This window comes from Xanthomonas sp. MUS 060 (assembly GCF_000963215.1).
Classification (GTDB): Bacteria; Pseudomonadota; Gammaproteobacteria; order Xanthomonadales; family Xanthomonadaceae; genus Xanthomonas_A.
This window is the reverse complement of sequence record NZ_JZIM01000021.1, coordinates 1-46,757: the sequence shown is the minus strand read 5'-3', so window position 1 is coordinate 46,757 and position 46,757 is coordinate 1. Positions and strand designations below refer to the sequence as shown.

The window sequence follows — 46,757 nt, the reverse complement described above, 5'->3', positions numbered from 1 at the left end:
CGGAAACCCTGGCTGGACTCCACTTCGTCGTCTTCTCCATCCTCATGCTTGGAAATAATGCCACGTCTCTAATCCAAAGTTCATAACACGCTCTAAGCATTTCCTTACATCGTGCAAAAAGGTAGGCAAAACCGGCCAGCAGAAACACCGGCAGATAGCTGCCGGTGGCCTGCAGCAAAAATCCAATGCAGTTGGCGATCAACATGCCGCCGACCGCGCCGGCACAACTGCCGATGCCGACCAGACTGGCCAGCGCGTGGCACTGAAACATGATCGATGTGAGACTGTCAGCCAGATCGCGCCGAGCAAATCAGTGAATAAGAAGGCCCACTGCCAGCTCCAGGCGCTGACGATGAACGGCACCGGTGATGGCACCGATATGCGTGGTTGAAATGCAGGGCTCCGCAGTGCCTTGCCGATGCTGTTGTAATACAGATCGGTACTGTCCGCGTCCAGCCACACACGCAAAACGAAGATGGTCCGATGACAGCCAACGATCGGTCAGGAAACAATCGCTTCGGATGCAAAAAGAGCGTGTGGGAGGGCATGGTCGAGACAGTGTTCGGTGGTCGGAAGATCGCAATGCCAGTTATGGTTTGCTCGCGACGTAACTGCGCAACCAGGTTAATGCAGGACGTTCGCTGCCGTCTTTATTGATCAAATAGGCACCTTGCTGGTCGCGCCACAGGCCGGGACGGAAGCCCCAGAGCGTGACGCCCTTTACGCCAGGATATTCCCAGAACAGAGGAAAGATACGCTGTTAGTGGGCCAACTGCTGGGCATCGGTCGGACCGTGGATGTCAAGTTCGGTGATGTAGATGGGTAGGCCAGTGGCAGCCAATGCCTCGAGGTTGGCACTATGCACGGACAAAGGCGCCGATGCGGTCTCGAAGGCATGCTCCTGTAGGTCAATCCCATCGATTGGATTTTCTTTCTGCAACAAATGGATGATTTTCAGATATTGATTTGTGGCGCTGCTCCTGGTGGTGATGCCGTAGTCGTTGATGATCAGCTTGGTATTGGGGAAATATTGTCGTGCCAGCCGAAATGCCTCCAGCACCCAATCCCAGCCCGTTGAGCCGGCACCACCCAGCGTTTTGATGTAGTTGCCGCTATCGCTTTTCCGATTGTCGGGTTGATTGTGATTGGGCAGCGTTTCGTTGGCGACTTCCAGCAAGTCGATATCGGCGTAACGCTGCGCCACCGCGGCGAACCAATTTTTGATCGCGGCGAGCTGATCGACTGGCGCCAGTGTCCGAATCCACGTCGGTTGCTGGGCGCCCCAGATCAGCACATGGAACTGGAATTTCATGTTGTTGCGCTTGGCCATATTGTAGGCTTCGTCAAGCGCAGTCCAGTCCATTTGTCCTTGCACCGCTTCCATGTTGCCCCACTTGCCGGCGTTTTCTGGTGTGACCTTGTTCTAGTACTTGGTAAAATCCTTCGCTTGCGATGGACTATAGGCGGAGCCCAGGAAACGCTGTTTGCCCGCTGCTAGCGGCGCAGCATCGACGCTGGCAGTGCAAGAGATCAGTGGATAGTGCGAAAAAAGTGATGTAATGGTTTTCATAACGGTTCTTGTCCGATTGAGTGATGCAGGCATAAGAGCATGCCCACGGTGCTAGCCATGTACTAGCCAAGCCATGGTTGTGGCGGGCTAGCCATTCCTTCCAGCCGTGCTGGCTGCAATCTCGGCGTCAGCAGATGCACCATGCCGAGTGCAAACAGGTATGCCGAACCGGCCAGCAGAAACACCGGCAGATAGCTGCCGGTGGCCTGCAGCAAAAATCCAATGAAGTTGGCGATCAACATGCCGCCGACCGCGCCGGCAAAACCACCGATGCCGACCAGACTGGCCACCGCGTGGCGCGGGAACATGTCCGATGTGAGTGTGAACAGGTTCGCCGCCCAGCCTTGGTGCGCGGCTGTCGCCAGGCCGATCAGCGCCACCGCCAGCCACATCTGATCGGCGCGTGCGGCGAACACGATTGGCACCACGGCCAAGGCACAGACCAGCATCGCAGCCTTGCGCGCGCGGTTGACGCTCCAGCCGCGCGCGAGCAAACGCCCGGCCAGCCAGCCGCCGGCGATGCTGCCGACGTCGGCGAGCAGGAAGATCACGATCAATGGTGCACCCAGTTGTAGTAATCCCAGCCCGTATTTGTCGTGCAAGAACTTTGGCAGCCAGAACAGAAAGAACCACCAGACCGGATCGGTCAGAAACTTCGCCACCACGAACGCCCACGCCTGGCGGTGGCGCAGCAACTGCGCCCAGGACAATTGCCGGATCGGTTCCGGCGGATCGCTGCGGATATGCGTCAGTTCAGCTGCGCTCAGGTGTGGGTGGTGTTCTGGCGGGTGGTAGCTCAACCACCACACGGTCAACCAGATCGCGCCGAGCACGCCAGTGAATAGGAAGGCCCACTGCCAGCCCCAGGCGTTGGCGATGAACGGCACCGACAATGGCGCGACGATGGCGCCGATGTTGGAGCCGGAATTGAAGATGCCAGTCGCCAGCGCACGCTCACCGCGCGGAAACCATTCGGCGATGGTTTTGATTGCGGCAGGGAAATTGCCCGACTCGCCCAGGCCAAGGAAGAAGCGCGCCACCGCCAAACCGATCACCCCACTGGCCAAGGCATGGCCCATCGACGCCAGACTCCACACCCCGATTGCCAGTGCGTAACCGAGCCGGGTGCCGAAGCGGTCGATGATCGCGCCGCTGCACAACAAGCCCAGCGCATATGCGGCTTGAAACGCGGTGACGATATAGCCGTATTGGATCTCGTTCCAGCCGATATGCTCTTGCAGAAATGGCGCCAGCACACCCAGCACCTGGCGATCGACATAGTTGATGGTGGTGGCGGCCAGCAGCAGCGCACAGATGCGCCAGCGCAGGTGTCCCAGGGATGCGATAGCCGTCGTGGTCTGTGTACGTCCAAGCGGCATCATGCGAGCAATCTCCGCTCCATCCTGGTTTTGTTGCGTTGCACTCGGTACCAGAACAGCACAGTGTGTGTACCGGATGCGCGGGAAAAGCACATCGCGCAGCCAGGAGGATATCCGGGTCGGGGCATGCGTTCGGCTCCTTCAGGGGATGACGTATGCAACCCTGATAGCGGTATCAATAACATGTTCTTTGCGTGGGTTCTATCGTGCATAGCAGCACGGCGCAATGCACGATGCCAAGGCGAGCAACAGCCACACGCATAGATGCTGCGTCCTGATATGCCTCGCATGCAATGACATGAATTAGCCACGCGCAGGTCATGGTGCCATGCAGCGTGACAGCGTCGCTGATAGCGCTACCATCCGTCGCCATGGCCAGTGGATGGCGTAAGCGTTCGCTGTGGTTTTTCCATGACTCGAATTATTGGTCGGCGAGTTATTCGTTGGTCAATTGTCGTGACGCAAAGAGTGAGATGCGGGATATCTGCTTCGGGAGAGGATTACGGTGAACAAAGGTTATGCGCGCACCACGTTGGCATATGCACTGGCCCTGGCGTTATCCGGGATGAGCGTGGAAACGGTTCGAGCGCAGGCTGCACCGTCTGCAGATACGTCTGCCGCCAGCGGCGAGACGGTGAAGCAATTGGATGCCGTGAACGTTTCCGGTTACCGCCACAGCATTCAGTTCTCGACCGACGCCAAACGCGATGCGGTGACATTCAGCGATACCGTCTTCGCCGAAGACATCGGCAAGTTCCCGGACATGAACATCGCCGAGTCGCTCAATCGTATTCCCGGCGTGCAGCTAGCCCGCGACGTGAATGGCGAAGGTCTGAATATCGCCATTCGCGGTCTCGGCACCAGCTTCACCAAGACCACTTTGAATGGCGCCAATATCGCCACCGCCTCGATTGGTCTCAATGCGCAGAATCAAAATCGTGAGGTGGATCTCAACCTGTTTCCGACCGAGTTCTTCACCCAGTTGACGGTGAACAAGACGCCGACCGCGAGCATGCTCGAAGGCGGCGTATCCGGTGTGGTCGACATGCGTAGCGCGCGTCCGTTCGATCACCCGGGCACGCATGTGACCTACCAATTGCAGGGCGACTGGAACAGCACCAGCAAAAAGACCACGCCGCGTGGGGCATTGATGGGTAGTTGGACCAACCAGGACGGTACGTTCGGCGCGTTGTTCGGTGTGTCCTCGGTGCGTAGCAAGATCGGAGTGGACGGATTCGAGAGCATTGGCTGGACCAATCCCGGGCTGACCTACGCACAGTGTGGCCTGACCCCACCGGCTGGCGTCCCGTCGACCAACCAGCCGGTGGCGTGTAATGCCAACGGTGGCGGTAACTGGCGTATTCCCGACACCGTGCCGGCCACCGCTGGCGCGGGCCTGACTCCCGGCCAGAGCATCGACGCGGCGTGGTTGCTGGCGCATAACCCCGGCCTGAGCACCGCGCAGATCACCGAAGCGCTGATTCCGCGCTTGGGCCGGCGCGTGCAGATGCAGGGCGATCGTGATCGCGACGCCTATGTCATGTCGCTGGAATGGCGACCCAGTGACAGCGCGCATTTCTATCTGGACAGCCTGTTCTCCAAGGCCAGACGCACCACCGAGCGGACCAGCATGAACTTGATCGGGCGTAACGGAAACATGATTCCGTTGAACATGCAGCTCGATCCCAATAACGTGGTCACTGCGGCGACGTTCGCCAATGCGCAGTATTTTCTCGAAGCGCGTCCGTATCGCGAGCAGGTCAAGTTCTGGAGCGTGAACCCGGGCGCGGAGTTGTTGTTCGGCGAGGCACAGGACATCAAGCTCAACGTACAGGCCAATGCCACGCGTAGCTGGATGTTCCGCGAATCGCCGAGCGTGCTGGTGACTTCGCCGTTCACCACCGTGGACTATCGCAACGCCGGCGGGGACATTCCGTCGATTTCCAGTCCGCTGGATCTGGATAATCCAAACCTGGGCTGGAACTGGACCGGCGGCCGGCTCAATATCGCCAACGAAAAGCGCGACACCGAAACCCGTGGCGCGCACGCCGATCTGCAATTCGGCGAAGACCGACGCAATATCAAGGTCGGTGTGGCCTACGATCAGGCCGAGCGGCATATCCGTGGCTTCGACAACAGTGCCGCGTGGGAAACGCTCGTGTGCCGCGCCGGTGGCAATACCTGCACCGGCGGCCCTGGTTCGTTGATTCCGCAGGCGGCCCTGGCCTCGTATTTGAAGCCCGGCCCTGGCGGTTTCATTACCGTGGACTTCAACCGCTTCCTGCGCGATAGCGGCTACTACGCGTTGCGCGATGCCGCGCCGGAAACCAATGCGGCCAATACCGGTGCTGCGACCGGTGGCATCCTGGAGAAGAACTGGGGTTTCTACGTGGAAACCAATGCCGAAACCGATGTATGGAACCGCACGCTACGTTTCAATGCTGGTGTGCGCTATGTCACCACCGACCAGACCATCAGTGGCCCGGTCACGATTGGTGGCGTGCGCCGCTACCAAATGCTGAATTCGGACTACAGCGAGTTGCTCCCCTCGTTCAACCTGGCCTGGGACATCGCCAAGGATGTGGTGGTGCGTCTATCCGCTTCGCGCACGCTGACCCGGCCCGACCCGAGTGCGATGCTGCCCAACACCAACTTCAGCGACCCGTCGGCGCAGACCGCGACCCAGGGCAATTCCAAGCTGGCGCCGTATCGATCCACCAACCTGGACATTGGTGGTGAGTGGTACACCGGTGGCGAAGGATTCGTTGGTCTGACTCTATTTGGCAAACGGATCGATGGCTTCACCGTCAATGGGGTGCGCCGCATTCCCTTCCTGGACCTGGGCGTGGATTACACGACGTTGAGCGCGACCCAGCAAGCCGCGATCCAACAGCGTGGCGGCCCCAACGCGGCCACGGTGGACGTGCAGACCCAAGTTAACGCCGATGGCGTACTCGACATCCGTGGCTTGGAGGCAATCTGGGTGCAACCCCTGGACCGCTTACTGGACGGGCTCGGTTTCAGTCTCAATTACACTCACGTCGGGCAGCAGTCCAGCGGCGGTGGTGTGCCGGCGGTTGCGGTGGGTGTGGCGCCGAACCTGTGGAATGGCACCGTGTATTGGGAGAAGAACAACACATCGGTGCGTCTGTCCTATGCCTGGAATGACGACATGATTATCTCCGGAGCCAATCAGAATGGCATTCCCGACGCGCGGCTGATGGCCGATGCGCGCGGACAACTGGATTTGTCGGCCAGCTATACGTTGGCGCACTTGCCCTCGGCGCCGCAGATCACTCTCAACATCACCAATCTCACCAACGCACCCTTGCGTACCACCTTCCAATATCCCAACGCGACCTACGATTTGTACAAGCCTGGACGCACCATCATGCTGGGCATTCGCGGTACGTTCTGAGCCGCATGACGAGGTGCGTCTTCCAGCACAGTAGCGGCTCTGCTGCGCGACATTCCCTCCCCCGTTCCGATCGTTGGTTATGACTCCCACGCATTCCCTCTCGCTTGGCGAAAAGATCGGCTACAGCCTGGGCGACTTGGCGGCGAATCTGATTTTCCAGACGCTGGTGAGTTTCTTGGCGTTCTTCTATACCGACGTCTACCGGATCCCGGCTGGCGTTGCCGCCACGTTGATCTTCGTGGTCGGCCTGCTTGGTGCGTTCGTGTTCACGCCGCTGGTGGGCGTGCTGGCCGATCGCACGCGCTCGCGCTGGGGCAAGTTCCGGCCGTGGATCCTGTGGACGGCGCTGCCTTTCGGCGGGTTTTCGTTGCTGGCCTTCAGCACGCCGGCGCTGAGCGAGCAGGGCAAGATCGTCTATGCGTTCGTCACCTACGCCTTGTTGATGCTGATCTATGTCGCCAACAACCTGCCTTACTCGGCGCTCAGCGGCGTGCTCACCGGCAGCATGGAGCAACGCAACAGTCTCTCGGCTTATCGCTTCTTCGCGGTGACGCTGGCGCAGTTCGTCATCCAGGTGCTGTTGCTGCCGTTGGTGCTGATGCTTGGCGATGGCGACAAGGCAAGGGGTTTCCAGACCGCGATGGGGCTGTTTGCCGGCGTCGGTACGCTATGTTTTCTGATCGCCTTCGTCACCACCCGCGAGCGTGTACTGCCGATCGCCGCGCAACCATCGAGCGTGCGCCAGGATCTGGGCGATCTGGTGCGCAATACGCCGTGGTTGGTGATGCTGGCGGTGACCATCCTGGTATTCGTCAACCTGGCGCTGAAGGGCGGCATGTATGTGTACTATTTCAAGGATTATCTGGATGCGCAGGCACTGGCTGGGTTTCTCGATCGCAGCGGGTTCAATACGTTGATCGTGATGCTCAACCGGCTGCTGGCCAGTACCGGATTGGGCGTGCTGCATTGGCCGCAGGATGCGCCAACCTCGGCGTTCAGCATGTTCAGCGCGGGCGGCATCCTGGCGATGATTATCGGCATCACCTTCTCCAAGCGTCTGGCCGACCGCTACGGCAAGCGCAATGCGTTCGGTGCCGCGCTGCTGGCGTCTACGTTGTTTCTGCTCGCATTCTCGATGTATTCACCGCAGGCCATCGGCCTGGTATTCGGTTCTTACGTGCTGCACGGGTTCTTCTACGGCATGACCATCCCGTTGCTGTGGGCTATGATTGCCGATGTCGCCGATTACTCGGAATGGAAGAACCATCGGCGCGCCACCGCCATCGTGTTCTCGGCGATGCTGTGCGGGCTCAAGGTCGGCTTGAGCATCGGCGGGGCGCTGGTCGCCGGCCTGCTCGCCTTCTATGGCTACGACGCGACGGCACCGCAGCAGAGCGCGGCGGTGAGCAATGGGATTCGTTTGACCATCAGCGTGTACAGTGCGATTCCGTTCCTGCTCGGTGTGCTGCTGTTGCGCTGTTACGCGATTGATAAACCAATGGAATCGCGCATCGAGCGGGAGCTGGATGCGCGCCGCTTGCAAGTTGCTTCCACCCACTGACGATTTCTTCCCGCTCACATGCCTTCCATGTCCGTCGATTCCTCCGCAGATCTGCAGGCGCTGGCTTGCAAGGCCATCTCGCCGCCGCTGGTGACCCACATGTACACCGCCGATCCATCGGCGCATGTCTTCGAGGACGCCGTGTACATCTATGCCTCGCACGACATCGAGACTGGCGTGGCGTTCAACGACAACGGCGATCATTTCGGCATGCAGGATTACCATGTGTTCCGCATGCAGACGCCGGATGGTCCCGCTGTCGATTGCGGCTTGGCGCTGCATTTGCGTGATATTCCCTGGGCCGAGCGTCAATTATGGGCGCCGGATGCGGCTTATCGCGACGGTCGCTATTACCTGTATTTTCCAGCCAAGCGTGCCGATGGCCTGTTTCAGATCGGCGTGGCGGTCGGTGAGCGCCCGCAAGGCCCGTTCGTCGCGCAGCCGCGGCCGATCGAGGGCGCTTACTCGATCGATCCGGCGGTATTCGCCGACCGTGACGGCAGCCACTACCTGTACTTCGGCGGACTGTGGGGCGGGCAACTTGAATGCTATTGCGACAACGTCTACGCGGCCGACAACGGCGAGCCCGCCGACGATGCGCCGGCGTTGGGACCACGGGTGGCGCGATTGCGCACGGATATGCTGGGCCTGGCCGAGCCGCCGCGCGAGATCGCCATTGTCGATGCCGATGGCCGCCCGTTGCTTGCCGGCGACCACGCACGCCGCTATTTCGAAGCACCGTGGCTGCACGTCCATGCAGGCCGCTACTACCTGTCCTACTCGACCGGGGACACGCATCTGCTGTGTTATGCGATCGGCGATTCGCCCTATGGCCCGTTCACCTACCAGGGGACGTTGTTGAGCCCGGTGGTGGGATGGACCACACATCATTCGATCTGCGCGTTCCAGGACCGCTGGTATCTGTTCTACCACGATGCCTTGCTGTCCGGCGGGGTCACCCATCTGCGCTCGATCAAGGTCACCGAACTGCATCACGATGCGCAAGGTCGTATCGTGCAGGTGCATCCATACGGCGATTGAGTATCTCTGTGGTGTTCGCCGCTGCCTGAAGTCGCCATCGCGTTGCCGCGCCCGGTGACGGCGGCCCTGCCGTCTGTGTATGCTCAAGCGCGTGGACACCCTGACGCCCGCCGAGATTTCCCTACGCATCGACGCACTGCGTCGCGAGCACCGCGCGCTCGACGAAGCATTGCAGCGTCTGCCGGCCAATGGCGAGGACGAATTGGAAGCCAAGCGGCTGAAGAAGCGCAAGCTGCAGTTGAAAGACTGCATCCTCCGCCTGGAGCAACTGTTGATCCCCGACGAACCGGCCTGAGCGCGGCCACGGCTTCCGTGCTGCCAGTGAGATCGCGCCTGTGCGCGCCGGTTCATTAGGTAACTACTTGCCCCTCGGTTGACCCCTTCTGGGCTGACTCGCTCAATGGTATGTCGCAGTTCGTGGCCGAGGATGAATGGCGTCTTCTGCCAGCGTTGCGATGACCTGTTGGCGTTGTGGCGTCAGGGCCAAGCCGATTCTTGGGGCCTGAGTCCCTTACTCCTTATTTAACCTTGTCATTTTTCCGGTAGGTGTATGCTTATTATATCGCCAAGTTTCGAACAGCACATTCATAGTCAGAAATATAAACAACGTCACTGAATACTGTGGGAGAGTGGAGGTGTGGCCGGTAACCATGAAGGCCCCAGTAGCGCCTACCAGAACAAAGATAATCATCCTTATCAATATTCTTGAAATTATAGCGGTCATTAAATTGCCTCCGTTATGGTGCCTCCATCGAATTAAAAAACCAAACGATGGAGGCGATTTCTTCAAACATCCATAGCTAACTTATTTGCGTAAGTACACATGAAAATGTTGGCCAACGTAGTCTGCTAGACCTCCTCCCACTGCACCCGCAGCCATACCAAACCCGTTGCCAGCTGATCCCGCGATAGCGCCGCCAGCAGCCCAGGCACCAACCTCTCCCCAATTCGTATCCTGATGACTCCAGTAAACTTCAAGCCGTCGCCCACCGCTTATGCTTTCTATCTCTATCGCGCTTATTTCACGCATACCAACTCCTTTATGACGACGCCACTATCCCTTGCATCAGCGGGTTCGGGACCTTCCCGAAATAAATAATCTCTTAATTTGTAATGGCATTAGTCATCTGGAACATCTGTTCAGACCTTCCCTAGGTGCAGAATAACGCATTTAGATATACCCCACACCCGCATTTATGATTATAAATAACCGGCGGATTCATGGTTGTCAAGCATTAAAACGTGTGATGTTTCGCATTTTCAATTTCCATGTTGAGCTATCCCGACATTATTGGTCAGTCTTGAAAAATCACCTTCATCAAATCCCAATGGCGTACAACGTTGATCTGGCAAGCATCGGTGCCAGCACAATGTGCGGGGAGTCAGGCGCAACAAAATACGATCCAACGAATCAGCCAGCGCAGGTTGGTCGCCGGTCGCCGCGTCGATGGCATTCAGGGCATCGCCCTGGGCGCCCTTGGGCCAGCAGCGACCCCGCCAATGCTCATGCTTCAGATGCCCGATCACTGGTTCCACCGCCTGCCGCCGCTTGATCCAGCGCCGTTGTTGTCGCGTCAGATGCATGAACACTCCTCAGGGCCTCGATCAGCCTTCTCGAAAGTGTCCGTATATAACGGGGGACCCCGACTTACTCTTGTCGTCCCCGTGTTTCCGTAGCGTTAAATCGCCTCGGGGCTGATCCGCTCGATGGTGTGTCGTAGTTCGCGGCCGAGGATGAACTTAGCGTCTTTTGCCCATACATCCAAATGTTCATCGAACAGCAATTTGCTGTTGTCGTCCGGCCACACCAGTTTCAGTTCGCGCAGTTTCTGGATGAAGCCGCGGAACAGCGCCTTGTCGAAGAACTCCGGCGCGGCCGGTGCGTATAGCAGGCTCAGGCGCTGCGCGGCCTGCTGACACAGGCTTTCCAGTTCGCCGGCACCGAGCTTGCCGGGGCCGTTCTTTACCAGTACCGAGATGGCGATGTAGTAGCGCTCGAACGCTTGCTGCAACGAATGGCCGATTGCGCGCAGGCGGAAGACTTCGTCGGTCTGGCCAGTATTGCGCGCCAGTACGACGCTGCCGTCGTCCTCGTCGATCTGCTGCAATAATCCCTCGCGCACGAAGACCTCGATCGTGCGCCCGATGCGCTCGGCGAACTGGTCCTCGCTCCATGGCAGGAACAGTTCGCTCTGCAGGAACGGATACACCGTGCGGCCCAGCCGCAGCAGGCCGGCGCGGCTCATGCGGCGGTTGTTCTGGAAGCAGCACGCCACCCACGAGGAGGCGGTGAACAGATGCAGCACATTGTTGCGGAAGTAGCTCAGCAGCACCGCGTTATCACCGTTGACGCTGAGGACATCACCCAGCGGATGCGGGATCCGGGTGAGGACGTTGATGTCTTCGCCGTGGGCGATGATGCGCTCGGGCGAGTGCGGGGTTACCGTGACTCGATCCGAATACGGTAGTTCGGCCAGTAGTTTTTTGCACAGTTCGATCTGCGCGATCAGGTCGGCCTCGCCCATCGCATGCTTGGGCGTGGACAGCAGCGCCAGCGCCAGCAGGTTGATCGGGTTGACGTCGGCGGCAGCGTTGACGTGAACCTGGATCTGCTGCGCCAACGCATCGACGGTACTGCTCAACCAAGCGGGTTTTTCGTCTTCGCTCAGTGGCTGGCCGTCCCATTCCGGTGCGCGCTGCGCCAGCACCTGACTCAACGCGATCGGTTCGCCGAAGTTCACCACGACCTGGCCGAAGTTCTGCTTGAGCACTTTGGGGATGCCCCATAGCAGGGTCCAGATCGATTCCTTTTCCTTCTGCCGGCCGCTGAGTTCGTCCAGATAGCTGCTGCCCTCCATCAGCTTTTCGTAGCCGATATAGACAGGCTGGAACAGCACCGGCTTGCGCGGCTGGCGCAAGAACGCGCGCAACGTCATCGCGATCATGCCGCCTTTGGGTTGCAGCAGTCGGCCGGTGCGCGAGCGTCCGCCTTCGACGAAGTACTCGATCGAATAACCGCCTGCCACCAGTTGCGCCACGTATTCGCTGAGTACTGCCGAATACAGCGCGTTACCCTTGATCGAGCGGCGGATGAAGAATGCGCCGCACTTGCGCAGCAGCGTACCGACCACCGGCAGATTGAGATTGATGCCGGCGACGATATGTGGCGGCACGATCCCACGCTCATACAACACATAGGACAGCAGCAGGTAATCCATGTGGCTGCGATGGCTGGGGACGTAGATCACTTCGTGCCCGGGCGCGGCGTCCTTGAGTTTGTCCAGGTGGTGCACCAGCACGCCGGCATAGATCCGGTTCCACACGTGGGTGAGCAGGACGCCCGCCGAGCGCACCACCGGGCTGGAGTAGTCGGCGGCGATCTCCCAGGCGTAGGCGTGCGCCTTGCGCCAGGCGTCCACGATCTTGCTGTTGTCGCGCTTGGCCTGCACCGCGATGGCCTCGCGCACCGGATCGACCGCCAGGACCTGATCCACCAGCAGGCGTCGGGTCGACAGGTCCGGCCCGATCACCGTTTCGCGGATGCGGCGGAAATGGGTACGCAGCACCCGTTGCAGCTTGCGCACGGTGCGCTCGGGCGGCAGGCCTTCCTGTAGCGTCTGTCGTATCGAGACCGGTGTGGCGAAGCGCACGATGGTGCTGCGACCGTTGAGCAGCACGCCGAGCAGGCGGCGGAAGCTGCCCACCAGCGCCCAGTTTTCGGAGAACAGCACCGCGAACCAACCGCTCTGTTTGTCCGGGGCGCGGCCAACGAAGATCGACACGGGCACCAGATGGATGTCCATATCTGCGCGCACACGGTGCGCATGCAGGAGCTTGGCTAGCGAATCGGAGTGGGTCTTGGCACCGCGTTGCTCCGGGATCAACGCGTGGTTGCTGCTGCGCCGGGACAGCGCCAGGTAGGCGCGTTTGCGGCCCAGTGGATCGCCCGGCAGCGGTACCAGCGGCGAGGGCAAGCCGGATTCCCGACAGGCCTTGTCCAGGATCAGTGCGTTGGACAGGCCGTAGTCCTCCAAGACGTAGACCACGAGGCGGCCATCGTCGTATTGGCCGGGTTCGTCCGGCTCGATCTTCAGGCCCAGCCAGGGATCGGCCAGACGGCCGAGCAGGCGCGCCCACAGCGGTCGTTTGGCTTGCCGCGCGAGGTTGTGTGGCATGGACGGGGCCGCCGGGGCGGGTGTCGACGTCGGGGGCTCGCCGGCATTGGACGTGCCAGTCTGGGCAGGCGCATGCGCCGGGATGGACGCGCCTGCGGCGGCGCTGTCCTCGGGAAAGGGGAGAGGATTTTGTTCTGGCATCGGCACCATTATCGCTTAGCTGGTGTCGTGGGATGTGGGAGCGCGTTTGTGGCCGCTTGGGAGTCTGCTGTGGCGCCCAGCAGCGTCTGCACGTCGTCGAGGATGTTGCGCAGGTACCAGTGCCCTTCACGGTTCACCAGCACGGCGCTGGTGTCGATCTGTTCGCCGTCCAGCGGATACTGGATCCGCACCACGGCCAGGTCGCCTTTTTGACTGACCAGGCCGGTGCGCAGCGCGCCGGCAGTGGCGCCCAGGTCCAGTCCGTAGTCGGCGAGCACCGCTTTGAGGTCGGCCAGGAATGGCCCAAGCCGGCGCAGGCTCTCGTCCATGCCCAGGGTGCGCAAATCGGCATCGCTGCGTATCCCGGTGCGGCGCGCAGCCGCGCACAGTCGGGCGATTGCCGCATGTGCGCGTTTACGCTCGGACAGTGGTGCCTGTGCGGCCCAGGCGCTCAGCGCCTGTACCAACTTGATGTAATGATCGCGCTGCTCGGGGGTGTAATCATTTTCGTTGCGCAGATATTGCACGCCGAACAGGCCCAGCGAATGCGCGGCCTGCCTCAGGCTCACCGCCTGGCCGCCGAACTGGGTGTCGAAGGCGTGCTGCAACTGCCGCTCGGCGTCCGGTGCGGCCAGCGTGGCGAGCACTTCGGGTAAGCGTTTGGCCAGTGGCAACTCGGTCAGTGGCCATCGGCTGCGGTCCTTGCTCCAGGCCTGCTGTAGACCCCGGTACTGGGCCCGGGGTACGGCGTTAGTGGCATAGCCGACGAGGTCGTTGCGTTGCAACGCATGCGCCAGCATGCGCACCGTGGCAGATGGTTCGGCACTGGCGCCGGGTAGTTCGGTAGGCGTGGGTTTGCACCCGGAAACGGAGAGCACAAGTGCCGCCAGCAGCAGCGAGGACAAGGCGCGTGAGGGGAAGCCCCGGGTCGGGTAGGACGACATTAGCGACGGGCTCGTTCCCCAAAACGTCCTGCATCTTGCTGGGCGCGGACGATTCCGGCAAGCGGTCCGTCCGTGTCGGTTGTCGCGGTTCAGAACGACGATATTCCATATTCATGGTTGTCAAGGTAGGGCGATCGCGATGGCGGCGCATCGATGGACACGTGGTTAATTTCACGGTGTTGCAATGCATCATGTCACCGATTGCAGTTGCTGTTACCGTCCACCCACCTCGATTCAGGCGCGGGTTGGCATGGGAGGCCTGGTGCGCGATTGGTCTGACATCGTCCGGGTGTTCGGTGACGTTCGCGCTTGCTGCGGAGGCTGCTGGCGGTTCGCTGTCCTGTGTCGATGTGCCAGGCCCTGGCATGTCCAGGTACAAGCGGTTGCGGCGCCAATCGACGGCGCTGTCAGCTCCTGTGTCGGGTCGGAACACTGCGCTCAGGGTGACGTCGACAGCATGATGCCCATGGTCGAGCGCCCAGATAGACCGACCACGCAGGCACGCATGGACATGTGCCGGATCGCCGATGCCGCAGCTGGTCCCTGGTTGTGCAGACCGTGCGGTTTGCTGGGGGCACGCGGGTGAATCCTCGTTTCCCATCCGCTCCGCAGCAGCGCGCCAACATCACCATCAAGGATGTGGCGCGTCTTGCCAATGTTTCGGTGGCGACGGTCTCGCGCACCATGAATGGTCATCAGCATGTGGCCGAGCCGGTGCGCGCGCGCGTGCTGGAGGCCGCGCGCAGCCTGCACTACGTGCCGCATCATGCCGCGCGCAGTCTCAGCAGCCGCCGTACCCACACCATCGGCGTGGTGCTGCCGGACCTGCACGGTGAGTTCTTCTCCGAGTTGATCCGTGGCATCGATATGGTGGCGCGCACACGTGGCCTGCATCTGTTGGTGTCCAGCTATCGTGGCGCGCAGGAGGAACAGCGGCGCGCGGTGCAGCGCATGCCTGGGCGCGTGGACGGGCTGTTGATCATGGCGCCGTACCTGGCCGGTGCTGCCAATGACCCTGACGAGATATCCCTCGGCGGCTTACCGGCGGTGTTGATGAACTCCGCCGAGCGGCTGGGCGATGCGCCGGCGCTCAACATCGATAACTATGGTGGTGCGCGGGTGATGACGCGTCACCTGCTGGACGTTGGTCACCGCCGCATCGCCTTCATCACCGGGCCGCAGGACAACTTCGACGCGCGCGAGCGCTTGCGCGGTTACCGCGACGAATTGCAGGCGCGTTGTCCACAAGTGTCGCCGCAGGTGGTGCAGGGTGCGTTCGACGAGGCATCCGGTTATCGGGCCGGTGAAGCGCTACTGCAGGGTCAGCGTCCGGATGTGGTGTTCGCGGCCAACGACATGATGGCGTTGGGTTGCCTGTTTGCCTTCACCCACGCTGGCGTGCGTGTTCCCGAAGATATCGCGCTGGCCGGTTTCGACGATGTGCCGATGGCGCGCTATGTGAATCCGGCATTGACCACCATGCGCGTGGACATCGTCGGCTTCGGCGCGCGCGCGATGCAGTTGCTGCTCGCTGCGCTGGAGCCGCATGCGCTGCCCGCGTCCGCCGTCGCCGGTGGTGCGATCGCTCCGCAACTCATCGTGCGGGCATCCAGTGTGCTCAGGGAGGAAGGATGATGCACTGACATGGGCGTCACGCGGTATCGCTACCTTAGCAATTTCAACTATTACAAAAACCACACGACCCGATCCCGTTTACCGCCCTGGGAGGGCTTTCATCATGAGCAAAACGCGTTCTGCTTCCAATCTGCCCGCACGCAACATTCTGTGCTGCGCACTGGCGACGTGCCTGTTCGTCGCGTTGCCGGCGTTGGCGCAATCCAGCAGTGCGACACTGCGTGGTCAGGTTGCTGCGGCCCAGGTCGGTAGCGAAGTCACCGTCACCAACATCGCCACCGGCGCGGTGCGCCGCGCACCGGTCGCGGCCAACGGCAACTACACCGTGGTCGGCCTGCCGCCAGGCAAATACAAGGTCGAGGCCAATGGCATCAGTCGCACGGTGACCTTGCAGGTGGCATCCTCCTCCACCGTGGACCTGGACGCCAACACCCAGGCCAGCGGTGGCGGTAACGCCAAGACCCTGGACACCGTCAACGTCAGCGCGCCGATGCTCAAGGACGTCAAGACCTCGGAAGTGGGCAACGTGGTGTCGCTGCATCAGATCGAGCAATTGCCGCAGGCCACGCGCAACTTCCTCGAGTTCGCCGACACGGTGCCGGGCATGGTGTTCCAGGTGGATGGCAACGGCAATACCAAGCTGCGTGGCGGTGCGTCCAATGCCAGCGCGGGCAACTTGTACATCGACGGTGTCGGCCAGAAGAGTTACGTCAAGGGCGGCGGTATCGCCGGCCAGAGCGATACCCAGGGCAATCCGTTCCCGCAGTTGGCGATTGGTGAGTACAAGGTCATCACCTCCAACTACAAGGCCGAGTACGGCCAGATCAGCGGTGCGGCGGTTACCGCGGCGACCAAGTCCGGCACCAACGAATTCCACGGCGAGACGTTCTACCGTTATACCGACCAGGATCTGCGCGACAAGCGTCCTGACGAGCAACAAAACGGCAAGATTGCTTCGCAGACCAAGGAATATGGTTTCGCGCTGGGCGGCCCGATCCTCCAGGATCGCATGCACTTCTTCGTGGCCTACGAAGGCAAGGAAAACGTAGTGCCCAAGAGCGTGCAGGCCGATGCCAACGCACAGCCGTATGTCGGATTGCTGCCATCGACGATTTCCAGCCAGTACGGCGCGGCCAACATGCCGTTTTCCGAGGATCTGTACTTCGGCAAGATCGATTTCGAACCGACCGACCGCGACCGGATCGAACTCAGCGGCCAGTACCGCGATGAAACCCAGGTCGGCAACGTCGGCGGCACCAGCGCGCCGGATCACGGCACCAACAAGATCAACAAGGACAAGCGCGGCAATCTGCGTTGGCAGCACAGCGCGGACAACTGGTTCAACGAGTTGATCGTCGGCACCGAAAATTCGCAGAACAACCCCAATCCCAAGAGTATCGGTAACGGGATCGTCTACAAGTACCTCAACTACAACGATCCCAATATCGGTGAATACACGTTCCTGGAAACCGGCTCGGCCGGTGGTCTGAACGTGCAACGCAAGAGCCAGAAAGGTTGGTTCCTGCAGAACGACCTGACGCTGACCAGCTTCCAGTGGCACGGCGAACACACCATCAAGATGGGTGTCAGCTACAAGGACATCAAACTGATCTCGCAGGATGCGGCTCCACTCAATCCACAGTTCAGTTATTCGGTCGATGCCAATGGCCTGGCCGCGATTCCCTATCGCGTGGATTTCGTTGCGCCTTACAACACGCCTGGACAGAAGGCCACGGTAGAGTCGCCATCCAAACAGTACGGCGTCTATCTCCAGGACGATTGGGCGGCGACCGACAAACTGATGATCAATGCCGGCGTGCGCTGGGACTACGAAAGAAGCCCGGCCTACACCGATTTCGTCACCTCGCCGGCGTTCGTCAACGCCTTGTATTCCGATGATCCGGCCAATCCGGGCCAGCCTTGGGCCAACCGCTTGTTGCCCAGTGGCATCAATGTCGCCGATTACATCAGCAATGGGCATAACCGTAAGAACTTCAAGGATGGCTGGGCACCGCGCCTGGGCTTTTCCTACGACTTCTTCGGCGATCAAAGTTCAGTGTTGCATGGTGGCGCCGGTCGTTCTTACGACCGCAATTTGTTCGAACAGTTGGCGCTGGAAACCAGCAAGGCGGCGTTGTCGCCGGTGGCGGTGTACTTCAAGGATTCGACGCCGGGCTCCTCTTGCTACAAGGACGATCGCAAGTGCGCTGTGTGGGATCCGAAATATCTCAACGGTGTGGACCAGTTGAATACGATTCCCGGTGTCAGCGGCAGCGCCGAGCTGTTTATGTTCAACAATAAGCTCAAGACGCCGTACAGCGACCAGTACAGCCTCGGGATCAGCAACCAGGTCGGCGACTGGCTGACCGATGTGACCTTCCAGCGCGTGCTCAGCTACGACGGTTTCGCCATGTCGCTGATCAACCGTTACCCGAATGGCGCCTACTTCGACGCGACCGGGAGTGCGCCCTGGGGAGAGCCGGTACCGGGGTATCAGAACACGATTGTGGGCATGAATGGCTTGGAGCAGCGCAGCAGCCAGGTGTTGTTGTCGGCGGAGAAGCCCTACACCAAGGAATCGGGTTGGGGCCTGACGTTGTCCTATACCCATACCAGCGCGCGGCAGAACCGCAACATCGACGAGCCGTATGCGTTCGACAAGGCGACCATCCACGATTATCCGTTCGTGAAGTCCGATGCCGTGGCCGGTCACCGCTTCGTTGCGTCCGGCTCGATCGATGGCCCGTGGGGGGTGACCTTCGGTGCCAAGCTGGTGCTGGCAACGCCCGACCCGGTCAATACCATCGCCTGCTATGGCAAGGTCGATGCCGATGGCGCGCAGTGTCAGCAGATCGGCTTCGTTCCGCCGGGCAGCGGTAGATTCCTGGTGGGCGGCAAGATCTGGGGCTACCGCACGGTGGATTTCCAGGCGACCAAGGAGTTCACGGTGTACAACGACTTCAAATTGTCGGCGCGCATCAATCTGCTCAACGCCTTCAATTTCAAGAACTACTCCAGTTACATCTACGGTGGTCCGAACGGCACCGGCGACTACTTCGGAACCGATGGACGCCTGGATACGAGTTATGTTGCTTTGAACCGTACCGGCGACATCAACTACGTTCCACGAACGGTGACCTTCGAGATCGGCGCCAAGTTCTGATGTGTCGTCTCGCCCATGCGCGTGCCCGATCGGCGCGCGTGGGCGGCATCGTACGGGGCCGTGTGGCCCCGTTTGCGTTTGCGCTCGTTCCTTTTCCTTCGTTCAGGACTCAGCACACATGATGGCCGCTCCTCTGCGCAACCTGGTGATCGTTGGTGGCGGGACCGCCGGCTGGATGGCTGCTGCTGCCCTGGCGCGCATGTTGGGTACGAACAACCGCATCATCCTGATCGAATCCGAGCAGATCGGTACCGTCGGTGTCGGCGAGGCCACCGTGCCGCATATCAAGGCGTTCAACACCTTGCTCGGCATCAACGAGGCCGAGTTCGTGCGTCAGACCCAGGGCAGTTTCAAGCTCGGCATCGAGTTCGTCGATTGGCTACGTCCGGGCAGCGCTTATGTGCATGGCTTCGGCAGCGAGATCGGCCATCGGCTCGGGTTGTTGCCCTTCCAGCAGTATTGGTTCAAGCAAGCATTGGCCGGCAAGGCCAGTCCGCTGGGCGATTACACGCTCAACACCGTCGCCGCCAAGCGCGGCAAGTTCATGACCTCAGCCAGCGACGTGCCGCCGAACTCACCGCTGGCCAATATCGCGTATGCCTACCACTTCGACGCGGCGCTGTACGCGCAGTTCCTGCGCCGCTACGCCGAACAGCGTGGGGTGATTCGCTATGAAGGGATTGTCGAGCAGGTGCGGCTGCATCCGGAATCGGGCGATGTCGCTGCGGTGCGTCTGGTTTCCGGCGAGGTCATCGCCGGAGATCTGTTCATCGATTGCTCCGGTTTCGCTGGCCTGTTGATCGAGCAGGCGCTACACACCGGCTATCACGATTTCAGCCATTGGTTGCCGTGCGATCGCGCGCTGGCGGTGCCGTGCGCCAAGGTTGGGCCGCCGACGCCGTACACCCGTGCGACCGCGCGCGCAGCCGGCTGGCAGTGGCGTATCCCGTTGCAGCATCGCACCGGCAACGGTTACGTGTATTCCAGCGCACATGTCAGCGACGACGAAGCGGCGGCGACATTGCTCGCCACTCTCGATGGCCCGGCGCTGGCCGAGCCGCGTCCGTTGCGTTTCGTCACGGGCCGCCGCAAGCAGGCCTGGAATCGCAACGTGATCGCGCTGGGTTTGGCCAGCGGCTTCATGGAGCCGTTGGAATCGACCAGCATCCACTTGATCCAATCGGGCATTTCCAAATTGCTGGAATTGTTTCCGCGCGAGGGCATCAGCCCGGTGCTGGTGCAGCGCTACAACGAACGCATCGCCTTCGAGTTCGAGCGTATCCGCGATTTTCTGGTGCTGCACTACCATGCCAGCGAACGCGACGATAGCGCGTTCTGGCAGCACTGTCGGCGCATGCCGATCCCGGCGGAATTGCAGGCCACGCTGGATTTGTTCCGCGACAGCGGCCGTTTCTACCGTAACGGCGAGGAAATGTTCGCCGAGATCAGTTGGGTGCAGGTGATGGTTGGGCAAGGCATCCTGCCGCGCGCGTACCACCCGCTGGTGGATCAGGTCTCGGCAGCGGATCTGCAAGGCTTCATGGTCAGCGTCGCGCAGACCATCGGCCATTGCGCCGATGCGATGCCGTCGCACCAGGCCTTCATCGACCGTTACTGCGCCGCTGAGCGTGTGGGGGGATGAGCTTGCCGCAGGCATAAAAAAAGAGGCCGAGCGCACTTGGCGCGGGCCCCTTCAAATCCGACCGAAGCCGGAGAACGGTGGTGGCACATCTTCCGGCACTGCCGGACGCCGCGCATGTTACCGACATGCCATAGTTAATGCAATGGTTTAATTTTTGCGATACAAGTTATTGATTTTAAATATTTATTTTGATGAAATTCCCGACAGGGTCGCCGCGATTTCCTGTTGGATCGCCAGCGCTGCGGCACGCGGGTCCTGAGCCTGGCGGATCGGCCGGCCGACCACGATCGCGTCGGCGCCATCGGCGAAGGCCTGGGCCACGCCAACCGTGCGTTGCTGGTCGTCGCCCACCGGACCACCGGGGCGGATGCCGGGGCAGACGATGGAGAAGCCGCTGCCGGTTGCACGCCGGATCGAGGCCGCTTCCTGCCCGGAGGCGATCACGCCGTCGATGCCGGCGGCCTGTGCGGCCAGTGCGCGCTCCACCACCACGTCTTCCGGTGCGCGGTCGATGCCCATCGCCGCCAGATCGGCACGCCCCATCGAGGTCAGCACGGTGACCGCCAGCAGGCGCATGTCGCTGCCGTTGGCGTCGGCCGCCACCTGCATCATCGCCGGGTGCCAGCCATGAATGGTGCAGTAGTCCACCGGCCACTGCGACAGGCGCCGGATCACTCCACCCACGGTGGCCGGAATGTCGAAAAATTTCAGATCCACGAACACGCGCTTGCCATGCGTGGCGAGGGTGTCGAGCACGTCGAAGTACTCGCCCGAGGCCAGCAGTTCCATGCCGATCTTATAGAACGTCACCGCATCGCCAAGCCGTTCGATCCATGCCAGTGCGTCGGCGCGGCCTGGTACGTCCAGTGCGAAGATCAGTCGTTCGTGCGCCTCCAGCGCCAGCGGCGCGCGGCTCATTGCGCCACCTCCAGCGCGTCGAGCTTGGCCTGGTGGCGCGCGGCGCGCGGCTGGGTCAGGTCGTTGTTGAACAGCGCTGGTTCCCAGGAGCCGTAACTGGGATTGGGCAGCATCCACCAGCGTGCGCCGAACCAGGCGTGGTACTGCTGGAGCAGGCGTGCGCGGTTCTCGGTGGTGTTGGCCAGCACGTGGACGAAGTCGCCGAGTTGGTCGCCGAACTGCATCAAGACGCGGTATTGCTGGCCGACCAGCTGGCGTCTGCAGTGTTTCTCCGGGCCGTTCTGCTTGCAGTCTTTGACCACGGTGCCCAGCCCCAGCAGCACGCTGTTGTCGGCCACCGGCAGGCCGACCTTGCGCAGGTTGACCAAGGTCGCCTCGTTCAGGTGTACGTCGCGATTGGTCACGTACAGCACGGTGATGCCCTTGGCGGTGGCCGCTTTGGCGAAATCGACCGCGCCCGGGACCGCTTGGGCCTTCTTCTCCCTCACCCACTGATCCCAGCTAGCTGCGTCGTACTCCTTGCCGCTGCGCACCAGCCGCGCCAGGTAGGGCATATTGTCCAGCACGGTCTCGTCCACATCCATGACGATGGCGGGTTTCAGCGTCGCGGACGCATTAGCGCGCTCCTCCGGGACCAGCGCATTCCAGGTCGGATCCTGCAACGCCGCGTCCAGACGCTCGGTGGCGGCCCGGTAAGTTTGTTCGGCGGCGGCCCGATATTCGACCGAGCGCTGCATCCACAGCACCGCGTTGAGATGATCGTCGGCAGTGCCTGGCCCAGCGGCGGTCCCACTGGCGTCGGTGGCCGGTGTTTGCGGTTTGCACGCCGACAGGGCCAGTAAGGCGCAAGCCAGTGCGGTGCGGGCGATCGGGAGCATCAGGCGTGTAACCCAGGAGAGATAACCACACAATGTTAGCCGGTTGCGCGGCGACCGGCGTAGAGCGCGCCAGCGTGGGGCATTGCCTGCGGCATGTGCGCAATCTCCGCTCCCAAGGCATCGCGGGCAGTGGACAATCGCGTATCGGTGCTTTCTCATGTCTGCCGAGCTTGCAATACGCAACGTCAGCATTGACCGTGGCACGGTCGCACGTTGTGATCTTCACCGTCTGCGTCTCAGACTGTCGCCGACAGGGAATAGCATGCAATACCACGACGAAACGTCATTCGACACGCTAGCTGATGAGGCTTACTGCGCGCAGTTGCGCAAGGGCTTTGCCGCGTTGCGTTTCGATCCTGCGTTGGAACGGCTCTACCATCGCCACAGCAGCGCGACACTGGGTTTGGCCCAGCGCTTGGCTGCCTCGTTCGCGGTGTTGCTGGGGTTGCTGTTGTTGAGTTGGGAGGCGCTGCATTTCGGCCGCAGCGATGCTGGTGGGCCGATTGCGCATGCAGTGGCGGTACGGATGGCGAGTTTGTTGCTCTTGCTATGGGTGGCGCTGTCCATCCATTGCGCACGCCGTCATGGCCCGGGGCGTATCGCTTTGTTGTTGCTGATCGTCGGTACCGGGTTGGTGCTATCGAGTGTCGGCTATCCTCCGCAAGAACTGCGATACGCCGTCGTGGTGATGGCGCTGGTCATCCTGGCGGGTTTCTTGCCGCTGGGTTTGTCGTTGCGGCAGAGCGTGGCAGTGGCCTTGGGATTGTGCGCGGTCAGTGCGGCGGCCGGTCGTTTGGTGTTGGATGGCGCGGCGCAGGCCGGTTATCTGCGCTTGCAATGGTTGCTGTGGGCGGCGCTGCTGGTCGGCGTGGTGGGTGGCTACCTGCGCGAGCACGCGCGCCGCAAAGCGTTTTTGCAACAGCGCATCCGCGACGACGAAGCGTTACGCAATCTGCTCACCGGCCTGGGTGATCGCTGTCGCTTCGACGAACATCTGGCGTTAGCGCGGGCTGAGAGTGCGCGCTTACAGATCAACCTGGGGCTGATCCTGGTGGAACTGGACGGCTTCGCAGAGTTCGCGCGTCGCCATGGCCCGCGTGAGGCCGACCGCGCTGTATTGGACGTGGCAGAGGCGATGCAATGCTTGCTGCGCCCGCTGGACGTGCTCATGCGCATCGACGTGCATCGTTTCGCCCTGGTGTTGTACGACGCCAGCGCCGCGCATCTGCGCCAAGTGGCGCCGGCCTTGCGCGAGATGGTCGACATCATGGCGAGCGCCCACACCGGAATCGTCAGCGCACCGCTCAGCATCAGCGTCGGTGCGCTGCTTGCCACGCCCACCGTGACCACCGCCGCGTTGATGCAACACGCCGAAGACTTGCTGCAGCGCGCACGCTCTAGCGGCGGCAACCAAGTGGTGCTGGCCGAGGAAACGGCTTAGTGACATTGCTGTTGTGGGCTTGAGTTTTATAGTCGTGTTATCAGAACATGTGCTGTCTCATCGGATTGGAATAAGAGCAGCCAGCATACATAACGACAGCATCGCCGTGTGCGTGCAAATGCCGCTTCCGCACTGACAACTGTTGACAAAACGGACCAATTTCACGTCCATATCGTGCTCAGTGTTTTTCTGTGGAGAGCGGAATCGGTGCGCGTTCGCGCGGATCGTCCTGCACCGTGCGCATCCATGTCAGCGCTAGCTGCGGCCATGCCGCCAGCGGCAAGCCGGCGATGGAGCGCGTGCCGAAACCGTGGCCGCCATGCGCAAACACGTGCAGCTCAGCCGGTACCCCGGCTTGGCGCAGTGCCTGGTAGAACAGCAGGCTGTTCTCCATCGGGACCACCGTGTCGTCTTGCGCGTGTACCAGGAAGGTGGGTGGCATGCCGGCACTCACCCGGTTCTGCAACGAATAGGCTGTCATCGTAGCCGCGTCGGGATGGCGGCCGAGCAGGCGCAGGCGCGATCCGGTGTTTGCCGTGGTGCCGCTGCCCATGTCGATAACCGGATAAATCAGCAGTGCCTGGTAGAACAGCAGGCTGTTCTCCATCGGGACCACCGTGTCGTCTTGCGCGTGTACCAGGAAGGTGGGTGGCATGCCGGCACTCACCCGGTTCTGCAACGAATAGGCTGTCATCGTAGCCGCGTCGGGATGGCGGCCGAGCAGGCGCAGGCGCGATCCGGTGTTTGCCGTGGTGCCGCTGCCCATGTCGATAACCGGATAAATCAGCAGTAAAAAGTCCGGCCGTGCGCTCACCTGATCAATGGCGTCGCTTGGCCGATACACGTGCTCGGCATAGCGAGTACCGAGGCTGGCGGCGACGTGACCACCGGCGGAGAATCCCATCGCGCCGATCCGGTGCGGGTCCACGCCGTAATCGGCGGCATGTGCGCGGATCAAGCGCAATGCGCGTTGTGCATCGGCCAATGGTTGATCGCGTCCCCCGGCACTGTCGTCGGCTTCCGCGTCCGGTAGCCGATAGCGCAGAACGAATAAGGTGATGCCTGACTGCTCGGCGAAGATCGGCAACAAGTCGGTGGCTTCCTTGTCCAGCGCGATACACACGTAACCGCCGCCCGGAGCGACCAGTAGGGCGCTGCCGTTGGGTTTCTTCGGCCGGTACACCACCATGTAGGGTTGGTAGTGGCCGCTGATCAGGCGGTCGGACAGTGCCGGGTTGGCGCTGTGGTCGACGATGCGCAGCGTCTGCGGTGCGGATGATGAGCCAGGTGCCGGGCCTTGCCACAGTGGCACGCGTGCGGCCTGCTCTGCGGCGGTTTCGCTGGCCGGGCGCTCAGCCGCAGTGGCCGCGCCGAATGCCGCGAACAACCCGCCGATCAAGATCAACAATGCCGTGCACAGGGCGTAGGAAGGATCGCGGCGCGCACAGCGTCGGTTGTCGCCGAATGCCGCAGTGGTCTGTGTCGTCGTGCTTGCGATGGTGTGCTGATGGGATCGCCGTAACATTGTTGTTCCTTGCCAAGCATGGGATGTGGAGCGTGGGATCCTTGCATGGGGATGGTTGCACACTATTGTCCAGGCCGTACATGCAACGCGTGAGTGTGGGTTGTTGTTGCCCAATCGCCAGAATTTTTCCGCGTCACATTCATTGTCAAGGTGATGCGCCCAGGGTTCCGTAGACACGCACATCTCCCATCTGCGCACGCAACCCTGCCGCGCGTATCAGCCGATGCCGCGATGACGACTGCGGCGCTCATTAGCAAAAACGCTATGATTGAAGAAATCACTCTGGCCGTGATGCTGGCTGAAAGTCTTGCGTTGATCCAAGCACTGCGCAACACCCAAGTGCTCGACATCTCATCCAAAAGCGCGGATCGTCTTGCGGCAGCGATGGCACTCTACGCTTACAAAGCTATTGGAGTTTGAACATGCCAGCAAAGCGAATTGAAAGATTTTCGGTGAACGCGCTGAACTGGAAATCAGTTTCCACGTTGGCGATTCTCGCCGTTCCAGTGATGGTGTCTATTGCGTTGAGGATAGGCCATAGTCGATGGGAGCTATCACCTGTAATTGCGGTGGTTGCTGTGATCGCGTGGCTCATTGCCACGGCCAAAATCGACATCATCGAAGACAAACTCGTTGCTGGTGGTGGCTTCTACAAGGTGAAAGTGCCACTGGATCGAATTGATGTGGCTCACGCCCGCATCCTTCCGCTCGATGATCCTTTTCGCCTGAGTTGGAGGACAAACGGATTAGGTTGGCCAGGACTGAACTTGGGATGGTTCTCCTCGAAAGGGCCCAAGCGAATTTTTGCAGTTGACACCTGTAAAGCCGACCGAATTTATGTCCCGACCTTTGAGAACTTTGACATTGTTCTGACGCCGATAGATCCCAACGCGTTCCTCAATGCGCTTGCAAGGGCCGGTGCTCGAAGCGGTCAAGCTGGGTCGACTCGCAGCTAGTGGACCGGAGTTGCCGGAGTTGCTCAGCGATCCGGCAACCCCTTCTCTATCAGTAGATCCGCGCCTTCGTTGCGGGTACGTTGGTCAAGGCGGATACGGTGCTGACGTGACGCCGTGTCGATTGCAAGCGTGAACCTATGCGCTGTTTCGCCAAGTCGCCATCTCAACCGCACACTTCGCCTTTATGATGCAGGGGTTGCTGCGTACCGCACACGGCATAGTTTTATGGGTATCCACGGACGACGCGGACAGCCGCCATACGTGAGTCAGGGTCATCAGCGAAAGCCATTTGGCACGAACAGGGGTTCACTATTTTTCCAGGGGATAGCCCGTTCGTGGCAGTCCATGTGCGTGCTGTGCGCTGCAGAGAAGTTTTAGCTTGGCTTGTGTTCGATCTGTGCGACATAGACAGCGCGCATGCTGGGTTGGTGCTCAGGCCACTGTGATTGCGACCAAGCACAATGGGTATCGTCAGCAAGCTTTTCTTAATTTGGCTGATGCGACATAATGTACTAGCTCCCGCTGCATTGGCGGGTCGATATGGAAACGCATCTCCCTGCGTGGTGCAGGATAGTCATGGAACGACCTCAACCGCCTCTCAGTCCCCGTTCGTTCTCCTTCGTTTCTGGTGCGCTGCGCGTACCGGGGGGCTGTGCTGTTGGATCGGAACCTGAGCGGGCAATGGGCCGTGCGCATGTATCAAACCCGTAATCGATGCGGTCGACCGCATTGCGCAGTAAGTCTGTGTGCCGCAGATCGCCTCGACAGGCAAGGCCGTATCCGCGAACCAATGGTTTTTCGTAGCTGTAACAACAAGGGGTAATTGATGAAAGTTGTTTTAATCAAGGGGGGCAGCCTGGTGTTACTGGGGTTGGCAATGACAAGTTGCGCGACCGAAAGCCACCAGAGTGTCGCGCCACAAACCGTGGCCGCCGCCAGCATTCCTTATGCCGGGGTGCGCGCACCGATTGCCGTGGGTAAGTTCGACAACCGTTCCTCGTTCATGCGCGGCTTGTTTTCCGATGGCGCGGATCGTCTCGGTAGCCAAGCCAAGAGACCATCCTCATCACCGATCTGCAGCAGACCAATCGTTTCCGCGTGCTCGATCGCGACAACATGGGCGAGATCAAGCAGGAGGCGGACATCAAACGACAGGCACAGCAGCTCAAGGGTGCCGATTACGTCATTACTGGTGATGTCACCGAGTTCGGCCGCAAGGAAACCGGCGATACCCAGTTGTTCGGAATCATGGGCCGTGGCAAGCAGCAGCAGGCCTATGCGAAGGTCAGTTTGAATATCGTCGATAGCACCACCTCCGAAGTGGTGTATTCGGTCCAGGGCGGTGGCGAGTATTCGTTGTCCAACCGCGAGATCGTCGGCTTCGGCGGCACCTCCAGCTACGACTCCACCCTCAACGGCAAAGTACTGGATCTGGCGATCCGCGAAGCCGTCAATCGTCTCACTGCCGCCATCGATTCCGGCGCATGGAAGCCGGTCAAGTAACCTACAACGGACCATTACAAATGAATAAGACGAACTCGCGTGTATCCCACTGGCTGGGCGTCTGCGCCCTGTTGACCCTGGTCGGTTGTGCCCACCAATCGGCATCGCTCTATCAATGGGGTAGCTACCAGGACCAGGTCTATAGCCACTTCAAGGGCGGTAGCCCGGAGCAACAAATCCAGGCGCTGGACCATCCTCATCACCGATCTGCAGCAGACCAATCGTTTCCGCGTGCTCGATCGCGACAACATGGGCGAGATCAAGCAGGAGGCGGACATCAAACGACAGGCACAGCAGCTCAAGGGTGCCGATTACGTCATTACTGGTGATGTCACCGAGTTCGGCCGCAAGGAAACCGGCGATACCCAGTTGTTCGGAATCATGGGCCGTGGCAAGCAGCAGCAGGCCTATGCGAAGGTCAGTTTGAATATCGTCGATAGCACCACCTCCGAAGTGGTGTATTCGGTCCAGGGCGGTGGCGAGTATTCGTTGTCCAACCGCGAGATCGTCGGCTTCGGCGGCACCTCCAGCTACGACTCCACCCTCAACGGCAAAGTACTGGATCTGGCGATCCGCGAAGCCGTCAATCGTCTCACTGCCGCCATCGATTCCGGCGCATGGAAGCCGGTCAAGTAACCTACAACGGACCATTACAAATGAATAAGACGAACTCGCGTGTATCCCACTGGCTGGGCGTCTGCGCCCTGTTGACCCTGGTCGGTTGTGCCCACCAATCGGCATCGCTCTATCAATGGGGTAGCTACCAGGACCAGGTCTATAGCCACTTCAAGGGCGGTAGCCCGGAGCAACAAATCCAGGCGCTGGAAAAAGACCTGCAGGTCATGAAGGCAGCCAATCGCAGGCCGCCGCCGGGTTTGCAAGCGCATCTGGGCATGCTGTATGCCGAGACCGGTAACGATGCCAAGGCACAACAATACCTTCTGGCCGAGAAGGCGCAGTACCCAGAATCCACCACCTATATCGATCTACTCATGAAGAACGGCCACAAAGAAAGGACAGCGCAATGAAGAACATCGCAAAAGTAGCCTGCGTCGCCGTCCTCGGTCTGTTGTTGAGCGCGTGCGCGACTCAGCCGAAATCGCGCGACTACAGCGCATACAAGGCCAGCAAACCACGCTCGATCCTGGTCCTGCCGCCAGTCAGCCATGCGCCGGATATCGACGCCAGCCTGAGCGTGTTGTCGGTGACCACGTTGCCGTTGGCCGAAGCCGGTTATTACGTCATGCCGGTGGCGCCGGTCTACGAAACATTCAAGCAGAATGGCATCACCATCGCCGATGACGCGCAAGCCGTGGCGCCGGAGAAGCTGCGCCAGATCTTCGGTGCCGATGCGGCGCTGTATATCACCATCGACAAGTATGGCGCGGTCTATCAGGTCATCAACAGCGCGGTCACGGTCGCAGCCAATGCCAAGCTGGTGGATCTGCGTACCGGCACAGTGCTGTGGGAGGGACAGGCAACGGCCTCCAGCGATGAGAACAAGAAAGTTTCAGTCGGCGGCGGCGGCATGCTTGGCATTCTGGTGTCGGCGGCGATCAACCAGGTGATCAATCAGGCGACCGATCAAAGCCATCAGGTCGGTAACATGGCCAGCCAACGTCTGCTGTCCGCAGGACATCCGGGCGGATTGCTGTACGGTCCCTACAATGCCAAGTACGGCAGCGACTGACGCATGATGATCCATGCCGGTGCCCGCAACTCACCGCGGACATCGGCATGGTGCGTTTCTCATACGTCGCCGTCGTCGTTCCAGCCTTCCCCACTGCCGCGTTGGAATACACGATCATCCAGTTGCACCTGCCCTGCTGGCAGATGCGTTTGGTCGGCCAGCGCTGTGTAGATCGGAGTGAAATCCGGTGCGGTCGCTTGCATGAGTTGTTCGAAGCTGTCGATGACGAAGTAGGTTTTTTGATACGTATCGATGCGGTAACGCGTGCGCATGATCCGCTGCAGATCGAAGCCGATCCGGTTGGGTGCATCCGATTCCAGCGAATACAGCGACTCGCCCTTGGATGACACGATGCCAGCGCCGTAGATGCGCAGGCCGTCAGGTGTGTCGATCAGGCCGAATTCCACCGTGTACCAGTACAGCCGGGTGAGATGCTGCAGCGCCTGCGCACCGATTGCATGCGCTTTCACCCCGCCGCGGCCATAGGCCTGCATGTAGTCTGCAAATAGCGGGTTCATCAACAGCGGCACATGGCCGAACAAATCGTGGAACAGGTCCGGCTCGGCGATGTAGTCGATCTGCTCGGGCCGGCGAATCCACCACGTCACCGGGAAACGGCGGTTGGCCAGGTGGTCGAAGAAATTCAGTTCCGGCAGCAAGCCCTCGACCCCGACCAGGGTCCAGCCGGTGGCGGCGGCCAGCACCGTATTGAGCTGATCGAACTTCGGGATCGCCTGCGGGCTCATGCCTAGCGCGTCTTGCGCTTGCAGGAATGTGTCGCAGGCGCGGCCGACCAGCATTTCACGCTGACGGTGGTACAGGGTGCCCCAGGTGGCGTGGTCGTCGCTGTCGTAGCGATCCCACGGTTGAGCGACCACCGCCGTGGTGTACACCGGCACATAGCCCTTGTCAGTGTGCTGGTGTTCGACGCGACGCGGTGCGATATCCATGGCCGAACCTCCGGAGGACAAGGCCACGATGGTAGGCTGGAAGCGGCGCAATGGGTTTGCGCAGTTGTCTGAATTTTATCACCGCACGCAAGATCATTGCGAAAAATTGATGTTTCAGGGCAATAAATGACCGAATCAGCCGTCTTCGACCGCACCGACCTGCGTCTGCTCACGCTATTGCAGCGTCAGGGACGTGCCAGTAATGCCGAACTGGCCGCGCAGGTGAACCTGTCGCCGTCCGCCTGTCTGCGCCGGGTGCAGCGGCTGGAGGCCGAGGGTGTCGTCGCCGGTTACGTGGCGCGCCTGTCGCCGTCGGCGATCGGTTTGGGGTTGCAGGCTTTCGTCCGCGTGCAGCTGGAAAAGCACGGACAAAGTGGCATCGCCCACTTCGCCGACAGTGTGCAGGGTTGGGACGAAGTGGTTGCCTGTCATGCGCTGACCGGCGACATGGACTACCTGCTGCATGTCTATGTCCGTGATCTGGCGCATTTTTCCGCATTCCTGCTGGACAACCTGCTCAATGCAGCCGGCGTGGCCGACGTCAACTCCTGCTTCGTGTTGCGCACGGTCAAGGAATTCGGCGGCCTGCCCTTGCCGCGCTGTTGAACCATCTGCATGCGGATGGGCACTCGATCAGGGAGCTTCCCTGCACGGTTTGCCGTCGCCGCCTCGTATTGTCTACGATTTGCTACGACATGTGCTCGCTTGGGCGAACGCTGTCGCGGCCATCGCGCGCATTGCCCGATGCGTGCTGAAGGTCTACCTGCTTAGGTGAGCGACGGGCGCAAGCCACGCTTTCATGGTGTGCCTGCGTGCGCGGTAACTGCCACGACAATGCACTTGTGGAGTGCTTTCCGGCCTGCTCAAAGGTCAGTGCATCAGGTGATGGCTCTCTCCAACGAAGCATGCCGCGTGGGTCGATGCGTTCGGCGACATCGAGATGTTCTACAACCCCAAACGCCGCCATCGTTCCAATGGCGATCTGCGTTTGTAGAGCTCCAGTGGCGCTACGCGCAACGAGGGTCGCGAGTGTCTACGCAACCCTGTGCGCTTCATCCTTCATCCTTCATCTTGCTCGCGGCTCCATCTTTTCAAGCATTGGAGCCTCCCGAAATCACGGGCCGCTCAGCATGAGCACGAGAGTTTCTCGCGTGTCTGCGGCACTTCCGTCGCCTAAGGAGGCATACGCACGTTGTAGCGCCGCAATGAAGCGCCGATCCTTCGACAGCGGCGCAAACACCGTGTCCAGGTTAAGGAAAGCGTCCACGTCCTGCAGCGCATTACCGCTGGCGGCATGGCCCATTTCCCTTAGCGTTTCCTGCAGCGGATCGATCAGCGGCACATCGCGATGCGCTTGCCGCCGCACGAAGTGCATCCATGCGGCCAGCGGCAGACACAGGCGGTCGATGCGACGGCCAGCAGCCAGTGCATCGGCGAGGGTGCCGAGCAGGCGCACCGGCAGTTTCTGCGATCCGTCCCAGGCGATCTGTGCAAGCTTGTGCGCGATGGCCGGGTTGCGGAAGCGCGCCAGAATGGCGTCGATATAACGTTGTGGATCGAAGCCGGACAGCGCTGGTAGCGTGGGCGCGATGTCCTCGCGCATCAGGGTTTCGATGAAGGTGGCTAATGGCGCGTCGCACATGGCATCGGCCACGGTTTCCAAGCCGAGCAACGTGCCCAGGTAGGCCAGCGCCGAATGCGGGCCGTTGAGCAGGCGCAGTTTGGCGCGATCAAAACCACCGATGTCCTCGCTCAGTGTCACCCCGACCCGTTCGAAGGCCGGGCGGCCGTTGCAAAAACGGTCTTCGAGCACCCACTGGCTGTAGCGTTCGCGCTGAATCGGCCAGGCGTCGTCGTAGCCCAGTTGGCTGGCGATGCGTTCGCGTAGTGCGGCATCGCTGGCTGGGGTGATGCTATCCACCATCGAGCGCGGGAAGCTGGCTTCGGCCTCGATCCAGGCGGCCAATGCCGGGTCGATGTGCTGGGCGAAGCGCAAGACCGCGCGGCGTAGCTTGCCGCCATTGTCGGGCAGGTTGTCGCAACTGAGCACAGTATAGGGCGGCAGGCGCAGACGCCAGCGCTGACGCAGGCCAGCGACGAGATAGCCGATGGCGCTGCGCGGCGCATGCGCGGTGGCGAGGTCGTGCGCGATGTCCGGATGCGTAAGATCCAGATGCTCGCCAGCCAGGCAGTAGCCTTTTTCGGTGACGGTCAGCGTGACCAGGCGCACCGCCGGATCGGCCAGACGTGCGAGGACGGCGGCCTGCTGGTCTTGCGCGCACAACACTTCGCGGATGGCACCGATCACGCGTAGCGTGGGCTGTGTGTCGAGCAGGGCGAGCGTGTATAGGCCGTCTTGTGCGCGCAGCGCGTCGCGCACTTGCCGGTTGTGCAGGGAGACGGCGCTGATCGCCCAATCCGGTTCGCTGGCCAGCAGGTCGTCAAGGTAGACGGCCTGATGCGCGCGGTGGAAAGCGCCTGCGCCAAGATGCACGATGCCGATGCGCACGCGATCCAATGCGTAGGCCGGGCGTGTGATGGCCGGCGGCAGCGTGGGAAGTGCGGCCATGCACAGGCGTGAGAGGGTTGGAGTAGTCACGAAGAATCCAGGTGGCGTAGGGCGCGATAGCGAACGGCGCCCCGTTCGCATCGGCGCGGTCGTGCTCAGCGGTGTGAGTGTGACGATGCTCGCGCGGTAGCGGTGGGTTGCACGCTGAAGCGTTCGTGCACGCGCACGTCCGCACTGGAAGCACCGACCTGCAGCTCGTAGTCGCCCGGATCGACGACATAGCGCTTTTGCGCCTCGTCGTAAATACGCAGATCGCGTTGCGGCGCGATGGTGAAATGCACGTCGCGGCTCTCGCCCGGTGCCAGCGTGATGCGCTGGAAGCCGCGCAGTTCCTTGGTCGCGCGCGTGCGTGACGGCGTTAACGGATGCAGGTACAGCTGCACCACCTCGTCGCCGGCGCGGGTGCCGGTGTTGGTCACTTTCAGCGTGGCGCTCAACTGTCCATCCGCTGCAACTTTGCTGCGATCCAGACGCAGGTCGGAATAGGCAAACTTGGTATACGAAAGACCATATCCGAATGGATACAGTGGGGTACCGGCGAAGTAGCGATAAGTGCGGCCACGCATCGCATAGTCGTCGAAGGCCGGCAAGGTCTCGCTGGCTTTGTAGAAGGTCACTGGCAGCCGACCACCGGGGTTGGCGTCGCCGAACAGGACGTCGGCCACGGCATTGCCGCCGCGCTGGCCCGGATACCAGGCCAGCAGGATCGCCGGCACATGTTCCTGCGCCCAGTCGATGGCCAGTGCCGAGCCGGTGGTCAACACCGCCACCAGCGGTTTGCCGGTCGCCGAGAGCGCCTCCAGCAGCTCGCGCTGCGGCTTGGGCAGGCGTAGGTCGGTGCGATCACCGCCAGCGAAGCCGGGATAATTGACCTTCATCTCCTCGCCTTCCACGTCGCCGGTCAGCCCGCCGACGAACACCACCACGTCGGCGCGGCGTGCGATGTCCAGCGCTTCCTGCAGCGGCGGCTTGGCCCCGGGCATGCGCCAAGCCAAGCGTACCGCGGCGTCGTGCTCGGCTTCGTAGTACTCCAGGCGCAGGTCGTAGGCATGGCCGGCTTGCAGTTGCACGTCCACGCCGTCGCTGTGCAGGCGGTCGCTTGGAGTCCAGCGGTCGATCAAGCGCTTGCCGTCCAGAAACAGGCGCACGCCGTCGTCGGCGGCGGTTTCCAGGTGATAGGTGCCGCTGACCGGGGGCACCAGCTTGCCGGTCCAGCGGATGCTGAAATGGTCTGCTGGCAGCATCTGCTGCGGACCGACTTCGCCACGCGCGAGCAGGGTGTCGGTGGGCGAGCCGCGATCCCAGCGGAAACCGATCTGCGGGTCCACCCGCACCAGGGTCGGGGTGCCGGACAGGTCGGGGTTGCGGAAATATTCCCCGCGCAGGCCGCGCTCGGCCGAATCAGTGGAGGGACGCAGATATTGCGGTTCGATCAGCGGTGTGGCGGCGGGATCGCTGCGTCCTTCCACCAGGTCGGCACCGCGTGCGTACAGCACTTCGGCATCCGGCGCGGCAGCGCGGATGCCCTGCAGGATAGTCACTGGCGCCGCTGGCGTGCCGTAGTAGTTGCCGAGCAAGGCCATGGTGTCGTCGGCGGTGGGGCCGATCACCGCAATGCGTTTGTGCTTGGCGCGCGACAACGGCAGTAGGCCATCGTTCTTCAGCAGCACCAGCGATTCGCGTGCGGTGCGTCGGGCAAGGGTGTCGTGTTCGGCCGATTGGTTGACCGACATGGGAATCTGCGCCCAACGCAGTTGCTCCGGCGGATCGAACATGCCCAGACGCATGCGCGCGGTCATCAGCGTGCGCAGCGCCGCGTCGATATCGGGTTCGCCGATCAGGCCTTGCTGCACCGCTGCCGGCAAGGTGGCGTATTCCTGGCCGCATTCGAGTTGGGTGCCGTTCTTGACCGCCAATGCGGCGGCCTGCTCGCGGGTGGCGACGATCTTGTGGTTCTTCCAGATGTCCACGATGGCCCAGCAATCGGACACGACATAGCCTTTGAAACCCCAGCGTTCGCGCAGCACGTCGCGCAACAGGAATTTGCTGGCACTGGCCGATTCGCCGAAGAGACGGTTGTAGGCGCCCATCACCGCGTCCACCTTGCCTTCCTTGACCAACGCCTCGAAGGCGGGCAAGTAGGTTTCGTACAGATCGCGTTGCGAGGGGCGTGCGTCGAAGTAGTGACGTTCCGATTCCGGGCCGCTGTGCACGGCGAAATGTTTGGCGGTGGCGTCGAGCTTGCGGTAGGTCTCGCCTTGTGCGTTCTTCGGCGCATCGGGGCCCTCGCCCTGCATGCCCTGCACGAAGGTCACGCCCATGCGCGCGGTGAGGAACGGATCCTCGCCGTAGGTTTCCTGGCCGCGTCCCCAGCGTGGATCGCGGAAGATGTTGATGTTCGGCGACCAAAACGTCAGGCCCTGGTAGCGCCCATGTTCGCCACGGCGCAGCGCTTCTTGATGTTTGGCGCGGGCCTCGTCGCTGATCGCGGTGGAGACCTGGTGCATCAGCGGCAAGTCGAATGTCGCCGCCATGCCGATCGCCTGCGGAAACACGGTGGCGCCACCGGCACGGGCCACGCCATGCAGGCCCTCGTTCCACCAGTCGTAGGCGGGCACGCCCAAGCGCGGAATCGCTGGCGCGGCGTTTTGCATCTGCGCGACTTTTTCTTCCAGTGTCATCCGTGCGACCAGATCCTCGGCGCGCTCGGCGAAGCTGCGCTGGGTGTCCAGGTAAGGGGGTGGTGCGGCGAGGCTGGCTGTCGGCGCGAGCGCCAGCAGCGCGCTGATCGCCAGGACGGTGCGGAATGCGCGACGGGAATCGTTGCTGTACATGGTCAGTGCTCCGTGGGGCGATCAGGTTCGCGGCGGGCGTAGGGCCCGAGCATGGTGCCGACAAAACCGCCAGCCAGCGCGGTGCTGAGCATGGCGGCATCGTCGTTGCGGCGTAGCCAGCGCCAATCCTGTCCCTCGCTGGCAGTGGCGAAGGAATAGTGACCGCCGTCGCCGGCGATTTTCAACCGCACCACGCCCTTGGCTTGAAGCGTGGTGCGTGCGAGGACGTGGCTACTTTTGCCGTCGCATTTCTCGATGAACGCCTCGATGCTGCCACCGTGGCGATGCACGCCGAGCACGTACCAGGCATTGGCGTTCTGGAACGCGGCCAGACCGGCGATCACGCCGGGCGGCGTCGGCAGTTGCAGCGCGACGCTGGCTTCAAAGCGCGTGTGTTGTTGGCGATAGGCGAGAAAGGCGGGATTGCCACTGTCCTGCAGCCCTTGCGTGTCCGGTTGCAGGGTCAGCCAACCTGGGCGCGTGCGCAGATCCAGCCATGTACGTTTGGGTGTGCGCAGCAGCAGCCAGCGTCGATCGCGCTGTGGTGCGTCGAAATCGTCGCGCCAGAGGAAGTTGCCGCTCAACGGTGCGATGTCGGCGGCATGCGTGTCATCCAACGTTGCAGGGCCGGGCGCGACATACGGAATCGGCTGCCCGGCGGGCAGGATCGACGGCCAACCCGCGCGCCATGTCACCGGCAGCAGGAAGGTCTCGCGGCCGGTGTTGTAGCGGTTCTGCGCATAGGGCCGGCTGGCCAGGAACACGGCCCACCAGCGCCCATCCGAGCCTTCGACCAAGTCGGCATGGCCGGCGTTGCTGACCGGATGCGCACGCCCGGCAGGCAGGTCGCGCTGGGTCAGGATCGGGTTGTGCGGCGCCGGCAGGTACGGCCCCCACGGCGCGCGGCTGCGCAAGACCACTTGCGAATGTTGCGCGGCGGTGCCGCCTTCGGCACAGGACAGCACATACCAGCCATCGTGTTTGTACAGATGCGGGCCTTCGATCCAGATCGGCTTGCTGGCCGGATCGGCACCACCATCGACCAGCACCTGGCGTGGCCCGACCGGCTGCATGCGGGTCAGGTCGAAACGCTGCATCCAGATCGCACGATGACCTGTGTATCGAGGTGTCCCCACAGGCGGACCGTTGTTGAGCAGGTAGGCGTTGCCGTCCTCGTCGAAGAACAACGATGGATCGATGCCATCGATGTCCGGCAGCCAATACAGCGGCGACCATGGCCCGGCCGGATCGTCGCTCGTGGCGATGAAGTTGCCGCCGCTGTCCACGGCCGTACCGACCACGTAGAAGCGGCCTTCATGCTGGGCGATGCTCGCGGCGAACATGCCGCGCGAGACGTCCAGGCCATCGAAGTCCAGTTGTTCGGGACGTTCGACGACGTTGCCGATCTGCCGCCAATGCACCAGATCGCGGCTCTCGAACACGGGAATCGCCGGAAAATAAGCGAAGCTGGAATTGACCAGGTAGTAATGCGCGCCGACACGGGTGACGCTGGGATCGGGATAAAACCCGGCCAGCACCGGATTGCGGTAGTGGCCGGGCGGCAACGGCGCGTCGAACACCGCATCGTTGCCGCGGTAGGCGAACCAGTCGAACGCGACCGTCGGCGTGGCCGCCGCCGCGGACACGGCGGTGAGCATCGCGCCGATCCACAGCAGCGGCGCGCGCAGTGCGCGCAAGCGGCGTGCGCGCTTCACCAGTCCCACATCGCACCGTCTTCCAGCCGCGCGATTGGCAGCTGTTTCGGTGCGTAGGGATAGCGCGCGGCCAAGGCTTCGTCGATGTCCACGCCATGCCCTGGGGTTTCGCCACAGTGCAGGCGTCCGGCGTGGAAACGGTAGTCGTGCGGGAACACGGCATTGGCCTCGTCGGAATGGAACATGTACTCCTGGATGCCGAAATTCGGTACCCAGGTATCGAAGTGCAGCGCCGCGCCCATGCACACCGGCGATAGATCGGTGGCGCCATGGAAGCCGGTGCGCACCTGATGCAGCGCGGCGAAATCGGCTAGGCGCCGCACATGGGTGATGCCGCCGGCATGCACGAGGGTGGTGCGGATGTAGTCGATCAACTGTTGTTCGATCAGGTGTTTGCAGTCCCAGATGGAGTTGAACACTTCGCCCACCGCCAGCGGCGTCACCGAATGCTGGCGGATCAACTCGAACGCGCGCTGGTTTTCCGCAGGGGTGGCGTCCTCCAGCCAGAACAGCCGGTACGGTTCCAGATCGCGCGCCAGCCGTGCCGCTTCGATCGGGGTCAGGCGGTGATGCGCGTCGTGCAACAGTTCGATGTCCTCGCCGTGGTCCGCGCGCAACCGTTCGAACAGCGCCGGCACCACGCTCAGATAGCGCGGCGTGGACCACACCGTCTCGGCCGGTAGTTCGCTCTCGGCCGGTTCGTAGGGTTTGCCGCCGCTGGAGATGCCATACGCCTTCTTCACTCCGGGTACGCCGCACTGCGCGCGGATGGCGATGAAGCCGAGTTCGCGGAAACGCGCGACTTCCTCGCTGGTTTCGGCGATGTCGCGGCCATTGGCGTGGCCATAGACCAGCGCCCCCTCGCGCGAACGTCCACCGAGCAACTGGTATAGCGGCATGCCGGCCATCTTGCCGAGGATGTCCCACAACGCCACGTCCACCGCCGCGATCGCGGTCATGGTCACCGGTCCGCGCCGCCAATATGCGCCGCGATAGAGGAACTGCCACAGGTCCTCGATGCGGCCGGCATCGCGACCGATCAGGTTCGGCACCACGTGATCCTGCAGGTAGGACGCCACCGCCAGTTCGCGGCCATTGAGCGTGGCGTCGCCCAAGCCGTAGACACCGCTGCGGGTGATGATCTTGAGGGTGACGAAGTTGCGCCCCGGGCAGGTGACGATGACCCGCGCCTCCACGATCTCGCGGTCGCGGGCGGAACCTTGGTGGGAAGCAGCATGTGCGGAGATCTGGGTCATCGGGGGGCACTCACGGAAAGCGCCGCGGCCGCACTGGCCGCGGACGGGACAGGAAGTTCGAACGGACCTGCCGGCAGCCCGGCATGATCGAACAAGGTACACACCGGACTATCGGCCCAGCAGTAGCGCACGCGTACCGGCACGCTGCCGGACGGCAGCGGCAGACGCACGCTGTGCGCCTGCAACTCGGCGTGCGCGTAGCGACAACTGTCGGGAGCGGCGCCGCACAGTTCGAAGCCGATGGGCGCATCGCTGCTGTATGTCTGCAAGGCGCCATCGACGTCGTCGAAATCGATCCGCAGCGCTTCTCCCTCGCGCTGCACGCGGCGCGGGATGGGGCCCGATGGTGGCAATGTCTTGCCATAGATCAGATGCCGCGCCGCGCGCGCCAGCCGCCGCCCGAGTTCCTGCTTGTTGGCCGGATGGATGTCGTGACGGTCGCCGATGTCGATGGTCACCGCCAGCGCGGCATGCGGATCGTTGGCGACGAAGCGCCGCTGTGCTTCGCGCAATTGCGCCCAGCCGCTTTCGCCGGGGTGTACCGGCGGCTTACCGTAGTTGGCCAGTTGCACCACCAACAACGGCAGCGCCGCGCCGAAGCGTTGACGCCAGTCGCGTTGCCAGGCCTCCAGCAACGCCGGATAGTGCGCGGCATCGCTGGCATTGGATTCGCCTTGGTACCACAGCACGCCGCGCAGCCCGATCCGGCCCAGCGGCGCGATCATGCCGTTGTACAGCGTGGTCAGGCCCGCCGCCGAGGACCACGGTGCGCGCGGCGGCACGCCCACCCGCGGCGGTACGATGCTGTACTGCCAGTGCTGCTCCAGCGTTACCCGGCTGCCATCGCCCAGTTGCAGCCACTGCGCCGAGGGATCGCCAAGCAGGCCACCGCGCCGGTAGCTGTTGTAGACGTTGAGCACCACGGTGTTCTGGCCCGCGTGCAGCACGCCGTGCGGTAGTGGGTAATGGCGCGGATCGTCTGCGCCGTAGCTGCTGCCGATTGCCTGGCCGTTGACCCAGGTCTGGTCGAGTTCGTCCACCGGCCCCAGCACCAACGTGGCCTGCTGCGCCGCTTGTGCGGCGCTCAGCGTCACCGTCGTGCGGTACCAGACCATGCCGGTGAAATTGACCAACTGCGGCACGCCCCAGTCGTCCCAGGCGCCCAGTGTGGCCGGTGCGTCGCGCCAGTCCGTGCCGCTGTCGCCGGGTTGCCAGGGCGCGCCACTGCCGTGTGCATGCCACCACCTTTCCCACAGGTTTCCCCAATGTGGCGCGGCTTGCTGCGGATCCTTGGCATAGCGCGCCAATACGTCCAGTGCCGGCGCGTTGTCGTCTACCTTGCGTAGTGCCGCATCGCCGATCCATGCCTGTATCTGCGAACCACCCCAAGACGCATTGATCAGGCCCATCGGTACGTCCACGGTCTTGTGGAGTTCGCGGGCGAAGTAATAACAGGTGGCGGAAAACGCACCGACGGTCTCCGGCGTGGTCGGCTGCCATGCGCTCGCACCGCCGAAGTGCGCTTGCGGCAGCGCACTGGACTGCGCCGGCACCTTGAACATGCGGATCATGGGGTGATGCGCATCGGCGAGCTCATTGCGCGTATCCAGCGTGCGCTGCACCGGCAGTTCCATGTTGGATTGCCCAGAGCACAGCCACACGTCGCCGATCAATACATCGTCGGCGCGCTGGATGCGGCCATGTGCGGTGCTGGCCTGCAAGGTATACGGCCCACCCGCCGGCAACGCCGGCAACTGCGCCTGCCAGTGGCCCTGGCGGTCGGCACGCGTCTGCACGCGCTGTTGTGCCAGTTGCACGGTGACAGTTTCGCCGGCAGTGGCGTCACCCCAGACCCGGATCGGCGCATCGCGCTGCAGCACCGCATGATCCTGGAACAACGCATGCAGCAAGGGAGCTTGCTCGGTTTGCTCGGTATTTTCGGCCTGGGCGAACGCAGGCGCACATAGCGCCGCCAACAGCAGGCAGCGCACAGTCTGGAGGGCATCACGGTGCAGCGTCATTTGGGATTTCCCGGTGCGTTTGGAAACGACAGCGATTGGTAATAAGCCAACGGATGCGCAGGCGGGACGACACCTGGTGGCAGCGCGCGCCCGGACACCTTTTGCCAGTAGGCGATGCTGGCATCGCGCCACCACTGTGCCTCGCGTTGCTGGATCGCCAGAAAATCGGCGACCTGGCGATAGCGCTGCGCATCCACGTATGGCGCCAGCCCGGCCCAGGTCGCACGCATCCGCGCCACCTCGGCCACGCCGTGGTCGTAGTGGGCGATCAACGCCTCCCATAGTGGCCGGCCGGAGTGCATGCGGTAATCCCATGACACATGATGGAACCACAGCAGATACCGTTCCGGTACCGTGCGCACATCGCCGAAGCGGCGTGCCAATGGCGGCGCGTACTGCGCCACCGCATTGCTGCCGGTCGCGCTGCGATCAAAGCCGATGCCGTTGCGGTCTGCGCGGTGGTAGTACACCGGATCCCAATCCGGTCGCGCGCTGCCGGCATCCCATGGCGCCGGCCCATAGTGGTGACCACGGCCCATCAAGTGATGCAAACCGAGCGGCGTCATGTAGTCCACCACCGCTTCGCGCGAGGCCATCATCATGTCGACCACCGGCACGACCAGGGCCGGATTGTTGCCGAAGGTCATGCGCACCCAGTCTTCTGCGATGGAGCGCGCATCGTCCTGCGGATTCCAGGCCAGCCGCCCGAACGCGTACCAATTGGCCTGATCGAAGATCGAGCCGCACCAGTTGCGGTCGGCACCGATGTTGGCCACCCCGGCGATGCCGCTGCGCGTATGTCCGTCCAGCGCTCCCTCCACGATCCGCGCCACCGTCTCCTGCTTGCCGCGTTGCGTATCGGCTTGCAGGGTTTCCTGGTACAGCGTGCCCAGATACGCCAGGTGGGTGGCGAAGCCCAGATACTCCTTGGTGATCTGGAATTCCAGCATCAGCGGCGTGCGTGGCATCGCGCCGAAGACCGGATGGAAGGGCTCGCGCGGCTGAAAGTCGATCGGGCCGTTTTTCACTTGCAGCAGCACGTTGTCGCGGAACTTGCCGTCCAGCGGGACGAACTCGTCGTAGGCCTGCTTGGCGCGGTCGCTCGGCTGCGCGTGCGGATGCGCGTAGACGAAGGCGCGCCATATCACCACACCGCCATGCGCTGCCAAGGCGTCGGCCAACATGTTGGCGCCGTCGGCGTGGCTGCGGCCGTAGTCCTGCGGTCCGGGTTGCCCCTCGGAATTGGCCTTGACCAGAAACCCGCCGAAATCCGGAATCCGCGCATAGATCGCATCGGCCTTGGCGCGCCACCAGCGTCGCACCGCCGGATCCAGCGGATCGGCGGTGGTCAACCCGCCGATCTCCATCGGAGCGCTGAAACGTGCGCTCAGGTAGAGGCGGATGCCATACCGGCGCAGCACCGCCGCCAGCGCCGCGGCCTTGTCCAAATATGGCGTGGTGAGGCTGATCGCGCTGGCGTTGACATTGTTCACGACCGCGCCGTTGATCCCCACCGAGGCGTTGGCGCGCGCGTAGTCGGTATAGCGCCGGTCCACATGCTTGGGAAGCGTTGGCGCGCGCGTAGTCGGTATAGCGCCGGTCCACATGCTTGGGAAGCGCGCGCCAGTTCCAGAGCGAGGCACCGGCATAACCGCGTTCTACGAAACCATCCAGATTGTCCCAATGATCGAGCATGCGCAGTTGCACTCGTGGCGCATCGCGTAGATGCAGCACCGTCGGCATCTGACCGGTCTGCAATAGACGCAGAAAGCCGAAGGCCGCATACAGCACGCCACGCTCGCCGCCGCCAACCAACACGGTGGTCGGATGACCATCGATCACCACACTGCGGATCAGATATCCTTCTTCGCCCAGATCGTGCGTATCCAGCCGCAGCCGCGCGATTGCCGGCGTGGCCGCCGTGCCGAGCACCAGCGCACCAGCGCGGTCCACCGTGGCGGCCAACGGTGGCGCGGCACCGAGCATTCCCGCCAAACCGCGCTGCAACTCCTCGCGTGCGGTCTGTTGCAACGGCGTATCGGCGCTTGCCACCAGCTCCGTGGCAAGCGCACGCCAGGGTGCCGCCTGTGCCTGCGTCAGCGCGGGGTAGCGCAGCCACAAGGCATCGCCATCCTCGGCATGCAGCGTGGTCATCGGTAGCAGCAAGGCCAGGCACCACCATGGCCAATGCCGATACCATCGCCGCCGTGGCACCCCTGTGCCGTTCATGCGTGCGTGCTCACTCGTTGTGGAGCGTTGCGCACATCGCCGCGTCGGCCGCTTCCCGGTACCATGCGGACATCGCGCGTGTCCGGATCCACCCCGTGCCACGGTAGGCCCAGACGCGGGGTTGACCGGTGACCGCCTTGACCGAGCCACGTGCCCGCATAGCAGCCAAGAGGCCCATCGTGGAGAAGGTGAGGAAATCGGTCCGGCGCAAGAGTCACGCGGTGACTATCGACGAGGTCGCCGCACTCGCCAAGGTCTCGCCGATGACCGTGTCGCGGGTCATCAATGGGCAAGGCAATGTGCGCGATACCACTCGCATGCACGTCATGCGCGCGGTGAACAAGCTCGGCTACACGCCCAATCTGGCGGCCAGCGCACTGGCCGCGGCACAGAACACGCGGGTCGCGCTGATCTACAGCAATCCCAGTGGCGCCTACCTGAGCGATCTGCTGGTGGGCGTGCTGCGCGCTGCCTCGCGCACCTCGATCCAACTGATCATCGACTACTGGGAAGATCTCGGTGCGGACGCCGAACGCAAGGCCGTGCGCAAGCTGGCCAAGGGCGTGTCCGGGGTGATCCTGTCGCCGCCATTGTGCGAATCGGACACGGCGGTGAGTGAACTCTTGCGCGCCAAGGTGCCCATGGTGGCGATCGCATCCGGGCGTTTCAGCGAGGCGATGCCGAGTGTGCGCATCGACGAGTTCCGCGCCAGCCAGGACATCACCGCGCATCTCATCGCGCACGGCCACACGCGGATCGCCTATATCGCCGGCAATCCCAATCTGTCGGCCAGCGCGCGTCGCTTCGATGGTTTCCAGGCGGCGCTGCACGCGGCTGGTCTGCGGCTGGACACAGCGTTGGTGCAACAGGGGGATTTCACCTATCGCTCCGGATTGGAGGCGGCGGGCGCGCGCCAGTTCCAGAGCGAGGCACCGGCATAACCGCGTTCTACGAAACCATCCAGATTGTCCCAATGATCGAGCATGCGCAGTTGCACTCGTGGCGCATCGCGTAGATGCAGCACCGTCGGCATCTGACCGGTCTGCAATAGACGCAGAAAGCCGAAGGCCGCATACAGCACGCCACGCTCGCCGCCGCCAACCAACACGGTGGTCGGATGACCATCGATCACCACACTGCGGATCAGATATCCTTCTTCGCCCAGATCGTGCGTATCCAGCCGCAGCCGCGCGATTGCCGGCGTGGCCGCCGTGCCGAGCACCAGCGCACCAGCGCGGTCCACCGTGGCGGCCAACGGTGGCGCGGCACCGAGCATTCCCGCCAAACCGCGCTGCAACTCCTCGCGTGCGGTCTGTTGCAACGGCGTATCGGCGCTTGCCACCAGCTCCGTGGCAAGCGCACGCCAGGGTGCCGCCTGTGCCTGCGTCAGCGCGGGGTAGCGCAGCCACAAGGCATCGCCATCCTCGGCATGCAGCGTGGTCATCGGTAGCAGCAAGGCCAGGCACCACCATGGCCAATGCCGATACCATCGCCGCCGTGGCACCCCTGTGCCGTTCATGCGTGCGTGCTCACTCGTTGTGGAGCGTTGCGCACATCGCCGCGTCGGCCGCTTCCCGGTACCATGCGGACATCGCGCGTGTCCGGATCCACCCCGTGCCACGGTAGGCCCAGACGCGGGGTTGACCGGTGACCGCCTTGACCGAGCCACGTGCCCGCATAGCAGCCAAGAGGCCCATCGTGGAGAAGGTGAGGAAATCGGTCCGGCGCAAGAGTCACGCGGTGACTATCGACGAGGTCGCCGCACTCGCCAAGGTCTCGCCGATGACCGTGTCGCGGGTCATCAATGGGCAAGGCAATGTGCGCGATACCACTCGCATGCACGTCATGCGCGCGGTGAACAAGCTCGGCTACACGCCCAATCTGGCGGCCAGCGCACTGGCCGCGGCACAGAACACGCGGGTCGCGCTGATCTACAGCAATCCCAGTGGCGCCTACCTGAGCGATCTGCTGGTGGGCGTGCTGCGCGCTGCCTCGCGCACCTCGATCCAACTGATCATCGACTACTGGGAAGATCTCGGTGCGGACGCCGAACGCAAGGCCGTGCGCAAGCTGGCCAAGGGCGTGTCCGGGGTGATCCTGTCGCCGCCATTGTGCGAATCGGACACGGCGGTGAGTGAACTCTTGCGCGCCAAGGTGCCCATGGTGGCGATCGCATCCGGGCGTTTCAGCGAGGCGATGCCGAGTGTGCGCATCGACGAGTTCCGCGCCAGCCAGGACATCACCGCGCATCTCATCGCGCACGGCCACACGCGGATCGCCTATATCGCCGGCAATCCCAATCTGTCGGCCAGCGCGCGTCGCTTCGATGGTTTCCAGGCGGCGCTGCACGCGGCTGGTCTGCGGCTGGACACAGCGTTGGTGCAACAGGGGGATTTCACCTATCGCTCCGGATTGGAGGCGGCGGAAAAATTGTTGGCGCGGCGCATACCACCGACGGCGATTGTCGCCAGCAACGACGACATGGCCGCCGCCGCCGTGTCGGTGGCGCATCGACGTGGGCTGGATGTGCCGCGTGATCTGTCGGTGGTCGGTTTCGACGATACCTCCGCTGCGACCACCGTGTGGCCTGAACTGACCACCGTCCGCCAGCCGATTGCGGCGATGGCCGACACCGCAATCGATCTGCTGCTGCGCCGTTTGCGTAGCAAGGAACGCGAGTCTGGTGGCCATAACGATCATGTATTCGCCCATCAGCTGATCGAGCGCGACTCGGTTGCCGCGCCGGTTGTCGCCCGCGCCCGCAAGCGCTGACGGCGACATGTCACCGCAGCGCATCAGCGCATCAGGTACTGGTTGATGAGGTTCTCGTAGGCTTCCTGGCGGCCGCTGCGTTGGGTCGGTTCGCCGACCTTGCTCGCATGCGCGGCCAGCTCCGCCAACGTGCTCTTGCCCGCCGCGAAGGCCGCACCGGCAACCGCTGTCGAAACTCGCATAGCGCGCCTGCCGCCACTGCTCCAGCGGCGAGGACGTCAGCAGCGCGTGCGCCACCTCCAGCCCGCGCGCGAACGCGTCCTGTCGAAACTCGCATAGCGCGCCTGCCGCCACTGCTCCAGCGGCGAGGACGTCAGCAGCGCGTGCGCCACCTCCAGCCCGCGCGCGAACGCGTCCATCCATGCCGCCGATGTGCGCCACGAACAAATCCTGCGGATCGGACGATTCACGCCGCACCTTCGCATCGAAGTTCAACCCACCCGGTGCCAGACCGCCTTGCCGCAGCACCACCAGCATCGCCCCCACCGTGTCGTACAGATCCACCGGGAACTGGTCGGTGTCCCACCCGTTCTGTGGATTGCCGCGGTTGGCGTCGATGCTGCCCAGCAGGCCCGCATCGCTAACCCACCCGGTGCCAGACCGCCTTGCCGCAGCACCACCAGCATCGCCCCCACCGTGTCGTACAGATCCACCGGGAACTGGTCGGTGTCCCACCCGTTCTGTGGATTGCCGCGGTTGGCGTCGATGCTGCCCAGCAGGCCCGCATCGCTGGCAACCTGCAAATCGTGCTCGAAACTGTGCCCGGACAACGTGGCGTGGTTGGCCTCGATGTTGAGTTTGAAATCCTTCTCCAGCCCGTGCTGGCGCAGG

General features: G+C 62.4%; 30 protein-coding genes and 8 pseudogenes. 19 read left to right on the top strand and 19 right to left on the bottom strand.

Annotation, left to right across the window (positions count from 1 at the left end):
• Window positions 1–112: 112 nt before the first annotated feature.
• The 3 genes and pseudogenes from XANALMUS060_RS18865 to XANALMUS060_RS14665 form a co-directional block, all read right to left on the bottom strand.
• Window positions 113–298, bottom strand: a pseudogene (locus XANALMUS060_RS18865) (MFS transporter); the annotation flags it as partial.
• Between the two features lie 291 nt (window positions 299–589).
• A pseudogene (locus tag XANALMUS060_RS14670) lies at window positions 590–1,570 on the bottom strand (endo-1,4-beta-xylanase).
• 62 nt (window positions 1,571–1,632) lie between these two features.
• Complete coding sequence (locus XANALMUS060_RS14665) at window positions 1,633–2,952, bottom strand: MFS transporter (RefSeq protein ID WP_045739070.1); 1,320 nt, start codon at window positions 2,950–2,952, stop codon at window positions 1,633–1,635.
• A 502-nt stretch (window positions 2,953–3,454) separates the two neighbouring features.
• Between XANALMUS060_RS14665 and XANALMUS060_RS14660 the strand changes: the two genes are divergently transcribed.
• From XANALMUS060_RS14660 to XANALMUS060_RS14645, 4 genes are all read left to right on the top strand, one after another.
• On the top strand, window positions 3,455–6,367 hold the full coding sequence (locus tag XANALMUS060_RS14660) for a TonB-dependent receptor (protein ID WP_343122980.1): 2,913 nt from the start codon (window positions 3,455–3,457) through the stop codon (window positions 6,365–6,367).
• A gap of 79 nt (window positions 6,368–6,446) precedes the next feature.
• The gene (locus XANALMUS060_RS14655) at window positions 6,447–7,928 is read left to right on the top strand and encodes an MFS transporter (protein WP_045739069.1); all 1,482 of its coding nucleotides are present in this window, start codon (window positions 6,447–6,449) and stop codon (window positions 7,926–7,928) included.
• 27 nt (window positions 7,929–7,955) lie between these two features.
• Complete coding sequence (locus XANALMUS060_RS14650; RefSeq protein ID WP_045739068.1) at window positions 7,956–8,969, top strand: glycoside hydrolase family 43 protein; 1,014 nt, start codon at window positions 7,956–7,958, stop codon at window positions 8,967–8,969.
• Between the two features lie 79 nt (window positions 8,970–9,048).
• A complete protein-coding gene (locus XANALMUS060_RS14645) occupies window positions 9,049–9,264 on the top strand; it encodes a DUF465 domain-containing protein (RefSeq protein WP_235429717.1) in 216 nt (71 codons plus the stop codon).
• Between the two features lie 1,099 nt (window positions 9,265–10,363).
• Here the strand turns inward: XANALMUS060_RS14645 and XANALMUS060_RS20020 are convergent.
• The 3 genes and pseudogenes from XANALMUS060_RS20020 to XANALMUS060_RS14635 all read right to left on the bottom strand — a co-directional run.
• Window positions 10,364–10,547: pseudogene (locus XANALMUS060_RS20020) on the bottom strand (IS5/IS1182 family transposase); the annotation flags it as partial.
• Between the two features lie 101 nt (window positions 10,548–10,648).
• Window positions 10,649–13,294, bottom strand: a complete 2,646-nt coding sequence (gene plsB, locus XANALMUS060_RS14640) for a glycerol-3-phosphate 1-O-acyltransferase PlsB (RefSeq protein ID WP_045739067.1) — start codon at window positions 13,292–13,294, stop codon at window positions 10,649–10,651.
• On the bottom strand, window positions 13,294–14,229 hold the full coding sequence (locus XANALMUS060_RS14635; RefSeq protein WP_045739066.1) for a hypothetical protein: 936 nt from the start codon (window positions 14,227–14,229) through the stop codon (window positions 13,294–13,296). The genes plsB and XANALMUS060_RS14635 overlap by 1 nt, the downstream gene beginning before the upstream one ends.
• Before the next feature lie 582 nt (window positions 14,230–14,811).
• On the opposite strand from XANALMUS060_RS14635, the gene XANALMUS060_RS14630 reads away from it, so the two are divergent.
• The 3 genes from XANALMUS060_RS14630 (at window position 14,812) to XANALMUS060_RS14620 (ending at window position 20,669) form a co-directional block, all read left to right on the top strand.
• Window positions 14,812–15,864, top strand: coding sequence for a LacI family DNA-binding transcriptional regulator (locus tag XANALMUS060_RS14630; RefSeq protein WP_045739065.1), 1,053 nt, complete (start codon window positions 14,812–14,814; stop codon window positions 15,862–15,864).
• A gap of 103 nt (window positions 15,865–15,967) precedes the next feature.
• Window positions 15,968–19,027 (top strand): TonB-dependent receptor, encoded by a 3,060-nt coding sequence (locus XANALMUS060_RS14625; protein ID WP_045739064.1) that lies wholly within the window; start codon window positions 15,968–15,970, stop codon window positions 19,025–19,027.
• Between the two features lie 118 nt (window positions 19,028–19,145).
• Window positions 19,146–20,669, top strand: coding sequence for a tryptophan halogenase family protein (locus XANALMUS060_RS14620; RefSeq protein WP_045739063.1), 1,524 nt, complete (start codon window positions 19,146–19,148; stop codon window positions 20,667–20,669).
• Between the two features lie 183 nt (window positions 20,670–20,852).
• On the opposite strand, the gene pyrF is transcribed toward XANALMUS060_RS14620, so the two are convergent.
• Window positions 20,853–21,587: an orotidine-5'-phosphate decarboxylase gene (gene pyrF, locus XANALMUS060_RS14615; RefSeq protein ID WP_045739062.1), complete on the bottom strand. Its 735-nt coding sequence runs from the start codon at window positions 21,585–21,587 to the stop codon at window positions 20,853–20,855.
• Window positions 21,584–22,465 carry a 5'-nucleotidase, lipoprotein e(P4) family gene (locus XANALMUS060_RS14610; protein WP_045739061.1) on the bottom strand — a complete coding sequence of 294 codons (882 nt, stop codon included), beginning with the start codon at window positions 22,463–22,465 and terminating at the stop codon, window positions 21,584–21,586. Before XANALMUS060_RS14610 ends, pyrF begins: the two co-directional genes overlap by 4 nt.
• 262 nt (window positions 22,466–22,727) lie before the next feature.
• Here XANALMUS060_RS14610 and XANALMUS060_RS14605 point away from each other — a divergent pair, with 262 nt between their 5' ends.
• Complete coding sequence (locus tag XANALMUS060_RS14605; protein WP_045739060.1) at window positions 22,728–23,906, top strand: GGDEF domain-containing protein; 1,179 nt, start codon at window positions 22,728–22,730, stop codon at window positions 23,904–23,906.
• A 178-nt stretch (window positions 23,907–24,084) separates the two neighbouring features.
• On the opposite strand, the gene XANALMUS060_RS23080 is transcribed toward XANALMUS060_RS14605, so the two are convergent.
• On the bottom strand, window positions 24,085–25,431 hold the full coding sequence (locus XANALMUS060_RS23080) for an alpha/beta hydrolase (protein WP_161795432.1): 1,347 nt from the start codon (window positions 25,429–25,431) through the stop codon (window positions 24,085–24,087).
• A 231-nt stretch (window positions 25,432–25,662) separates the two neighbouring features.
• On the opposite strand from XANALMUS060_RS23080, the gene XANALMUS060_RS20635 reads away from it, so the two are divergent.
• The 6 genes from XANALMUS060_RS20635 to XANALMUS060_RS14575 all read left to right on the top strand — a co-directional run bounded on the left by XANALMUS060_RS20635 (window position 25,663) and on the right by XANALMUS060_RS14575 (window position 29,580).
• Window positions 25,663–25,851, top strand: a complete 189-nt coding sequence (locus tag XANALMUS060_RS20635) for a hypothetical protein (RefSeq protein ID WP_045739059.1) — start codon at window positions 25,663–25,665, stop codon at window positions 25,849–25,851.
• Window positions 25,852–25,883: 32 nt separating this feature from the next.
• Entirely contained in the window at window positions 25,884–26,387 is a 504-nt protein-coding gene (locus XANALMUS060_RS18860) for a PH domain-containing protein (protein ID WP_235430521.1), read from the top strand.
• A 1,098-nt stretch (window positions 26,388–27,485) separates the two neighbouring features.
• Window positions 27,486–27,890 (top strand): CsgG/HfaB family protein, encoded by a 405-nt coding sequence (locus XANALMUS060_RS22175; RefSeq protein WP_235430519.1) that lies wholly within the window; start codon window positions 27,486–27,488, stop codon window positions 27,888–27,890.
• An 87-nt stretch (window positions 27,891–27,977) separates the two neighbouring features.
• Entirely contained in the window at window positions 27,978–28,526 is a 549-nt protein-coding gene (locus XANALMUS060_RS14585) for a CsgG/HfaB family protein (RefSeq protein ID WP_082065152.1), read from the top strand.
• Window positions 28,527–28,546: 20 nt separating this feature from the next.
• Window positions 28,547–28,918: a DUF4810 domain-containing protein gene (locus tag XANALMUS060_RS14580; protein ID WP_045739058.1), complete on the top strand. Its 372-nt coding sequence runs from the start codon at window positions 28,547–28,549 to the stop codon at window positions 28,916–28,918.
• The gene (locus tag XANALMUS060_RS14575) at window positions 28,915–29,580 is read left to right on the top strand and encodes a DUF799 domain-containing protein (protein WP_045739057.1); all 666 of its coding nucleotides are present in this window, start codon (window positions 28,915–28,917) and stop codon (window positions 29,578–29,580) included. Before XANALMUS060_RS14580 ends, XANALMUS060_RS14575 begins: the two co-directional genes overlap by 4 nt.
• Before the next feature lie 59 nt (window positions 29,581–29,639).
• On the opposite strand, the gene phhA is transcribed toward XANALMUS060_RS14575, so the two are convergent.
• A complete protein-coding gene (phhA, locus tag XANALMUS060_RS14570; protein WP_045739056.1) occupies window positions 29,640–30,530 on the bottom strand; it encodes a phenylalanine 4-monooxygenase in 891 nt (296 codons plus the stop codon).
• Between phhA and XANALMUS060_RS22705 the strand changes: the two genes are divergently transcribed.
• The 3 genes and pseudogenes from XANALMUS060_RS22705 to XANALMUS060_RS22170 all read left to right on the top strand — a co-directional run.
• Complete coding sequence (locus XANALMUS060_RS22705) at window positions 30,529–30,660, top strand: hypothetical protein (RefSeq protein ID WP_255352382.1); 132 nt, start codon at window positions 30,529–30,531, stop codon at window positions 30,658–30,660. The two genes, phhA and XANALMUS060_RS22705, sit on opposite strands and share 2 nt — an antisense overlap.
• Entirely contained in the window at window positions 30,657–31,136 is a 480-nt protein-coding gene (locus tag XANALMUS060_RS14565; protein WP_045726538.1) for an Lrp/AsnC family transcriptional regulator, read from the top strand. The genes XANALMUS060_RS22705 and XANALMUS060_RS14565 overlap by 4 nt, the downstream gene beginning before the upstream one ends.
• 209 nt (window positions 31,137–31,345) lie before the next feature.
• Window positions 31,346–31,556 (top strand): annotated as a pseudogene (locus XANALMUS060_RS22170) (IS3 family transposase); the annotation flags it as partial.
• Between the two features lie 88 nt (window positions 31,557–31,644).
• Here XANALMUS060_RS22170 and XANALMUS060_RS14560 read toward each other — a convergent pair.
• The 6 genes and pseudogenes from XANALMUS060_RS14560 to XANALMUS060_RS14535 all read right to left on the bottom strand — a co-directional run bounded on the left by XANALMUS060_RS14560 (window position 31,645) and on the right by XANALMUS060_RS14535 (window position 43,154).
• On the bottom strand, window positions 31,645–33,099 hold the full coding sequence (locus XANALMUS060_RS14560) for a mannitol dehydrogenase family protein (protein ID WP_045739055.1): 1,455 nt from the start codon (window positions 33,097–33,099) through the stop codon (window positions 31,645–31,647).
• A 95-nt stretch (window positions 33,100–33,194) separates the two neighbouring features.
• Window positions 33,195–35,933: a glycoside hydrolase family 3 protein gene (locus XANALMUS060_RS14555; RefSeq protein WP_045739054.1), complete on the bottom strand. Its 2,739-nt coding sequence runs from the start codon at window positions 35,931–35,933 to the stop codon at window positions 33,195–33,197.
• Between the two features lie 2 nt (window positions 35,934–35,935).
• Window positions 35,936–37,591, bottom strand: coding sequence for a glycoside hydrolase family 43 protein (locus XANALMUS060_RS14550; RefSeq protein ID WP_045739072.1), 1,656 nt, complete (start codon window positions 37,589–37,591; stop codon window positions 35,936–35,938).
• Between the two features lie 53 nt (window positions 37,592–37,644).
• Entirely contained in the window at window positions 37,645–38,904 is a 1,260-nt protein-coding gene (manD, locus tag XANALMUS060_RS14545) for a D-mannonate dehydratase ManD (RefSeq protein ID WP_045739053.1), read from the bottom strand.
• Entirely contained in the window at window positions 38,901–40,925 is a 2,025-nt protein-coding gene (locus XANALMUS060_RS14540) for a sialate O-acetylesterase (protein WP_045739052.1), read from the bottom strand. Before XANALMUS060_RS14540 ends, manD begins: the two co-directional genes overlap by 4 nt.
• Window positions 40,922–43,154: pseudogene (locus XANALMUS060_RS14535) on the bottom strand (alpha-glucuronidase family glycosyl hydrolase). Before XANALMUS060_RS14535 ends, XANALMUS060_RS14540 begins: the two are co-directional and overlap by 4 nt.
• A gap of 137 nt (window positions 43,155–43,291) precedes the next feature.
• Between XANALMUS060_RS14535 and XANALMUS060_RS14530 the strand changes: the two are divergent.
• Window positions 43,292–44,059 (top strand): annotated as a pseudogene (locus XANALMUS060_RS14530) (LacI family DNA-binding transcriptional regulator); the annotation flags it as partial.
• On the opposite strand, the gene XANALMUS060_RS14525 reads toward XANALMUS060_RS14530, so the two are convergent.
• On the bottom strand, window positions 44,035–44,598 hold the full coding sequence (locus XANALMUS060_RS14525; RefSeq protein ID WP_045739051.1) for an alpha-glucuronidase family glycosyl hydrolase: 564 nt from the start codon (window positions 44,596–44,598) through the stop codon (window positions 44,035–44,037). The pseudogene XANALMUS060_RS14530 and the gene XANALMUS060_RS14525 overlap by 25 nt on opposite strands.
• Before the next feature lie 254 nt (window positions 44,599–44,852).
• On the opposite strand from XANALMUS060_RS14525, the gene XANALMUS060_RS14520 reads away from it, so the two are divergent.
• The gene (locus XANALMUS060_RS14520; RefSeq protein ID WP_045739050.1) at window positions 44,853–45,926 is read left to right on the top strand and encodes a LacI family DNA-binding transcriptional regulator; all 1,074 of its coding nucleotides are present in this window, start codon (window positions 44,853–44,855) and stop codon (window positions 45,924–45,926) included.
• Window positions 45,927–45,949: 23 nt separating this feature from the next.
• On the opposite strand, the pseudogene XANALMUS060_RS21320 reads toward XANALMUS060_RS14520, so the two are convergent.
• Both XANALMUS060_RS21320 and XANALMUS060_RS21315 read right to left on the bottom strand, forming a co-directional pair.
• A pseudogene (locus XANALMUS060_RS21320) lies at window positions 45,950–46,187 on the bottom strand (xylose isomerase); the annotation flags it as partial.
• A 2-nt stretch (window positions 46,188–46,189) separates the two neighbouring features.
• Window positions 46,190–46,508, bottom strand: a pseudogene (locus tag XANALMUS060_RS21315) (xylose isomerase); the annotation flags it as partial.
• Window positions 46,509–46,757: the final 249 nt, after the last annotated feature.

What these genes read in the sequence shown, in the direction of transcription:
- XANALMUS060_RS14665 (WP_045739070.1), bottom strand. Translation starts at nt 2,952, where the DNA reads ATGATGCCGCTTGGACGTACACAGACCACGACGGCTATCGCATCCCTG.
- XANALMUS060_RS14655 (WP_045739069.1), top strand. Translation starts at nt 6,447, where the DNA reads ATGACTCCCACGCATTCCCTCTCGCTTGGCGAAAAGATCGGCTACAGC.
- XANALMUS060_RS14650 (WP_045739068.1), top strand. Translation starts at nt 7,956, where the DNA reads ATGTCCGTCGATTCCTCCGCAGATCTGCAGGCGCTGGCTTGCAAGGCC.
- XANALMUS060_RS14645 (WP_235429717.1), top strand. Translation starts at nt 9,049, where the DNA reads ATGCTCAAGCGCGTGGACACCCTGACGCCCGCCGAGATTTCCCTACGC.
- plsB (WP_045739067.1), bottom strand. Translation starts at nt 13,294, where the DNA reads ATGGTGCCGATGCCAGAACAAAATCCTCTCCCCTTTCCCGAGGACAGC.
- XANALMUS060_RS14635 (WP_045739066.1), bottom strand. Translation starts at nt 14,229, where the DNA reads ATGTCGTCCTACCCGACCCGGGGCTTCCCCTCACGCGCCTTGTCCTCG.
- XANALMUS060_RS14625 (WP_045739064.1), top strand. Translation starts at nt 15,968, where the DNA reads ATGAGCAAAACGCGTTCTGCTTCCAATCTGCCCGCACGCAACATTCTG.
- XANALMUS060_RS14620 (WP_045739063.1), top strand. Translation starts at nt 19,146, where the DNA reads ATGATGGCCGCTCCTCTGCGCAACCTGGTGATCGTTGGTGGCGGGACC.
- pyrF (WP_045739062.1), bottom strand. Translation starts at nt 21,587, where the DNA reads ATGAGCCGCGCGCCGCTGGCGCTGGAGGCGCACGAACGACTGATCTTC.
- XANALMUS060_RS14610 (WP_045739061.1), bottom strand. Translation starts at nt 22,465, where the DNA reads ATGCTCCCGATCGCCCGCACCGCACTGGCTTGCGCCTTACTGGCCCTG.
- XANALMUS060_RS14605 (WP_045739060.1), top strand. Translation starts at nt 22,728, where the DNA reads ATGCAATACCACGACGAAACGTCATTCGACACGCTAGCTGATGAGGCT.
- XANALMUS060_RS23080 (WP_161795432.1), bottom strand. Translation starts at nt 25,431, where the DNA reads ATGTTACGGCGATCCCATCAGCACACCATCGCAAGCACGACGACACAG.
- XANALMUS060_RS20635 (WP_045739059.1), top strand. Translation starts at nt 25,663, where the DNA reads ATGACGACTGCGGCGCTCATTAGCAAAAACGCTATGATTGAAGAAATC.
- XANALMUS060_RS14580 (WP_045739058.1), top strand. Translation starts at nt 28,547, where the DNA reads ATGAATAAGACGAACTCGCGTGTATCCCACTGGCTGGGCGTCTGCGCC.
- XANALMUS060_RS14575 (WP_045739057.1), top strand. Translation starts at nt 28,915, where the DNA reads ATGAAGAACATCGCAAAAGTAGCCTGCGTCGCCGTCCTCGGTCTGTTG.
- XANALMUS060_RS22705 (WP_255352382.1), top strand. Translation starts at nt 30,529, where the DNA reads ATGGCCGAACCTCCGGAGGACAAGGCCACGATGGTAGGCTGGAAGCGG.
- phhA (WP_045739056.1), bottom strand. Translation starts at nt 30,530, where the DNA reads ATGGATATCGCACCGCGTCGCGTCGAACACCAGCACACTGACAAGGGC.
- XANALMUS060_RS14565 (WP_045726538.1), top strand. Translation starts at nt 30,657, where the DNA reads ATGACCGAATCAGCCGTCTTCGACCGCACCGACCTGCGTCTGCTCACG.
- XANALMUS060_RS14560 (WP_045739055.1), bottom strand. Translation starts at nt 33,099, where the DNA reads ATGGCCGCACTTCCCACGCTGCCGCCGGCCATCACACGCCCGGCCTAC.
- XANALMUS060_RS14555 (WP_045739054.1), bottom strand. Translation starts at nt 35,933, where the DNA reads ATGTACAGCAACGATTCCCGTCGCGCATTCCGCACCGTCCTGGCGATC.
- XANALMUS060_RS14550 (WP_045739072.1), bottom strand. Translation starts at nt 37,591, where the DNA reads ATGCTCACCGCCGTGTCCGCGGCGGCGGCCACGCCGACGGTCGCGTTC.
- manD (WP_045739053.1), bottom strand. Translation starts at nt 38,904, where the DNA reads ATGACCCAGATCTCCGCACATGCTGCTTCCCACCAAGGTTCCGCCCGC.
- XANALMUS060_RS14540 (WP_045739052.1), bottom strand. Translation starts at nt 40,925, where the DNA reads ATGACGCTGCACCGTGATGCCCTCCAGACTGTGCGCTGCCTGCTGTTG.
- XANALMUS060_RS14525 (WP_045739051.1), bottom strand. Translation starts at nt 44,598, where the DNA reads ATGACCACGCTGCATGCCGAGGATGGCGATGCCTTGTGGCTGCGCTAC.